At 72.9% G+C, this 50,798-nt stretch carries 46 protein-coding genes and 1 pseudogene; 30 read left to right on the top strand and 17 right to left on the bottom strand.

What is annotated here, in order from left to right; translation table 11 throughout:
* Positions 1 to 94: 94 nt before the first annotated feature.
* Together ACWDR0_RS12150 and ACWDR0_RS12145 are read right to left on the bottom strand one after the other, a co-directional pair.
* On the bottom strand, positions 95 to 823 hold the full coding sequence (locus tag ACWDR0_RS12150; protein WP_456351561.1) for a peptidase inhibitor family I36 protein: 729 nt from the start codon (positions 821 to 823) through the stop codon (positions 95 to 97).
* Positions 824 to 1,138: 315 nt separating this feature from the next.
* Entirely contained in the window at positions 1,139 to 2,698 is a 1,560-nt protein-coding gene (locus ACWDR0_RS12145) for an APC family permease (protein WP_456351560.1), read from the bottom strand.
* Positions 2,699 to 3,153: 455 nt separating this feature from the next.
* On the opposite strand from ACWDR0_RS12145, the gene ACWDR0_RS12140 reads away from it, so the two are divergent.
* Together ACWDR0_RS12140 and ACWDR0_RS12135 are read left to right on the top strand one after the other, a co-directional pair.
* A complete protein-coding gene (locus ACWDR0_RS12140; protein ID WP_456351559.1) occupies positions 3,154 to 4,083 on the top strand; it encodes a hypothetical protein in 930 nt (309 codons plus the stop codon).
* A gap of 344 nt (positions 4,084 to 4,427) precedes the next feature.
* Positions 4,428 to 4,598, top strand: a complete 171-nt coding sequence (locus tag ACWDR0_RS12135; RefSeq protein WP_456351558.1) for a hypothetical protein — start codon at positions 4,428 to 4,430, stop codon at positions 4,596 to 4,598.
* A gap of 59 nt (positions 4,599 to 4,657) precedes the next feature.
* On the opposite strand, the gene ACWDR0_RS12130 is transcribed toward ACWDR0_RS12135, so the two are convergent.
* The 6 genes from ACWDR0_RS12130 to ACWDR0_RS12105 form a co-directional block, all read right to left on the bottom strand.
* Positions 4,658 to 6,136: an aldehyde dehydrogenase family protein gene (locus ACWDR0_RS12130; RefSeq protein ID WP_456351557.1), complete on the bottom strand. Its 1,479-nt coding sequence runs from the start codon at positions 6,134 to 6,136 to the stop codon at positions 4,658 to 4,660.
* Positions 6,133 to 7,872 carry an N-acyl-D-amino-acid deacylase family protein gene (locus ACWDR0_RS12125; RefSeq protein WP_456351556.1) on the bottom strand — a complete coding sequence of 580 codons (1,740 nt, stop codon included), beginning with the start codon at positions 7,870 to 7,872 and terminating at the stop codon, positions 6,133 to 6,135. The genes ACWDR0_RS12130 and ACWDR0_RS12125 overlap by 4 nt, the downstream gene beginning before the upstream one ends.
* Positions 7,873 to 7,900: 28 nt before the next feature.
* On the bottom strand, positions 7,901 to 9,049 hold the full coding sequence (locus ACWDR0_RS12120) for an LLM class flavin-dependent oxidoreductase (RefSeq protein ID WP_456351555.1): 1,149 nt from the start codon (positions 9,047 to 9,049) through the stop codon (positions 7,901 to 7,903).
* Positions 9,050 to 9,324: 275 nt separating this feature from the next.
* Positions 9,325 to 10,137 (bottom strand): SDR family NAD(P)-dependent oxidoreductase, encoded by an 813-nt coding sequence (locus tag ACWDR0_RS12115; protein ID WP_456351554.1) that lies wholly within the window; start codon positions 10,135 to 10,137, stop codon positions 9,325 to 9,327.
* 237 nt (positions 10,138 to 10,374) lie between these two features.
* Positions 10,375 to 11,325: an LLM class F420-dependent oxidoreductase gene (locus ACWDR0_RS12110; RefSeq protein ID WP_456351553.1), complete on the bottom strand. Its 951-nt coding sequence runs from the start codon at positions 11,323 to 11,325 to the stop codon at positions 10,375 to 10,377.
* 127 nt (positions 11,326 to 11,452) lie between these two features.
* Positions 11,453 to 12,187, bottom strand: coding sequence for an SMI1/KNR4 family protein (locus ACWDR0_RS12105; RefSeq protein WP_456351552.1), 735 nt, complete (start codon positions 12,185 to 12,187; stop codon positions 11,453 to 11,455).
* A gap of 108 nt (positions 12,188 to 12,295) precedes the next feature.
* Between ACWDR0_RS12105 and ACWDR0_RS12100 the strand changes: the two genes are divergently transcribed.
* The 7 genes from ACWDR0_RS12100 to ACWDR0_RS12070 all read left to right on the top strand — a co-directional run bounded on the left by ACWDR0_RS12100 (position 12,296) and on the right by ACWDR0_RS12070 (position 18,194).
* Complete coding sequence (locus tag ACWDR0_RS12100) at positions 12,296 to 12,751, top strand: GNAT family N-acetyltransferase (RefSeq protein ID WP_456351551.1); 456 nt, start codon at positions 12,296 to 12,298, stop codon at positions 12,749 to 12,751.
* Between the two features lie 379 nt (positions 12,752 to 13,130).
* Positions 13,131 to 13,472 (top strand): polyprenyl synthetase, encoded by a 342-nt coding sequence (locus tag ACWDR0_RS12095; protein WP_456351550.1) that lies wholly within the window; start codon positions 13,131 to 13,133, stop codon positions 13,470 to 13,472.
* A complete protein-coding gene (locus ACWDR0_RS12090) occupies positions 13,462 to 14,538 on the top strand; it encodes a polyprenyl synthetase family protein (protein WP_456351549.1) in 1,077 nt (358 codons plus the stop codon). The genes ACWDR0_RS12095 and ACWDR0_RS12090 overlap by 11 nt, the downstream gene beginning before the upstream one ends.
* A gap of 139 nt (positions 14,539 to 14,677) precedes the next feature.
* Positions 14,678 to 15,844: an oxygenase MpaB family protein gene (locus ACWDR0_RS12085; RefSeq protein ID WP_456351548.1), complete on the top strand. Its 1,167-nt coding sequence runs from the start codon at positions 14,678 to 14,680 to the stop codon at positions 15,842 to 15,844.
* 162 nt (positions 15,845 to 16,006) lie between these two features.
* Positions 16,007 to 16,414, top strand: coding sequence for a nuclear transport factor 2 family protein (locus ACWDR0_RS12080; RefSeq protein WP_456351547.1), 408 nt, complete (start codon positions 16,007 to 16,009; stop codon positions 16,412 to 16,414).
* Between the two features lie 322 nt (positions 16,415 to 16,736).
* Positions 16,737 to 17,762, top strand: coding sequence for a hypothetical protein (locus tag ACWDR0_RS12075; protein ID WP_456351546.1), 1,026 nt, complete (start codon positions 16,737 to 16,739; stop codon positions 17,760 to 17,762).
* A 57-nt stretch (positions 17,763 to 17,819) separates the two neighbouring features.
* Entirely contained in the window at positions 17,820 to 18,194 is a 375-nt protein-coding gene (locus tag ACWDR0_RS12070) for a GntR family transcriptional regulator (RefSeq protein ID WP_456351545.1), read from the top strand.
* A gap of 92 nt (positions 18,195 to 18,286) precedes the next feature.
* Here the strand turns inward: ACWDR0_RS12070 and ACWDR0_RS12065 are convergent, their stop codons facing one another.
* Complete coding sequence (locus tag ACWDR0_RS12065; RefSeq protein WP_456351544.1) at positions 18,287 to 18,907, bottom strand: GyrI-like domain-containing protein; 621 nt, start codon at positions 18,905 to 18,907, stop codon at positions 18,287 to 18,289.
* 160 nt (positions 18,908 to 19,067) lie between these two features.
* Between ACWDR0_RS12065 and ACWDR0_RS12060 the strand changes: the two genes are divergently transcribed.
* The 5 genes from ACWDR0_RS12060 to ACWDR0_RS12040 all read left to right on the top strand — a co-directional run bounded on the left by ACWDR0_RS12060 (position 19,068) and on the right by ACWDR0_RS12040 (position 22,494).
* Positions 19,068 to 19,271: a hypothetical protein gene (locus tag ACWDR0_RS12060; RefSeq protein ID WP_456351543.1), complete on the top strand. Its 204-nt coding sequence runs from the start codon at positions 19,068 to 19,070 to the stop codon at positions 19,269 to 19,271.
* A 322-nt stretch (positions 19,272 to 19,593) separates the two neighbouring features.
* Positions 19,594 to 20,031, top strand: coding sequence for a hypothetical protein (locus ACWDR0_RS12055; RefSeq protein WP_456351542.1), 438 nt, complete (start codon positions 19,594 to 19,596; stop codon positions 20,029 to 20,031).
* A gap of 81 nt (positions 20,032 to 20,112) precedes the next feature.
* Positions 20,113 to 20,421: a hypothetical protein gene (locus ACWDR0_RS12050; protein WP_456351541.1), complete on the top strand. Its 309-nt coding sequence runs from the start codon at positions 20,113 to 20,115 to the stop codon at positions 20,419 to 20,421.
* A complete protein-coding gene (locus ACWDR0_RS12045) occupies positions 20,418 to 20,972 on the top strand; it encodes a hypothetical protein (protein WP_456351540.1) in 555 nt (184 codons plus the stop codon). The genes ACWDR0_RS12050 and ACWDR0_RS12045 overlap by 4 nt, the downstream gene beginning before the upstream one ends.
* 112 nt (positions 20,973 to 21,084) lie before the next feature.
* Positions 21,085 to 22,494 carry a ricin-type beta-trefoil lectin domain protein gene (locus tag ACWDR0_RS12040; protein WP_456351539.1) on the top strand — a complete coding sequence of 470 codons (1,410 nt, stop codon included), beginning with the start codon at positions 21,085 to 21,087 and terminating at the stop codon, positions 22,492 to 22,494.
* Between the two features lie 55 nt (positions 22,495 to 22,549).
* On the opposite strand, the gene ACWDR0_RS12035 is transcribed toward ACWDR0_RS12040, so the two are convergent.
* Entirely contained in the window at positions 22,550 to 22,792 is a 243-nt protein-coding gene (locus ACWDR0_RS12035) for a DUF397 domain-containing protein (protein ID WP_456351567.1), read from the bottom strand.
* A 34-nt stretch (positions 22,793 to 22,826) separates the two neighbouring features.
* Complete coding sequence (locus tag ACWDR0_RS12030; RefSeq protein WP_456351538.1) at positions 22,827 to 23,612, bottom strand: DUF5753 domain-containing protein; 786 nt, start codon at positions 23,610 to 23,612, stop codon at positions 22,827 to 22,829.
* Between the two features lie 385 nt (positions 23,613 to 23,997).
* Between ACWDR0_RS12030 and ACWDR0_RS12025 the strand changes: the two genes are divergently transcribed.
* Both ACWDR0_RS12025 and ACWDR0_RS12020 read left to right on the top strand, forming a co-directional pair.
* A complete protein-coding gene (locus tag ACWDR0_RS12025) occupies positions 23,998 to 24,438 on the top strand; it encodes an ATP-binding protein (protein ID WP_456351537.1) in 441 nt (146 codons plus the stop codon).
* A gap of 251 nt (positions 24,439 to 24,689) precedes the next feature.
* Positions 24,690 to 25,139: a nitroreductase family deazaflavin-dependent oxidoreductase gene (locus ACWDR0_RS12020; protein ID WP_456351536.1), complete on the top strand. Its 450-nt coding sequence runs from the start codon at positions 24,690 to 24,692 to the stop codon at positions 25,137 to 25,139.
* A gap of 18 nt (positions 25,140 to 25,157) precedes the next feature.
* Here the strand turns inward: ACWDR0_RS12020 and ACWDR0_RS12015 are convergent, their stop codons facing one another.
* The gene (locus ACWDR0_RS12015) at positions 25,158 to 26,375 is read right to left on the bottom strand and encodes an amidohydrolase family protein (protein WP_456351535.1); all 1,218 of its coding nucleotides are present in this window, start codon (positions 26,373 to 26,375) and stop codon (positions 25,158 to 25,160) included.
* Positions 26,376 to 26,785: 410 nt separating this feature from the next.
* On the opposite strand from ACWDR0_RS12015, the gene ACWDR0_RS12010 reads away from it, so the two are divergent.
* The 10 genes and pseudogenes from ACWDR0_RS12010 (at position 26,786) to ACWDR0_RS11965 (ending at position 38,714) form a co-directional block, all read left to right on the top strand.
* Positions 26,786 to 27,544 carry a polysaccharide deacetylase family protein gene (locus ACWDR0_RS12010; RefSeq protein WP_456351534.1) on the top strand — a complete coding sequence of 253 codons (759 nt, stop codon included), beginning with the start codon at positions 26,786 to 26,788 and terminating at the stop codon, positions 27,542 to 27,544.
* 189 nt (positions 27,545 to 27,733) lie between these two features.
* On the top strand, positions 27,734 to 30,694 hold the full coding sequence (locus ACWDR0_RS12005) for an AfsR/SARP family transcriptional regulator (protein WP_456351533.1): 2,961 nt from the start codon (positions 27,734 to 27,736) through the stop codon (positions 30,692 to 30,694).
* A 649-nt stretch (positions 30,695 to 31,343) separates the two neighbouring features.
* Positions 31,344 to 31,823, top strand: coding sequence for a hypothetical protein (locus ACWDR0_RS12000; RefSeq protein ID WP_456351532.1), 480 nt, complete (start codon positions 31,344 to 31,346; stop codon positions 31,821 to 31,823).
* 429 nt (positions 31,824 to 32,252) lie between these two features.
* Positions 32,253 to 34,304 carry an ATP-binding protein gene (locus tag ACWDR0_RS11995; RefSeq protein WP_456351531.1) on the top strand — a complete coding sequence of 684 codons (2,052 nt, stop codon included), beginning with the start codon at positions 32,253 to 32,255 and terminating at the stop codon, positions 34,302 to 34,304.
* Positions 34,301 to 34,735: a roadblock/LC7 domain-containing protein gene (locus ACWDR0_RS11990; RefSeq protein ID WP_456351530.1), complete on the top strand. Its 435-nt coding sequence runs from the start codon at positions 34,301 to 34,303 to the stop codon at positions 34,733 to 34,735. The genes ACWDR0_RS11995 and ACWDR0_RS11990 overlap by 4 nt, the downstream gene beginning before the upstream one ends.
* Positions 34,732 to 34,839 (top strand): annotated as a pseudogene (locus ACWDR0_RS11985) (DUF742 domain-containing protein); the annotation flags it as partial. The gene ACWDR0_RS11990 and the pseudogene ACWDR0_RS11985, both read left to right, overlap by 4 nt.
* 135 nt (positions 34,840 to 34,974) lie before the next feature.
* A complete protein-coding gene (locus ACWDR0_RS11980) occupies positions 34,975 to 35,250 on the top strand; it encodes a DUF742 domain-containing protein (RefSeq protein WP_456351566.1) in 276 nt (91 codons plus the stop codon).
* Positions 35,225 to 35,830: a GTP-binding protein gene (locus ACWDR0_RS11975; RefSeq protein WP_456351529.1), complete on the top strand. Its 606-nt coding sequence runs from the start codon at positions 35,225 to 35,227 to the stop codon at positions 35,828 to 35,830. The genes ACWDR0_RS11980 and ACWDR0_RS11975 overlap by 26 nt, the downstream gene beginning before the upstream one ends.
* 134 nt (positions 35,831 to 35,964) lie before the next feature.
* Positions 35,965 to 37,452: a cytochrome P450 gene (locus ACWDR0_RS11970; RefSeq protein ID WP_456351528.1), complete on the top strand. Its 1,488-nt coding sequence runs from the start codon at positions 35,965 to 35,967 to the stop codon at positions 37,450 to 37,452.
* 2 nt (positions 37,453 to 37,454) lie between these two features.
* A complete protein-coding gene (locus ACWDR0_RS11965; RefSeq protein WP_456351527.1) occupies positions 37,455 to 38,714 on the top strand; it encodes a cytochrome P450 family protein in 1,260 nt (419 codons plus the stop codon).
* Positions 38,715 to 38,886: 172 nt separating this feature from the next.
* On the opposite strand, the gene ACWDR0_RS11960 is transcribed toward ACWDR0_RS11965, so the two are convergent.
* Positions 38,887 to 40,584, bottom strand: a complete 1,698-nt coding sequence (locus ACWDR0_RS11960) for a FadD3 family acyl-CoA ligase (RefSeq protein WP_456351526.1) — start codon at positions 40,582 to 40,584, stop codon at positions 38,887 to 38,889.
* Between the two features lie 280 nt (positions 40,585 to 40,864).
* Here ACWDR0_RS11960 and ACWDR0_RS11955 point away from each other — a divergent pair, with 280 nt between their 5' ends.
* From ACWDR0_RS11955 to ACWDR0_RS11945, 3 genes are read left to right on the top strand one after another with little or no spacing between them, the layout of a single operon-like run.
* Positions 40,865 to 42,013 carry a lipid-transfer protein gene (locus tag ACWDR0_RS11955; protein WP_456351525.1) on the top strand — a complete coding sequence of 383 codons (1,149 nt, stop codon included), beginning with the start codon at positions 40,865 to 40,867 and terminating at the stop codon, positions 42,011 to 42,013.
* An 8-nt stretch (positions 42,014 to 42,021) separates the two neighbouring features.
* Positions 42,022 to 42,459: a Zn-ribbon domain-containing OB-fold protein gene (locus ACWDR0_RS11950; protein WP_456351524.1), complete on the top strand. Its 438-nt coding sequence runs from the start codon at positions 42,022 to 42,024 to the stop codon at positions 42,457 to 42,459.
* 47 nt (positions 42,460 to 42,506) lie between these two features.
* Positions 42,507 to 43,310 carry an enoyl-CoA hydratase/isomerase family protein gene (locus ACWDR0_RS11945; RefSeq protein ID WP_456351565.1) on the top strand — a complete coding sequence of 268 codons (804 nt, stop codon included), beginning with the start codon at positions 42,507 to 42,509 and terminating at the stop codon, positions 43,308 to 43,310.
* Between the two features lie 147 nt (positions 43,311 to 43,457).
* Here the strand turns inward: ACWDR0_RS11945 and ACWDR0_RS11940 are convergent, their stop codons facing one another.
* Both ACWDR0_RS11940 and ACWDR0_RS11935 read right to left on the bottom strand, forming a co-directional pair.
* Complete coding sequence (locus ACWDR0_RS11940) at positions 43,458 to 44,645, bottom strand: serine hydrolase domain-containing protein (protein ID WP_456351523.1); 1,188 nt, start codon at positions 44,643 to 44,645, stop codon at positions 43,458 to 43,460.
* Positions 44,646 to 45,182: 537 nt separating this feature from the next.
* Positions 45,183 to 47,654 (bottom strand): outer membrane protein assembly factor BamB family protein, encoded by a 2,472-nt coding sequence (locus ACWDR0_RS11935; protein WP_456351522.1) that lies wholly within the window; start codon positions 47,652 to 47,654, stop codon positions 45,183 to 45,185.
* 632 nt (positions 47,655 to 48,286) lie between these two features.
* Between ACWDR0_RS11935 and ACWDR0_RS11930 the strand changes: the two genes are divergently transcribed.
* Positions 48,287 to 48,934 (top strand): TetR family transcriptional regulator, encoded by a 648-nt coding sequence (locus tag ACWDR0_RS11930; RefSeq protein WP_456351521.1) that lies wholly within the window; start codon positions 48,287 to 48,289, stop codon positions 48,932 to 48,934.
* Between the two features lie 297 nt (positions 48,935 to 49,231).
* Here the strand turns inward: ACWDR0_RS11930 and ACWDR0_RS11925 are convergent, their stop codons facing one another.
* Both ACWDR0_RS11925 and ACWDR0_RS11920 read right to left on the bottom strand, forming a co-directional pair.
* Entirely contained in the window at positions 49,232 to 49,969 is a 738-nt protein-coding gene (locus tag ACWDR0_RS11925) for a L,D-transpeptidase family protein (protein WP_456351520.1), read from the bottom strand.
* Between the two features lie 160 nt (positions 49,970 to 50,129).
* Positions 50,130 to 50,774 carry a hypothetical protein gene (locus tag ACWDR0_RS11920; RefSeq protein WP_456351519.1) on the bottom strand — a complete coding sequence of 215 codons (645 nt, stop codon included), beginning with the start codon at positions 50,772 to 50,774 and terminating at the stop codon, positions 50,130 to 50,132.
* Between the last annotated feature and the right edge of the window lie 24 nt (positions 50,775 to 50,798).

Genomic DNA, 50,798 nt, shown 5'->3' with positions numbered 1-50,798 from the left:
CCAGGGCGACGGCACCTATGTCACCGGTCTCGAGGCCCCTCCGGCCGTATGCCGTATGCCGTGTCCCGTATGCGATGCGCCCCGTGCGCCGTGCTCAGCCGCCGCGGCAGGACCGGAAGAGGTCGGCCTTGTCGTTGTTGGCCGCGCCGACATGCGCGTCCTTGCCCCCGGGGGTCCCGGTCCACAGGAAGTCGTCCGGCGCGGGGTCGGTGTCCCAGACATGGACGTTCAGCCGGAGGGGATGGCCGGGGATCGTGGTGTTCACCCATCCCGACGCCCGGTTGCGGAAGTCGTACTGGCCGAAGTTCACGCCGTTGCAGTGCTCCTGGTTCCACTGGAGCCGACGGCCCCCGAAGTCCGGGTGCTGGTAGAAGCAGTACCAGCGGTTGTCCCACTCTCCCGCCGGGCAGCCCTCCACCGCGTTCGTTCCGATCACCGCCGGGTCGACACCCTCGGTGGTCAGCGCGGCCCCGCTGGACGCCGGGGCCGTCGCCGCGCCGGGCAGCGGGAAGACCATGATGGGCTCGCCACCGTTGTAGGAGATCTCGTTGGCGCTGATCTGGACGCCGCCGGTGGTGGCCGCGAGCTGCTGGTCGATCTCCGCCTGGAGCTGGGACCGCTGCCCGGCGTCGAGGGCCGTTACCGCGGCCCGGGTGTCCCCGGCGGACGGCGCGGGCAGCACCACGGCCGGAGCGGCCGGAGCGGCCGGGCCGGATGCCTGGGCGGGTACGGTGACCGCCACCGATGCGGCGGCGAGCGCGAGGGCGCTCAGAAGCATTGCGGGCCGCCGGATCCGCCGCCGTGGTGCGCTCTTCACTGTCATGCCGTCTCCTCCGGCGAAGGCCGCCGGGACGGACCCCGGCGGCACCGCGCCCGACGCTAGGTGGACGGCGAACCCCCTGGTAAGGACATGATCGCTATCACGCCGCAATCTCCGGACGGGGTGGCCGGAGCACATATGCCGGTACGTGTCCCATGCACCGGCCCCGGTTCGGCGGGGCACCCGCCCGTCCCGCACGGACCCGGCGGCGGCCCCGGGACATGCGGGGGTACGCGAACGGGCCGGGGCGCCCGGCCCCGGCCCGTATCCGGTACGTCGTGGCGGCACCGCGTACCGCGTACCGCCACGCCGCCCGTGTCAGTCGTTGATCACCAGCGACGGCGTGTCCCGCTTCAGGACCTCGCCCCGGAAGAACGCCGGGCTGGTCCGGCGCATCACCAGCATGATGACCAGGCCGAGCAGCAGCAGGCCCACACCGATCACGAAGACCGTGCCGACACCGCCGACGGAGGAGCCGCTGTAGGCGGGGTCCCACATGTCGTAGAGGGTCTTGCCGAAGACGGCCGCCAGCATCACTCCGCCGAGGACCGGGAAGAGGCCCTTGTAGACGAAGTCGCGGCCGGTGCGGAAGATCTCCTTGCGGAAGTACCAGGCGCAGGCGAAGGCCGTCAGCGAGTAGTAGAAGCAGATCATCAGGCCGAGGGCGTAGATGGTGTCCGTGAGGACGTTCTCGCTGAGCAGCGTCATGACGGTGTAGAAGGCGCCGGTGCCGACACCGGCGACGACGGTCGCCAGGCCGGGGGTCTTGAAGCGCGGGTTGACCTTCGAGAAGGAGGCCGGGAGCGCCTCGTACGCCGACATCGCGAGCACCGTGCGGGCGACCGGGATGAACGTGGTCTGGAGGCTGGCGGCGGCGGAGGCCAGCACGGCGACGAAGAGCAGCACACCGAGGCCGGTGCCCATGATCGGACCGGCCAGTACGGCGAAGACGTTGTCCGAGGTCTCGGGGTTGGCCAGGCCGAGTCCGGTCTCGCCGGAGCCGACGGCCATCTGGGCCACCACACCGGTGACGAGGTACGAGCCGACCAGCACGACCATGGCGATCAGCGCGGCCCGGCCGGGGGTCTTGCCGCTGCCGGTGGTCTCCTCGTTGGCGCTGAGGCAGGCGTCCCAGCCCCAGTACATGAAGATCGAGAGGGAGAGTCCGGCGGTGAAGGCGGCGAAGGACTCGACGGCGAAGGGGTTCAGCCACTCGGCGGAGAAGGAGAGGGACGTCTCGAAGTCCCCGGCCTTGCCGAGCGCCATCGCCACGAAGATCGCGAGGACCAGGAGCTGGAGGCCCACCAGGGCGTACTGGACGCTCTTGGTGGCCGTCATGCCCCGGTAGCTGATCGCGGTGGCGACCGCGATCAGGACCAGGACGGTGAGGATGTGGACGGCCTTGTTGTCGTTGAGCGCGGCCACCGAATCGCTGCCGGTGATCTCGCCCGCGAGCAGCCAGAAGAAGGAGGTCGCGACTCCGGCGAGATTCGAGAGCACGATGATCGTGGCGACCACCAGACCCCAGCCGCACATCCAGCCGATCTTCGGCCCGAAGGCCTTGACCGTCCAGGTGAACGAGGTGCCGCAGTCGGGCATGACCCGGTTGAGTTCACGGTAGGCGAAGGCGACCAGCAGCATCGGCAGAAAGCCGGCCAGGAAGATGGCGGGCATCTGGAGCCCGACCTCGCCCGCGGTGGAACCGAGGGTGGAGGTGAGGCAGTAGACGGGCGCGACGGTGGAGATGCCGATGACGGCACTGCCCATCAGCCCGACGGAGTTGCCGCCGAGCCCTTTGCCGCGTACGCCACCGCCCCCGCCGGGGGCGGCTCCCCCTACCGTGCTCCCGGCCTGCGGCCGGGCATCCAACTGAGTCATGGACAGGACGGTAAACCCTGCGGTTTCCACATCCGGAAGCCATTCGTCCGGATATCGAACCCTTGATTTCAGTGGCCCTACAGGATTATTACCTGCACATGAAAGCTTGATGACGATCGTCAAGCGCACCATGCAAGGCCCAGTGGCGTTTTCACGACATACGATAACCGCAGCACTGTCCGTTTTGTCGGGTTTGAAATTTTCCCCTGAGCCCTCAGCGAACACCGCGCGGAGCGCCCCGCGGGTCACCGGTCCGCCCCGGTGGCCGCCGTGCCCCCACCGGTCGAGCGCACAACCGGCGTCCGCTCCACCGGTGGGGTCGTCGGAGGACCCGGACGGACCCTTCCGCCACGGCACGGGCGGCCGGGCGGCCGGAGACTCGGCCCAGGAGACCGCGGGCGGTCCGCCCGTACGGCCCGGTACACCCCCCTGCACCCTGCACCGGAGGTCGCAGCATGCTCCGTGTCACCGTTCAGATCTTCTCCGGCCGCCCCAACCCGACCTGGGTGGTCACCGACGAGGGCGCCGTCCGCAATCTGCTGGAAACCGTCGCCCAGGAGGCGCGGGACGCGATCGGACTGCCCGGCGCCGGATACGACGGTCTCGGCTACCGGGAGGTGACCGTCGCCTCCGCCACCGACGACAACGTCGCCTGGCCCGACCGTCTGCCGGCCGCCTTCTCGCTCGGCACACTCGCCGCGGCCGATCCGGCCGCCTCCGCCGAACTGGCCCGCAGGCTCGTGGCCGATATGCCCGTGGAGAGCGAGGCCGGACCGGACCAGCACGGCCCGGCCCCGGCCGACGCCCGGACCCGGGACTTCGTACTGGAACAGCTCCACACCTTCTTCGAGAGACCACCCACCTGGCACCCCGCGATGAAAACCCCGCCACGGCCCCCCGACCAGGTCTCCACCCAGGAGACGGCGGAGGCGGCGACCTGCTACTACGAGGTCAGCACGTTCAACCCGGACTTCTGGAACCGCCCGGAGGTCCAGCCGTACAACAACTGCTACAACTACGCCCGCAACTCCCGCACCGACACGTTCGCCCAGCCCGGCCGCGCGCACGGCGCCCAGACCGGCACCATGGCCTGCTACAACGTCAGCCAGGCGGCGCTCGCCGACGGGCTGGTATACCGCTACGACTGTCTGCCGGACTCGGAGTACCCGCGTCGGCTCATGGCCCTGGTGGTCTGGCCGGGCTGGGACTACCACTGGTACCGGGAGCAGAAGGGTGACTTCTGGGGCCACAAGCCCGGCGGCACCGCAGCCCGCAACTACGACGAGAGCGGGGTGCTGATCACCAACCCCGAGACCTGCAACCGCGGTGGCTACACCGACTTCTGCCGCTATTTCTACGCGGGGAAGTCCGTGGTCATCAACTGATCCGCCGCCGGGCGGCAACCCCCTGTGGAGGGCGACCGGTGATCGTCGAACTGGACCTGTTCAGCGGCCGCCCCAATCCCGTCTGGCGGCCGGAGGGCGCAACGGGGGCGGCCCTCCGGGAGCTGGTCGCCGCCCTCCGCCCGGCGGCCGGTCCGCCGGACGAGGCGGGTGCGCCGGGTGCCCCGGGTCCCTCAGGTCCCTCAGGCCCGTCAGGTCCCTCAGGTCCGTCAGGTCCCTCAGGTCCGTCAGGTCCCTCAGGTCCCTCAGGTCCGTCAGGTCCCTCAGGTCCGTCAGGTCCCTCGGGTCCGCCGGGTCCGCCGCCCGGTCTGGGCTACCGCGGTTTCGTGATCACCGATGGTGACCGCACCTACCGGGTGTTCCGGGGGCTGGTCGCCGCCGGTGACCGCATGCTCGCCGATCCCGGGCGCGCGCTGGAGCACCGGCTGCTGGCCGCGCTCCCGGAGCAGTACGCGGAGCTGCGGCCGGTGGTGGCCCGGGCGCTGGCGGAGGGCTGACGCCCGGCCTGCCCCCGCCCCGCCACGGCCCCGGCGCGCCCCGCCCGCCCCGCGGGGCATCAGCCGCCCGGCCAGACCAGGGACTGGGTCTCGCTGTAGGCGTGGAGGGCGTACGAGCCCGTGTCGCGGCCGACGCCGCTCATCCGGAAGCCGCCGAACGGCGCCTCCATATTGCGGCCGACCGTGTTCACGCCCACCCCGCCCGAGCGCAGCAGCCCCGCCACCCGGAACGCCCGTGCCGGGTCGCCGGACCAGACGTAGTCGATCAGGCCGTAGTCGCTGTCGGCGGCGAGGGCGATGCCCTCCTCCTCCGTATCGAAGGGGAGGACCACGACCACCGGGCCGAAGATCTCCTCCCGGACCACCCGCATCCCGCCGGTGCAGTCGGCGAACAGGGTGGGAGCGACGTAGTACCCCCGGTCCAGCCCCTCGCCGGTCGGCCGGTCGCCGCCCGTGACCAGGCGGGCGCCCTCCTTGCGGCCCAGCTCGATGTACGACTCCACCCGGTCCCGGTGGGCCGCCGAGATCAGCGGGCCGACGACCGTCGCCGGGTCGGAGGGGCGGCCGACCGGGAGCCTTGCCGCGTACGCCGCGAGCAGGCCGGTGATCCGCTCGTACACCCCGCGCTGGGCGATCACCCGGGTCGGGGCCGTACAGATCTGGCCGCTGTAGAAGGAGAACGTCGTCCCGATGCCCGCGACCGCGGCGTTCAGGTCGGCGTCGTCGAAGACCAGGGCCGCGCCCTTGCCGCCCAGCTCCATGAGCTGGCGTTTCATCCCGCGCCCGCAGACCTCCGCGATCCGCCGGCCGACGGCGGTGGAGCCGGTGAAGCTGACCATGTCGACATCCGGGTCGCCGACCGCGGCCTCCCCCACCCCGGGGGACGAGCCGGTGACCACGTTGACCACGCCCGGCGGCACCCCGGCCGCCGCCAGTGCCGCCGCCATCCGGAACACCGACAGCGGGTCCTGCGGGGCGGGCTTCACCACGACCGTGTTCCCCATGGCCAGCGCCGGGGCCACCTTGCCCGCCGGATTGGCCCACGGGTTGTTGTAGGAGGTGACACAGGTGACCACCCCGACCGGGCGGCGGACCGCGAGCGCGCCCAGCACCCCGCCGCCGCCCATCGGCCCGGCGGCGGTGACCTGCGGCGGCAGCGGCTGTTCGACCGGCTCCAGGGCGCCCCGGGCATAGCGGCGGAAGCGGGCCGCGGCCACCCCCACCTGCATGGCCCGCGCGGTCGCGGTGGTCGCGCCGCTCTCCCGCCGGGCCAGCTCCGCCGATCCGGCGGCGTCCCGCTGGATGATCGCGGCGGCCGCGTCCAGGATCCGGGCCCGCTCCTCGGGCCGGGTGCGCGACCAGGGCCCGAAGGCGGCCCGGGCGGCCGCGACCGCGTCCGCCACCTGGGCGCGGCTCGCCTCCGGCGCGGGCCCGACGGTGCTGCCGTCGGCCGGGTCGGTGATCGCGTAGTGGCCGCCGCCGGGGTCCACCCACTCCCCGCCGATGAACAGCCGGCCCGCGACCGCGGCGCCGCTCACCGGGTCGACACCGTCCTGGTGTCCCGGCCGGACCGCAGGACGGTCCCCGGTACGGCCCCGGTCACCCGGTCGTCGCGGATGGTCTCCACCCCGTTGACCCGGACCGACACCAGCCCGGCCGCCCGGGCGTCCAGCCGGGGGCTGCCGCCGGGCAGATCGTGGACCAGGGTCGCGGGCCCGGCGTCGATCCGGCCGGGGTCGAAGAGCACCACGTCGGCATGGTGGCCCTCGGCGATCCGGCCGCGGTCGCGCAGCCCGAAGAGCCGGGCGGGATCGCCGGTGAGCATCCTGACCGCCGTCTCCAGCGGGACCAGCTTCCGGCCGCGCAGACAGTCCCCGAGGAAGCGGGTGGTGTACGGCGCCCCGCACATCCGGTCCAGATGGGCGCCCGCGTCCGAGCCGCCGAGCAGCACGTCCTGGTGCTCCCAGGTGCGCCGCCGCAGCTCCCAGGAGGCCGGGTCGTTGTCGCGGGGCATCGGCCAGAGCACGGTCCGCAGCCCGTCGCGGGCGCAGATCTCCACCAGGCAGTGGAAGGGGTCCTGGCCGCGTTCGGCGGCGATGTCCCCGACGGCCCGGCCGGTGAGCCCCTCGTTGCCGGTGCTGTACGTGTCCCCGACGACGTACCGGGCGAAGTCGGCGAGCCGCCGGAAGACCCCGGCCTCCGGGGAGTCGGCGCGGCGCAGCAGCTCCGCCCGGACCGCGGGGTCGCGGAGCTTCGCGATCCGCTCGGGCACGGGCAGGGCCAGTACCTCGCCCCAGCCCGGGATCAGGTTGAGCGCGCAGAAGGTGCCGAGGGACATGTTCATCGGGGCGAGGATCGGCATGGTCAGGGCGACGATCCGGCCGCCCGCGGCCCGGGCCCGTTCGCTCGCCAGCAACTGCCGGGGCACCCGTTCGGGCACCGCCGCGTCGATGGTGAGCACGTTCCAGTTGAGCGGGCGGCCCGCCGCCGCGGTCATCGCGACGAAGAGGTCGATCTCCTCGTCGCTGAAGCGGTCGAGGCATCCCGCGACGATGGCCTCCAGCTGGGTGCCCTCGTGCTCGCCGACGGCGCGGGAGAGCGCGAGGAGTTCGCCGGGGCCGGCGTGACGGGAGGCCACCGGCCTGCCGTCGCCGTCCGCGTGGGTGCCGGACTGGGTGGTCGACAGGCCCCAGGCGCCCGAGCGCAGGGCGTCGTGGAGCAGTTCCACCATCGCCGCGAGCTGCCCGTCGGTGGGGCGGCCGCCGATCGCTTCCTCGCCCATGACGTGCCGCCGGAGGGCGCAGTGGCCGACCATGAAGCCCGCGTTGACGGCGATCCGGCCCTCCAGGGCGTCCAGGTACTCGCCGAAGGTGTGCCAGTTCCAGGGCGCCCCCTCCTCCAGGGCGGTCAGGGACATGCCCTCGACCCTGGCCATCATCCGCCGGGTGTAGTCGGCGTCGGCGGGACGGGCGGGGTGGAGGGGGGCGAGGGTGAATCCGCAGTTGCCGCCGACGACGGTGGTGACGCCGTGGTTGAGGGACGGGGTGGCGTACGGGTCCCAGAACAACTGGGCGTCGTAGTGGGTGTGCGGGTCGACGAAGCCGGGGGCGAGCACCAGCCCGTCGGCGTCCTCCTCGGTCCCGGCCCGCCCGGTGACGGAGCCCGGCGGGCCGATGACGGCGATCCGGCCGTCCCGCAGCCCGACATCGGCGGGGCGGGCGGGCGCTCCGGTGCCGTCCACGAGGGTCGCGGACCGGATGAGGTGGTCGAGCATCGTCTCTCCTCTTCTCTCCTCCCTCGGTTCAGGGGGTTCCGGAGGCTCCGGACGTCCCGGCCGCGGACTCCCGGAAGCGGGTGGTCCGGTGCACCGGGTCGGTGTCGATATGCGGGATCACGTGCTCGCCGATCAGCCGGATGGTGGTCATGGTGTCCTCGTACGAGATGCCGATCGGCAGCCCGAACGACAACTGGTCGGCGCCCGCCTGCTCCCAGCGCTTGCACTGCCTGCGGACCTCGTCCGGGTCGCCGCAGATCATCAGCTCCTCGGCGATCAGCATCTCGACGATCTCGGCGGTGTAGTCCGGCAGCAGCTCGGGCCACTCGGGTACGCCGTCGGGGCGGGGGAAGGTGTCGTGGTAGCGGAAGAGCAGCGACTGGAGGTAGTTGAGCCCCCCGGACACGGCGATCTCGACGGCCTTGTCGTGGGTCTCCGCGCAGATGGCGGTGGAGGTGACCATGACGTTGTCGTTGACGAAGGCGCCGACCGGTTCCGCCTGCGCGACGGCCGTCTTGTACGTCTCCAGGACCCACTCCATATCGGCGACCTTCTGGACGCTGAAGCCGAGGACCCCGAGGCCCTTCCGCCCGGCCATGGCGTACGAGGGGGGCGAGCCGGCCGCGTACCACATGGGCGGATGGGCCGTCCCGTACGGCTTGGGGAGCACCTTGCGCGGCGGCAGCGACCAGTGGCGGCCCTCGAAGCCCTGGTACTCCTCCTGGAGCCACATCCGGGGGAACTCGGCGATCGTCTCCTCCCAGATCTCCTTGGTGTGGTTCATATCGGTGATGCCGGGGAGGAACCCGAGGATCTCGTGGCTGCCCGCGCCGCGCCCGGTGCCGAATTCGAACCGGCCGCCGGAGAGGTGGTCGAGCATGGCGGCCTTCTCGGCGACCTTGACGGGGTGGTTGACCGGGGCGAGGGGGTTGAAGATCCCGGAGCCGAGGTGGATGCGGTCGGTGGCGTGCGCGAGATAGCCGAGGAAGACGTCGTTGGCGGAGAGGTGGGAGTACTCCTCCAGGAAGTGGTGCTCGGAGGCCCAGGCGTACTTGAAGCCGGCGCGGTCGGCGGCGACGACGTACTCCGTCTCCTCCATGAGCGCCTTGTGCTCGGCGAGCGGGTCGGTCTCGGCGCGCCTGCCGACGTATCCCTGTACGAAGATCCCGAATTCCACGGGTGGTTCACCGTCCTCGGTTCTCGGTTCTCGGTTCTCGGTTTCCGGTTCTCGGTTTCCGGTTCTCGGCTCTGGGTCCCGGCCGCCTGGTTGTCACCGGCCCCGGCATACCTGACGGAGCGTCAGATCACTGCCGTCGACTGTTCCACCGCCCCCGGGAGACGTCAATAGCTGACGACCCGTCAGGTGGACTCGGGGGTACGGTCGCCGTACGCACCCGGCGGGGCGCGGGCCGGGCACCGGCCCGTACCGGCCGCGCCTCGGCGCCCCCGGCCTCACACCGCGGTGACCCCGGCCAGCCAGCCCCCGTCGATGACGATCGGCTGCCCGGTGATGTACGAGGAGTCCTCGCAGCTCAGGAAGAGCACCAGCCGGGCGATCTCCTCCGGCCGCCCGGCCCGGCCCAGCGGCACCACCTTCCGGTAGAGCGCCGCCGCCGACGCCCGCGCGGCCGCCGGATCGGCGCGGGGGTCGAGGGCGGCCGGGTCGGTCATCGGGGTGTCGACCGCGCCGGGGCAGACGGCGTTCACCCGGATCCCCTTCGCCGCCAGCTCCAGCGCGGCGACCCGGGTCAGCCCGATCACGGCATGCTTGGAGGCGCTGTAGGCACCCACGTACGCCATGCCCGTCATCCCCGCGTACGAGGCGGTGTTGACGATCGTGCCGCCGCCGGCCGCGGCGATCCCGGGGGCCACGGCCTTGATGCCGAGGAAGACCCCGACCTGGTTGACCTGGGTGATCTGCTGGAACTCCGCGGCGGGGGTGCGGACCAGTTCGTTGAAGCGGAGTACGCCCGCGTTGTTGACCAGCCCGTCGATCCGCCCGAACCGCTCCCCGGCGGTGGCGACGGCGGCCGCCCAGTCCTCCTCGCGGGTCACGTCGAGCCGGACGTAGACCGCGGTCTCCTTGCCCAGCTCGTCCGCGACGGCCGCGCCCTGCTCGTCGAGGACGTCACCGAGGACGACGCGGGCGCCCTCGGCGGCGAACAGCCGGGCCTCCGCCTCGCCCTGCCCCCGCGCGGCCCCGGTGATCAGCACCACGCGCCCGTCCAGCTTCCCCGTCCCGCTGTCGCTTCCGCTCATCGTCATCGCTCCCAACGTCTCCTCGTTATCGGCGGCGCAGCCACGTTGTCGACAGCCGCTCCGGCAGCCACGTTGTGGGCAGTCGTTCCGCAGGGCGGAACGGGTGGGCACAACCCCGGAGCGCCCGCACCGCCCCCCGCCCGCCCCGACCACAGGCGCCCGGCCGCCCCAAGCGCCCGCCTCGGACGCGTGGCGCCCGCCCGCAGGCGCCCGACGCGAGGACCCCGGGGCCCGGGCCCGGGCTCAGGGATTGAGGTGCGGCGCGACCTCCGCGCCGAACGCCGCCATCTGGTCGGTGAGTTCCCGGCAGCTCCGGCTCCGCAGCCGGATCTGTATCTGCCGCACCCCCATCGCGGCATAGGCGCGCAGCGATTCCGCAAGCGCCTCCGGCTTCCCGGTGAGAGTCCGCCGCCCCACCGGCCAGCCCGGCTCGCCCACGTACAGCGGTTCGGCGATGGCCCCGATCTCGGCGGGCGCTTCGATTCCGGCGGCCTCCCGGATCCGCCGGAGCCGGGCGATCTGCGCGGGCAGCCGGTCCCGGGGGTCGCCCTGGGGCAGCCAGCCGTCGCCCTTGAGCGCGGCCCGGCGTACGGCGGCGGGCGAGGAGCCGCCGACCCAGAGCGGGATCCGCTCCTGGGCGGGCCGGGGCCGCTGGCCCAGCCCGGAGAAGGCGAACAGCTCGCCCCGGTGCTCCGGGTACTCCCCGGGTCCGAGGGCCGCGCGCAGGGCGTCGATCGTCTCGTCCAGGACCGCTCCGCGCCGGTCGAAGTCGGCCCCGAGGGCCTCGAACTCCTCCCGGACGTGCCCGGCCCCGACCCCGAGGACCAGCCGTCCGCCGGAGAGGTGGTCGAGGGTGGCGTACTGCTTGGCGGTGATCAGGGGATGCCGCAGTCCGACCACGGCGACATGGCTCAGCAGCCTGACCCTGCGGGTGGCGGCGGCGAGATAGGAGAGGGTGGCGACGGGGTCGTACCAGACGGTCGACATGGCGTCGGCGAGCCGCCGGGGGACGGCGACATGGTCGCAGACGGCGATATAGGCGAAGCCGGTGCGATCGGCGGTACGGGCGACCTCGACGAGGTCCTCGACCCCGGCACGGGTCTCCCACGGTTCGGCGTAGAGGGTGCTCTGGGACTGGACGGGCAACTGCATCCCGTACGAGAGCAGCCCTTCGGGCAGGGTCCGCGCAGCCATCCGGCGGCCTCCTCGGCAGGACAGGCGACGATGAAATCTGACGACTCGTCATATCTCGGCTGGAGCCCATCGTGATACCTGGCGCCGCGGGAGACAAGGCCGCCGCCGCATCCCCGGGGACCGCGGGCTACTCCTCCGGCCCGAGGAGCAGGTCCAGCGCGCGGTCCAGGGCCTCCTCGGTCCGGGCCCGGACATAGCCCACCCCCTCGGCGCGGACCAGCACCTCCGGGCCCGCGTACCAGCGGGTGCCCGGGACGGCGCCGGCCGGATAGTCCGGGAACGGCAGCCGGACGAAGCCCTCCCCCGTCCCGGACTCCGCCGCCGCCCCGGCCGCGCCCGCCACCTCGACCTCCGCCGCCTCCAGCTCGTCGAGGAAGGCCGACAGCTCCTCCGGGACATGGACCGCCTCCGCGAGCACGATCTCCACAAAGCAGTGCGACACCCGCCCGAGCCACGGCTCCCACTCCTCCGCGGACTTGTCCGCCAGGTCGGGCCGGACCACGACCGGCGGATCGTCGTGCCCCAGGTCGGCCAGGAGGATCCCCCAGCGGCAGCAGCCCTGGTTCTCGTCCCGGAAGACCAGTGCCTCCCCGGTCTCGTCCACCGCCAGCCCCGCGAGAGGGCGCAGCACATCGTGGTTGTCGGTGAGATCGGGACGCCGTCCCAGCAGGGCGTACGCCTCCTTCAGCGCGGCCGGGAGCCGCAGCCCGAGCCGCTCCTCGGCCGCCGCCAGCTCTTCGGGTCCGTATCCGTCGCCCGCGCCGAGCGGAGCCGCGGTCCACTCGGCGGTGAAGGCCCGGATGAAGTCCCACGCCCCGGCGCGGCCGTCGACCGCGCTCCGTATCCCCGTCACCATGTCCATACGTGTGACGGTAGCGACCGGCACCGACAGCGCCCGGCGCCGCAGGGCCGCTCGGTCATCGCGGGACCGTGTCACCTCCCGGAAACACGCCGGGGCGACAATCCCGGCATGAACTTCACGATCAAGGACGTGACCTGGTCCGATACGGCCGCCGCCACGCTCCGGGATGCCCAGCGGGCCGAGATAGCCGCGATGTACGGCACCGGCGACAGCGAGCCCGGCACCCCTCCGTCGGCGGCCGACATCGCCGCCTTCGTCGTCGCGTACGCCCCCGACGGCACCCCCGTCGCCTGCGGCGGCCTGCGTGCGCTCGACGCCGCCACCGGCGAGGTGAAGCGGATGTACGTGGCCCCCGGCGCCCGCGGTTCCGGGGCCGCGGCGGCGGTGCTGGACGCACTGGAGTCACGGGCCCGGGGACGCTCCTGGACCCGGCTGCGGCTGGAGACCGGCGACCGGCAGCAGGCCGCCGTCCGCTTCTACACCCGCTCCGGTTACACCCCGATCCCCGCGTTCGGCCCCTACCGGGACGCCCCCGACTCCCTCTGCTTCGAACGCACCCTCTGACCCGGTTGCGGGCGACCGTTCCCGCAGAGCTCCGTTGCAGGCAGTCGTTCCGCAGGGCGGAACGGGTGGGCACAACCCCGGAGCGCCCGCACCGCCCCCCGCCCGCCCCGCCCGAGGCCCCGGGCCCCACCACAAGGCCCTGCCCCCGCAAGCCCCCGCCCGCGCCCGGCGCCGCCCCAGCGCGGCAAGGCCCCGCGCCAACCGTCCCGCCCCGGGGGCCGCCCCCGTACGCAATCCGCATGCGCTTGCGTACGGGTCACCCGTTGGGACGGACCTCGCCCCCTGCTCTCGCTCCGGGGCCCGGCCGCCCGGGACCCTGGCCCCGGGGGACGGGGGTACGACCGGATAACCGGACTACCGCACAGGGGGCGACGACGCCATGACGGAACGGGAATCGGGACCGCACACCCAGCGGGGGCGCGGAGGGGGACGGGGCCACGGGCCCGCCGGAGACACGCCCCTGGACGAAACCGCGGTCCTGGTGGCCGCCGGGCTCGCCGACCTGGTGCTCAGCACCGTCGGCACGGCGGTCGGTACGGCCGTCGACACCGCACGGAGCCTGCTGCGCCGCTCCGACACCGCCGACCTCGCGGCCGACGCGGGTCATGACCTCAAGGCCCGGGGCCGGCTCGCCCTGGACCGGTACGCCACCCGGCCACCCGCCCATCTGGAGCTGCTCGCCCGGCAGTCCCGGTACGCGACCGGCCTCCATGGCGACTGACCGCCACGACCGCCGCGACCGCCACGACCCCGCCGCGTTCAAGAGCCGGGTCGACGGCGTACTGCGCCGCTTCGTGGCGGACGAGGCGGACAAGCTGGTCGACATCGATCCGGAGCTGGCGCCCGTCGCCGAGCAGGTCGAGGCCGCCGTCGCGGACGGCAAACGGCTGCGTGCCGCGTTCTGCTACTGGGGCTGGCGGGCCGCCGGACAGCCCGACAGCGACGCCCTGCTGCTGGCGGCCGCCTCGATGGAGCTGGTGCACGCGGCCGCCGTGGTCCACGACGATCTGATCGACGACAGCCCGCTCCGGCACGGGCGGCCCACCGCGCATATCGCGCTCCGCTCCGGGCTGCGGCACCGGCCGCGGACGGTGAGCGCGGCCCGGGCGCTGGCGATGCTGGTCGGGGATCTGCTGATATCGCTGGCGGGGCAGTTGTTCACCGGCAGCGGGCTGCCCGCCGCCTATCTCGCCCGGGCCCGCCCCCTCTGGTCGGCGCTGGCGCGGGAGCTGATCGCGGGCGAGTGCCTGGAAATCCTGCGTACGGGTACGCCGCCCGACACCGAGTCGTCGCTGAAGGTGATCCGCTACAAGACCGCCAAGTACACGGTGGAGCAGCCGCTGCTGATCGGCGGTGCGCTGGCGGGCGCGGGCGAGGACCTGCGCGCCGGATACTCGGCGTACGGGCTGCCGCTCGGCGAGGCGTTCCAGCTCCGGGACGATCTGCTGGGCCTGTTCGGCGATCCGGCCAGGACCGGCAAGGCGCCGCCGGACGATCTGCGGTCCGCCCGCCCCACCGCGCTGCTCGCGGAGACCTGGCGGGCCGCGGACGACGGCGAACGGGCCGAGCTGCGGGCGCTGCTGAGCCGGGGGCGGTCCCTGGACGCGGCGGGGGTGGAGTCCGTACGGACCCTGATGACCCGGCTCGACGCGCCGGGCCGGATCGAGCGGATGATCACCGTCCGGGTCGAGGAGGCCACCCGGGCCCTGGAGGAGGTCGCCGTGCCCCGCCCGGCGGCGGCCGCGCTGGCGGACCTGGCGCAGTCGGCGACGGTCCGCCGGTTCTGACACCCCGGGCGGGCCCCCGGCCTCCGAACCCCGGGCCCCTGGCCCCGGACCCGCCCCGCGCCCGCGCCCGCCGCGACACCCGCCGCGTACACCCACCGCGCACGCCCCCGCCCACGGACACGAGAGGCAGGACGCCCCGATGCCGTACCCCTATACCGAGGAATCCCTCCGGCAACTGCGCAACACCGGTGACGAACTGGCCGATGCCACCGTCGCTGCCCTGTTCGAGAACGGTGACGTCGGTACGTTCAACACCCTGATGCGGTACGTCTCCACCGCGGGCTCCCCGCTGCCGGAAGGGCTGCCGGACGTGGCCCGCGAGTATCTGGAGGCCACCGCCGCGCCGCCCGCGTGGGTCGACTGGGGCGAGATGGAGAAGGCACGGCTCTTCTTCATCGACAACAACGTGCACATCTCCACGGCACTGTCGTTCGCGTCGATGCCCGCGTGCTACGTCGTACCGCGTGTGGCGCGGCTGCTGTCGGCGACGCACTCCCTGGCCTATCCGTCGAAGCGGATGGCGGAGACCGGGCAGTTCGTGGTCTATCTGATGCGGCCGGACGCCTTCGAGGCGGGCAGCCGCTTCGTACCGGCGGCGCAGAAGGTGCGGCTGCTGCATGCGTCGATCCGCCGGCATCTGCTGCACGAGGACCGCTGGGACACGGCTGCCGACGGGGTGCCGATCTGTCTGGAGGACATGATCGGCGGGCAGATGTTCTTCTCGCTGCTGGTCCTGGACAGTCTGCACCGGCTCGGTATCCATATGAGCGACGAGGGTGCGGACGCGTACTACTACGCGTGGCGGGTGGTCGGCGCGATGCTCGGCGTCGACCAGGAGGCGGTGCCGAAGACCCTGGCGGAGGCGCGCCAGTTCTCCGACCTCTATATGACCCTCCATATGGGGCCTTCGGAGGAAGGGGTGCAGCTGACCCGGCAGTTGGTCGAGCTGTACGAGGAGGTGGTCCCGGGGACCCTTTTCGATCCGCTGGTCGGGGCCCTGGTCCGGCATCTCGTCGGAGACACCTGCGGGGACTGGCTGGGTGTCCCGCGCACCCCCTGGGACACCGCGGTGAAGGCGGTTCCGCATCTGCTGGGGGTGCTGGAGACCATCGAGGACCGGTCGCCGTACGGGGCGTGGGCGCTGGACAAGCTGGGCGGGCTGGTGTCGGTCTTCGAACTGTCCGCGCTGACCCGGGGGCGCGTGATGCACTACGCGATCCCCGAGCAGCTGAAGAAGGAGTTCGGAGTGTCCGGGACGGTGCCGCCGAAACGGCGCTGGAGCCCGCCGCCGGTGACCGTCGGCTGATCGCCGCGGGCGGTACGGGGCAGGGCCGCGGGCCATTACCCCGGAGGTCATCGACGGCCCGGGGGCCGGACCGGCAGGCTTCTCTCATCGCCGCCGGCCGGTTCCGGCGGGCGAAGCCCCTGCCGAACCCGGCACTCCCGACGCCCGAAGGACGGCCCCGCCATGCCCGAGATCACCGCTCCCGAGACCACCGCTCCAGAGACCACCGTGTACGAAGCCGCTGTCGAGCGTTACTTCGCCGCCTGGAACGCCCCGGACGCCGAGGTCCGGGCGAAGGCCGTCGCCGCCGCCTGGACCGAGGACGGCTCCTATCTCGACCCGCTGATGGAGGTCGCCGGACACGAGGCGATCGCCGGTGGGATCGCGGCGGCCGCGGCACAGTTCCCGGGGTGCGCGTTCCGGCTGAAGGGGGCCGTCGACGGCCATCACGGCATCGCCCGCTTCAGCTGGGACCTGGTGGTCCTCGCCGACGGTTCGTCGCCCGCGGGCGGTTCGGACGTGATCACCCTGGCGGAGGACGGCCGGATCACGTCGGTGCTGGGATTCCTGGACCGGGTGCCGGGCGCCTGACCCACCGGGTCGCCGTACGGCCCCGGACACCGTCCCCGCCCGGGTTGCCGTCCGGCCCGCACCTCCCCCGCCCGGCCGGCCGCCCGCCCGCGGCACCGCTCCGTCCGGACGGGATCAGTCCGCGCCCTCCCGTCCGGACGGGCGGCTCACCCACCCGAACACCGCCTGCGCACCGCAACCGCAACCGCCGCCGCCACCGCCGCCACAACCACCACCGCCACAACCACAGGGCCGCTTTCCGGAAAACCCCCTTCCCTCCGGGCCCGCCCACCCTCTATTGTTCTAGTAGACATAGAACTAACCGAACCGGTCGGAGGGTGAAGTGAGACGTCCAGCAACCCAGGCCCCCACACCGGACCCGTCCGCCGGGACCCGGGCCGCCCGGCTGCGGCGGCGGTGCGTCCTGGCCCTGCCGCCGGTCGCGGCCGCCGCTGTCTTCCTGGCGGTCTTCGCGTCCGTACGGAACGGACTGCCGGACCAGCTCGCCACCCATGCCGGCGGGGACGGCGGCGCCGACGGCTTCACCGGCCGGGGCGCCTTCGTCCTGACGGCCCTCGCCTCCTTCTTCGGGCTCGGTTCCCTCTTCGCCGTCACGGCCCGTTTCACCTCGGACCTGCGGCAGGCGACCGCGGCACCGCGGCTGCTGCTGGCGACCGGAGCGGGCACGATCGCCGTCATCGCCTACATCACGGTGATGCTGCTCCTGGCGAACTCCGGCGTCACCGACCCGGCGGCGGTCCGCTTCGAGGCATGGCAGCTCGCCGCCGCCGGGGCCACGGGGCTCGCGGCCGGCGCCCTCGCCTGGTTCGCCGCCGGGCCGGACCCGGCCGGGGCGGACCGGGAGATACCGGCGGACGGAAGCGTCCGGCTCCCGCTGCGCCCCGGGGAGCAGATCGCCTGGACCCGTACCGCCACCGGCCCCGGGCTGCTGACCGCGGGCGGGATCACGGTCGCCGGCCTGACCGCGCTCGGCGCCTTCGCGGGCTGGTGGCTGCTGGCCGTCGCCCTCCCCCTCGGGCTGCTCTTCGCCGCGACCGGCCGGGTCCGGGTGACGGCGGATGCCCGCGGGCTGACGGTCACCCCGGCGGGATTGCGCGCGCCTCTCGTCCATGTCCCCCTGGCGGAGATATCCGCCGCCGCGGTGAGCCCGGTCAGCGCCGTACGGGACTTCGGCGGCTGGGGCTACCGGGCCCGGGCCGGGGCGCGGGGGGTGATCCTGCGGTCGGGCGACGCGCTGGCCGTCAGCAAGGCGTCGGGGGGTACGTTCCTGGTGACCGTGGACGACGCCCGGACGGCGGCGGCCACCCTGAACACCCTGGCGGACCGGGCCCGCCGCACCGGCCCCTGACCACCGGCTCCCGGCCGCCGCCGTCCCCCGTCCCCGATCCCACCCCGAGAGCGAGAGATGCTCTTCCGAATCGACCCCCAGTCGCCGCTCTCCCTCAGTGACCAGGTCGCGGCCTCCGTCCGGCGTGCCCTCGCCGACGGTACGGCCGCGCCGGGCGAGCGGCTCCCCGCGGCCCGGGAGCTGGCGACTTCCCTGGAGATAAACCTCCACACCGTGCTGCGGGGCTACCAGAAGCTGCGCGACGAGGGCCTGGTCGAACTCCGCCGCGGCCGGGGCGCGGTGATCAGCGATACGGCCGGCCCCGGGCAGGGGCGGCTCATCGAGCAGATCCACGAGCTGGCCGCCGAGGCCCGGTCGATCGGTCTCTCCGACGACGAACTCCTCACCCTGATCCGCCACGCCCTCACCGCCGGACCCGGCACCGCCCACTGAGCGCGGCGCCGCACCGCGCCCGGGCAGACCCGCCGCATCCAGCGGGCGGTCGCCAACGACGGCGGCCGCCGCGCCCGCGCGGACCCGCCCAGCTACCCCAGGGGCTCCACCGGCTGGCGCAGTACGGTCCGCAGCTTCTCGGGAGCCGCCCTGCGCGGGTCGCCGAGATAGATCTCATGGTGCATCCCCCGGGGCCGCAGCCCGTTGGCGGCGAGGTAGTGGTCGTGCAGCTCCGCCAGTGCGGGGGCCTCGTCGTCGTACGAACCGATGTGTAGCAACTGGGCGCTCGGTCCCTCGTGCAGGACCAGCCGCCGTACGCCGGAGACCGCGGGGAGCTTCTTCTTCGCCAGCGCGGCCCGGCGTGCCTCGTCGATCAGCTCCCCGGTGATCCACGGGGGCATCCCGATCAGCATCGTCCACTGCCACTCGTCCTTGGCCCGCGCGGTGAACGCGTCGGGCCGGTCGGACCACCACAGCCCCTCCAGCGGGGCGACGACGAAGTCCCCGCCCGCCATGGCCTTCGCCGCGAACTTGAGCGTGTAGGCCACCGCGTAGAGCGCCTCGACCGCGGTCCGGTAGGCGGGCGCCGTATTCGGGTCCCCGGCCCCGTCACAGGCGATGAACTGCTGCTCCGGCACATCCACGATGCGCCAGTCGGTGTTCCTGGGCGCGTAGAACTCCTTCTGCGCCTTCTTGACGTCGTACGGTGCCACGCTTCCGCCTCGCTCTCCCGAAGACCGCGCGCCGCCCGGCACCGCGCGGTAGCAACCGGCCGTGCCTACCGGACAGCCGGACGGCCGACCGTCTCATACCGGCGGCCGAGCCTCCGGGAAAACATCCGCAGACACACAACTCGGCTACCACAATGGTCATATGGAACCCCGTATCGGCATCGCGCTCTCGGCCCTGGAGGCCCTTCTGGCGGTGGCCTTCCTCGCCCTCGCCGTCCGGGCCGGCGCCGCAGGAGAGAACGCCATCCCCTGGTACACGGTCGGCGGCCTCCTGCTCGCCACGTCGCTGTACACCCTGACCCGCGGCATCCGCACCCTCCGCCGGACAGCACCACAGCACCGGTGACGCGCGCCGAGGACATCGCAAAAGCCCCCCGGTTCGACACCACCTCAGCCCCACAGCATTCACCCGCCGCCGCCGTTGCCCGCCGGGAATCCCGGAATCCTGGAATCCCCTACGGCGTGACGACAATCCCACTCGGCGTTGACAAAGATGTTCGGATTGCACACTTCTGCTCAGCAATCGCGCCATAGGGACCGGCTATGACCGCGCGATACCCGTAAGAACTCGCCAAATACCCTGGAACATTCGCGTCCGGACTCCCCGTGCAGCAAAGTCCGGAGGGACACGCTCACAACATTCGAAGATCTCTAACGGGGTGATCCACGTGAGCAGAATCAAGGTAGCCAAGATCCTGGCCGCCGCCACGGCCACCGGCATGATCGCCGCTCTGGGAGTCGTCGTCAGCGCGACGCCCGCCGCGGCCCACAAGATCACATGTTCCTGGAAGAAGGGCGTGGGTACGCCCTGGTCGACAAGCGGTAAGAACGCCAAAGGCTTTGTACAGGTCAAGTGCTCCGACAACCTCGACAAGGCCAACACCAGCGCCCAGATCCAGCTGTACCGGGACGGAAAATGGCGGAACCAGGGCAAGAAGGTGATCAGCTACTCCACCGCCAAGACCATCCACGTCAATGACACCGCGGCCAAACGGATCGGCGGGTACTACTACCGCACCAAGGGGACCCACTTCGGACAGCACGGAAACATATTCGCGCTGCCGACGTACTACTCTCCCGTCCGCCATCTCGTCCGCAACGGCTGACCGGGCCGGTCCGGACCGATCTTGAGGGCGCGCGGTACTCCGGCCGGAGTGCCGCGCGCCCCGCACCGATGAGGAGGAAGAATGCGGGAACTGGAACCGCAGGCAGTCCAGTTGGTCAACCTTGCGCAGGAGGTCTGCCGGGTCCGTCACGGCCGGGTGGTCACCCCGCAGGACTTCGTCTTCGCCTATGTCGTACGGCAGCTGACGCCCCAGGGCGAGTCCCCCGGATACAAGGCCCAGGACAGCGCCTCCCCGGAACACGTCCTGCTCGGCCCCGAGATCCATGCCGTACTGACGCTGGAGACGGACCAGCCGGTCGTCCTGGGCGAACTGGTGGATCTGGCGGCCGCGCACTGCAAGGAGCTGATCGGATATCTGGGGATCGAGTGAACGGACGGCGGTCCACCGGGTACGGAACACTCGCCCTGCTCCTGACGGTGGCGGGATGCACCTCCACTGAGCCGGACGGTCTCGAAGGCGCGGGCTGGACAAGGGAGTCCGTCCTCAGCGGCGCGGAAGCCGTCATCGGCCAGGTCTCACCGGACGGATGCCGGCCTCTCGTGGCACTGCTCGACCGCCGTACGCCCCAGGACGAGGTCACCGGATTCCGCCATGAAAAGCGCGGCTCCTACCTTCTGATCCGCGAGTTCTTGGGGGCCGGTGGCTTTCCCCGGCGGGTTCTGGAGGCGGCCCGGGCCTGCCCGGCGATGACGATGGGATACGACTCCACCAGCCTCGACTACACCGTCACCGTCGTCGGCCGTGGCGAACGGGAGACCCGGCTGATGCTGGCCGCCCAGGAGTCCGGCGGCCCCCTGACCGAGATGCTGGTGTCCGCGGTGGAGCGGAACGGCAGGCAGTCACTGATCCGGGTCATGCGCCCCGAGGGCATCGGAGACACCGAGCGGGCGGGCGCCGATCTGGCGGTTTCCACCGGCTGACGCTTCCCACGGCTGACGCTTACCGGAGACTCGTCGGCGTGTCGGTTGGTCCCGCTCCGGACTCCGGAAGATGCTCGGCGTCAGAAGAGTGCCGGCGGTGGAAGGGGTCCCGGTGGGGCGAAGCTCCCGGGTGGCAAGGGTCGCGGCCGCGCTGGCCGTCTGCGCCCTGTCGGCATCGGCCTGCTATCCCCCGCCGGAGATCGCGGCGGGATCGACCCGCCCGGCCGCCCCGGCCCAGGACCCGCAGACCTGCCGTCGCACCCTGGTCGGTGTGGCCCACCCCGATGACGACGTCTTCTTCCTGACCCCGGAGATCAGACACACCATCCGCGCCGGATGCCCCGTCGACACCGTCTATCTGACCGCGGGCGACGACGGCAAGAAGGACCGGCAGGCGGCGCTGAAGTACGTCGACCGCAGGGAGTACGGGGTACGGGCGGCCTACGCCGAGATGGCCGAGGCGGCCAACGACTGGAAGCGGGCCGATGTGCAGGCGGACGGCGTCCGGGTCCGGTCCTATCTCCTCGCCGACAAGGACCGGGACACCGATGTACGGCTGACCTTCCTCGACCTCCACGACGGACTCCCCCGGGGCGGGAGCCCGAACAGCCTGCTCAAGCTCTTCGTGGGGAGCCGGAGCAGCATCGAGCCGTTCCAGGGCGGCAGCGGGAGCTATACGGAGAGCGAGCTGCTCGCGACGGTCTCCGCACTGGTCCGGCTGAGCGGGGCCGAACGCATTCTGACCATGGACCACGACAACGCCTCGTTCGCCTTCGGCCTCGGCGGCGGCGTCGACCACAGCGACCACGGCATCACCGCCCGGTACCTCAGGAAGGTCGGCTACGCCCTCGGCATCCCGGTCTCCTCCTACCTCGGCTACACCATGTCCCCGTTGAAGCCGAACCTCAACGCCGCCGAGTCGGCCGAGAAGGACGAGGTGGCGCGCTGGTACATCGCCAACCGGGAGTGCCGCGCCACCGGGACCTGTGCGAACGTAGCCCCCTTCAAGGGCCCGCTCAAGAAGGACTGGAGTCTGTGGATCCACCGCCAGTACCAGCAGAGTCCACGGGCCCCGCGCACCGGTGAGCTGCTGGGGGACATCGGCCGGACCACGTACTTCACGGGCCGGAGTCCGGAGCAGTGTCTGCACGCCGACGCCGACAAGGTTGATATCCGCGCCTGCGACGGTTCGGCCGAACAGAAATGGGACTTGGGCCATGACAAGACGATCCGGCCCCGGAGCGACCGGGGCTCCTGCCTGACCGCGTCGGAGGAGTCCGCCCGGCTCACGTCGTGCCGGCCCGGCGACCCGGACCAGCGGTGGACCCGGGTGCCGTGGCAGAGCACCACGTGGAAGCGGACCGCCTGGCAGATTTCCGGAAGCGGAAATCGCTGTCTGTACCAGGACGACCGCGAACTCCCCGCCCGCTGGGACGCCCGCGACCGGCAGAACCCGCAGTTGAAGCTCTCCGCCTGCGGGCAGCAGCCGATGCCGGAGCTGTACTGGCGGTGGGGTGGGTGATGGCTGTGTCGGGGTGCTCCCCTTTGCTGGAAAAGAGGAGCACCCCGACACGGCCCTAGAGGCGCGGTGCCCCGGCCGCGAAGCTCACAAAGGAGGACCAGGCGGCGGCGGGGATATGGAGAGCCGGACCGTCCTTGACCTTGGAGTCCCGGATCCCGATGTGGGTGGCGAGGTCAGCGACCTCGACACAGTTGTTGCCGGTTCCGTCACTGTACGAGGACTTGAACCAGGCGGCCTCGACGCACTCGTTCCCCGTACCGTCGCTGTAGGACGACTTGAACCACGGACCGGCAGGGATCAGCTCTATCGCGGAGTGAGTATTGATGGCTCTACTACCTTCTCGCTAGTTCCGTCACAAAGGCGATGGTTTCCTCGACCCCGAGGGCCACACCCACCATCGAATTGAACCGGCGCATGAACCGGCTCACCTCTTGCGGTTTGTCCGAGGTGGAGATCGCACCCCATGCGTTGTCGGTCTGCACCCGGGACGGCAGATCCCCGAGATCGAGGATTCGGAAGTCGTGGACGGCACGGTACCCACGACGGAATGGGAGGACCTGTATCGAGACGTGGTCCAGGCTCGCCAGCCGGACGATCTCCTCGTACTGGCCGCGCATTACGTCATCGTCACCCACCGGGATCCGCAGCGCCGCTTCACCCAGGATGATCCGAAGCCGTACAGGTTTCTCTCGTACAAGCACCCTGCGCTTACGCTCCATGCGGAGTTCAACGTTGCGGTTGACGAACTCTGTAGTGGTGTCTTCTACCGGGCGGCTCATCTCGTAGATGGCCTTTGCGTACTCTGCCGTCTGGAGCATCCCGAACACCACCGTCGGGTGGTACGCCGTGATGGCGACCGCCTCTGCTTCAAGCCCAACGTAATGCGGCATGCCAGGTGGCATGAAACTGCGGTACTGCGTCAACCACTCCTCGTTCGGCGCCTCCCGGTTCAGCGCGACCAGTTCCTCGACGAGTTGCTCGTCCGTCACGCTGTACCGCTTCAGCAGCGTCCGCAGTACCCCGACGTTGCGGCGGAAGTTGAGTTCGCCGAGTTCGATCCTCGTGAGCGTCGCCTCGGAGAAGTCCTTCAGCCCCCGAACCGCCTCCTTGCGGCTCATGCCTCTGCCACCGGCCCGCTCAACGGGTGGACAGTTCTCCCGTAACTGCCGAAGTTGAATGCCTAGTTCCAGGCGACGGCCCGTCGCCCCGCGTTTGGCTCCCACCTGCGCACCCCTCCAGGGCCCGTGTGCATGTCCAGTATGCCGCTGTGCAGGTCCATCGCGCCTCTGTGCAGGCACCGACGGCCGTTGAGCACGCCCCCGCATAGTCCACTTTGGCCACTCGCAGGGTATTCAGCGGTGTTCGTATTGCGACTCGTTCAGTCCCGCCGTCACGGTAGTTGAGGCAGCACACGCAGGCACGACCTTGCCGGAGAACCACTCTGCAAGGTGGCGATCCGCACGCCTGCACGACAATCCAATGGGCTTGCGAGAGGGACTCGTCATGAGCACCATCACGACCGAACCGGCTCCGGTACCTGCGGCCGGATTCGAAGTGCGGTTGAACCGGTCCGGGAAGGCCGGTGATCCGCTCACCGACGAGGACCGGCTGTGGCCCGGACTCATGCGGTACGCCGCTCGGGCCCACACCCGGCTGTGGCGGCTGGACCATCTCACCGACGCCGTGGATCTGATCGTCTCCGAGCTGGTTACCAATGCCCTGGTGCACGGCGAGGGTGCCGTGGACATCCGGATGTGGCGGACGGACAAGCGGCTGTTCGTGGAGGTGGGGTCGGCCAGTCCCCGGGTGCCCCGGATGCGGCAGTCCGGGCCGCTGGACGAGAACGGGCGGGGGCTGCATCTGGTGGCCGTACTCGCCGACGGGTGGGGGGTGACGGCCGGCGGGGCCTGGTGTGCGCTGCGGGTCGACCGGGACATGGCATGAGCGAGCGGCGCCCCGCGGAGGCCGGTACGCGCCTCCCCCCGCGGCCGCTGAATCTGCTGGAAGCGTGGCCGGACGTCGTCATACTCCCGAGCGGCCTCGCCCGGGGGCTGGCCGTCCTGGAGCCGCCGTACTGGGAGCCGCTCACCAGCCATCACGCGGCGGGTCCGCCGGGAAGGGCGCCGAGGGGTGCGAGGATCCCCTTTCGTGGCGGCAACCACGCCGTCGCGTCACCGCCGGCGAAAGGGCCGATCGTGTCCGAGCAGCAGCCGATGTCACCGTCGGAGTTCAACCAGAAGATCATCGAGGAGTTCCGGGGGAACGCGGGCCGGGTCGGCGGGATGTTCGAGAACCTTCCGCTGGTGCTCCTCACCACCACCGGCGCCCGCAGCGGAAAGCTGACGACGACCCCGCTGGCGTACGCGCGGGACGGCGGGCGGATCGTCGTGTTCGCCTCCAACGGCGGTGCCGACCGGCACCCCGCCTGGTACTGGAACGTCTCGGCGCATCCCCGGGTGACCGTGGAGGTCGGGACCGACGGCGGCGAGGTGGAGGAGTACGAGGCCACCGCCACCGCGCTCCAGGGCGAGGAGCGGGACCGGATCTATGCGGCGCAGGCCGAGCGCGTCCCGGCCTTCGCCGAGTACCAGGCCGGGACCAGCAGGGTGATCCCCGTGATCGCGCTGGAGCGCACCGCGCCGTAACGCACCGGAGAGCCGGGCTCAGCCCGCCCAGAGGCCGTCCGCCGTCAGGCCGAGGAGTTCGATCGCATTGCCCCGGACGATCCGCTCCACCACGTCCGGGGCGAGGTGGCCCATCTGGGCCTCGCCGACCTCGCGGGACTTCGGCCAGGTGGAGTCGGAGTGCGGGTAGTCCGTCTCGTAGAGCACGTTCCCGGCGCCTATCGCGTCGAGATTGCGCAGGCCGAAGGGGTCGTCGAAGAAGCAGCCGTAGATATGTCCGGCGAACAGCTCGGACGGCGGGCGCAGCACCTTCTCCGCCACTCCGCCCCAGGCCCGGTTCTCCTCCCACACCGTGTCGGCGCGCTCCAGGATGTAGGGAATCCAGCCGATCTGCCCCTCGGCGTACATGATCTTCAGGTTGGGGAAGCGTTCGAACTTGCCGCTCATCAGCCAGTCGACCATCGAGAAGCAGCAGTTCGCGAAGGTGATCGTGGAGCCGACGGCGGGCGGGGCGTCGGCGGAGGTGGACGGCATCCTGGAGGACGAGCCGATATGCATGGCGATGACCGTGCCGGTCTCGTCGCAGGCCCGGAGGAAGGGGTCCCAGCCGTCGCCGTGGACGGAGGGCAGCCCCAGGAACGGCGGGATCTCGGAGAAGGCGACGGCCCGGACCCCGCGGGCAGCGTTGCGGCGGACCTCGGCGGCGGCCAGCTCCGCGTCCCAGAGGGGGACGAGGGTGAGCGGGATCAGCCGCCCCCGGGCCTCGGGGCCGCACCACTCCTCGACCATCCAGTCGTTGTAGGCGCGGACCCCGAGGAGGGCCAGCTCGCGGTCCCTGGCCTCGGTGAAGGTCTGGCCGCAGAAGCGCGGGAAGGTGGGGAAGCAGAGCGCGGACTGGACATGGTTGACGTCCATGTCGGCGAGACGGTCCGGGACGCTGTGGGAGCCGGGCCGCATCTGCTCGTAGGTGATCACTTCGAGCCTGATCTCGTCGCGGTCGTAGCCGACGGCGGTGTCGAGGCGGGTGAGGGGGCGGCGCAGGTCCTCGTAGATCCACCAGTCGCCGATCGGGCCCTCGTCCCCTTTCTCCCCCATGACGGGCGCGAATTTCCCGCCCAGGAAGGTCATCTCCTTCAGGGGGGCGCGGACGACGCGCGGTGCGGCGTCCGCGTACTTCGACGGGAGGCGGTCCCGCCAGACATGAGGGGGCTCCACCGTGTGGTCGTCCACCGAGATGATCTTCGGGAAGTTCTCCATGGATTCACGGTAGCGGCGATCTGACGGTTCGTCAGCTAGTGGTGGGTGACGGAACCGGCCGGAGGGTGCGGCGGCGGTACGAGACCGGGGTGCGGCAGCCGTACGGGGCCGGGGCACGGGTGCGCCGCAGGGACCGGGCGGGGCGCGGCGGGCCCGGCGGGAGGTCCGCACAGGGCCGGGGCACCCCCCGGACAGGCCCCGCGGACAGGCCCGCGGGACGTTCCGGCCCGCCCCCGCCCGGCGCCTCCACACTCCCGGCACCAGCCGTCCCCGACACCTCACCGGACACCTGGGGAACCTCCGCCCCCTGCGTCGCGTCTTCCCCTACGCCCCCGCCAGGCACCTCTCGCAGTCGTGTGTAGTGTGCAAGCGGAAGTGACCACTCCGAAACGCCCAGGGGGATCCCCACCATGCCCGCCACCAGGAGAAACGTTCGGCCGGCAGTCGCCGCCGCGCTGCTCGCACTCGCCGTGCCCGCCCTCGCGGCCTGCGGGATGGAGACCACCGCGCCCGCGACCGCGCGGGGCGACGCGAAGGGCGAGCCGGCCCCGGGGACCGTCGACTGCGAGAAGGTGAAGTGCATCGCGCTGACCTTCGACTCCAGCCCGGGCAAGAAGACCCCGCAGCTGCTCGACTACCTCAAGCAGGAGAGGGTCCCGGCCACCTTCTTCGTCATGGGCCGGAATCACCTCACCAAGTGGCCCGAGGTGGTGAAACGATTCGCTGACGAGGGTCACGAGGTCGCCAACCACACCTGGACCCATCCGCGGCTCGACAAGCTCAAGAAGAGCGAGATCCGGGAGGAGCTGTCCCGGACCAATATCGAGCTGGAGAAGATCACCGGCCGCAAGCCCACCCTGATGCGGCCGCCGCAGGGGCGCATCAACGACGACGTGACGGCCGTCTCCAAGGAGCTGGGGCTCGCCCAGATCCTCTGGAACGCCACCGCCAAGGACTACTCCACCAACGACTCCGCACTCATAGAGAGCCGCATACTCAAGCAGGCCAAGAAGGACGGAATCATTCTTTTGCATGACATCTACGACGGAACGGTTCCCGCCGTTCCCGGGATTGTCACCGAGCTGAAGAAGCGCGGCTACACCTTTGTCACGGTCTCCCAGTTGCTCGCCCCCGCCAAGGCCAACCCTGGTGAAATCTACCGGCCTTGACACTCCGCTCCCGTTCGCCGGGGGAAAGCGGAGGGCCGATTGCCGGATGTGGCGGGAGATCGCCAAGGGGCGTTAGGGAGCCGACAGGCCAGGGCAATGAGCCGAATGAGGCGCTCCGCCTGCTGACGGAGCCGACGTACACAAGGCAGACTGTCGGATGCGAACCGGCAGTTGGGGGCAGGGGGCAGCATGGACCGTGACAGCGGGCCTCGCGTACCGGAGCAGCGGACTCCGGCGCCCAACGAGGCCAGTGGAGCCAACGGCGCCGTCGAACTCCGCTTCAGTGTGCTCGGTCCCGTCCGCGCCTGGCGCGCCGGGCAGCCGCTGCCGCCGGGCTCCCCGCAGCAGCGGGCGCTGCTCGCGGCGCTGCTGCTGCGCGACGGCCGGACCGCGACCTCGCACGAGCTGATCGACGCCATGTGGGGCGACGAGCCGCCGTCCCAGGCCCTGGCCACCATCCGGACCTATGCGCACCGGCTGCGCAAGGTGCTCTCGTCGACCACCCTGGTCTCCGAGGCCGGCGGCTACGCCCTGCGGATAGAGCGGGACGCCCTGGACCTCTCGGTCGCCCAGGAGCTGGCGGCCGCCGCCGAGAAGGTCCGGGCCGCCGGGGACCCGGGCCAGGCCCGGAAGCTGGTCACCAAGTCGCTCGGGCTGTGGGACGGCGAGCCCCTCGCCAATGTCCCCGGCCCGTACGCGGAGAACCAGCGGACCCGCCTGGAGGAGTGGCGGCTCCAGCTGATGGAGACCCGCCTCGATCTCGATCTGGAGGTCGGGGCCCATGCCGAGGCGGTCTCGGAGCTGACGGCCCTGACCGCGGCCTATCCGCTGCGGGAGCGGATGCGCGAGCTGCTGATGCTCGCGCTCTACCGCAGCGGCCGCCAGGCGGAGGCCCTCGCGGTCTACGCGGACACCCGGCGACTGCTCCTGGAGGAGCTGGGCGTCGACCCCAATCCCGAGCTGTCGCAGTTGCAGGAGCGCATCCTGCGGGCGGACACGGCACTCGCCGCGCCCCCCGAACAGCACACGGCCCCGGCGCCCCCGGCCCAGCCCGCCCAGCTGCCGGCGACCGTCCCGGACTTCACCGGCCGGACCTCTTTCGTCCGGGAGCTGAGCGACCGGCTGGCGACGGCCGAGGGGTCGGTGATGGCGGTGTCCGCGCTGGCGGGCATCGGCGGTGTCGGGAAGACGACCCTCGCGGTCCATGTCGCCCACGAGGCCCGCCCCCGCTTCCCCGACGGCCAGCTCTATATCGACCTCCAGGGCACCAGCGCCCGCGCCGCCGAGCCCGAGGCCGTGCTGGGTGCCTTCCTGCGCGCCCTCGGGCTGCCCGAGGCAGCCGTCCCCGAGACCCTCGACGAGCGGTCCGCGCTCTACCGCTCCACACTCGCCGGGCGCCGGGTGCTGGTCCTGCTGGACAATGCCCGCGACGCCGCCCAGATCCGTCCGCTGCTGCCCGGGACCGCGGGCTGCGCCGCCCTGGTGACCAGCCGGGTGCGGATGGTCGATCTGGCCGGGGCGCATCTGGTGGACCTGGATGTGATGTCCCCGGAGGAGTCGCTCCAGCTCTTCTCCCGGATCGTCGGCTTCGAGCGGGTCTCCGCCGAACGGCAGTCGTCGCTGGACGTGGTCGCCGCCTGCGGTTTCCTGCCGCTGGCGATCCGGATCGCCGCCTCCCGGCTGGCCGCCCGGCGCACCTGGACGGTGTCGGTGCTCGCCGAGAAGCTCGCCGACGAGCGCCGCCGCCTGGACGAGTTGCAGGCCGGCGACCTCGCCGTGAAGGCCACCTTCGAGCTGGGCTACGGCCAGTTGGAGCCGGGCCAGGCCCATGCCTTCCGGATGCTGGGACTGGCGGACGGTCCTGACATGTCCCTGGCTGCCGCGGCTGCCGTGCTGGGCCTTCCGGCCCAGCAGACGGAGGATCTGCTGGAGGCCCTGGTGGACACCTCCCTGCTGGAGTCCGCCGCCCCCGGCCGCTACCGCTACCACGACCTCGTCCGGCTCTATGCCCGCGCCTGCGCCGAGCGCGACGAAAGCTCCGAGGAGGGCGAGGAGGCCCTCGCCCGGCTGCTGGACTTCTATCTCGCCACCGCCGCCCGGGTGTACGGGATCGAGCGCCCCGGCGACCGGCTGGTCGACCATGTCGGCCCGGTGGGGCTCGAAGGGCTGGTCTTCGCCGACCGCCGCCGCGCCCAGGACTGGCTCTACTCCGAGGCCAACTGCATGCTCGCGAGCGCCCGGCAGGCGGCGGGCGGGCGGCGGCTGCGGATCGCCGCCGATCTGCTGTGGGCCGCGCAGGGGCTGGCCGAGTCCGGGGCCAACTCCAAGCTGTACGAACTGGCCGCGTTCGCCGTACGGGACGCCGCCCACGGCGCCGGGGAGGTCCGCACGGAGGCCAGGGCCCGGGTGTCCACCACCAATGTGCACCTCATCGCCGGACGTTACGAGGACGCGGACGACGAGGCCCGGATCGCCGCCGAGCTGGCCGGCGCCGTCGGGGACGCCGCCCCGCAGTACTGGTCGGACAACGACCGCGGCATCATCGCCTTCAACCAGGGGCGTTACGAGGCGGCGGAGGAGTTCCTGCGCCGCGCGTCCGAGGGCGCCCGGCTCGACGGCAGCTTCTCCAGCGAGGCCAGCGCCCTCTGCAACCTCTCCCGCACCCAGCTCTCCCTGGACCGGGTGCCGGAGGCCATCGACCTGGCCCAGCAGGGCGTCGCGATATACGAGCGGATCAACCACACCCTGCGGCTGGCCAACGCCCGCTATGCGCTGGGCGTCGCGCTCACCCAGGCGGGGCGGCACCCGGACGCGCTGGAGCAGCTGACGGAGTCGCTGGAGCTGTTCGAGGCGAACCGGCAGCGGCTCTGGGAAGGGACGGCCCACTTCCGGATCGCCCAGGTCCATCTCTCGGCCCGGCGCGCGGCCCGCGCCGCCCAGCACTGCGAACAGGCCCTCGCCATCGGCTGCATCGGCGGTGACCGGATCCGCGGCATCGTCCTGATCACCCTGGGCCGGGCCCTGTCGGCCCTGGGCCAGGCGGATCGCGCCCGGGCCTGCTGGCTGGAGGCGAAGTCCCTTCTGGAAGCGGCGGGTGCACCGGAAGCGGAGGAGGCCAGAGGGCTGCTCGCGCCGCTGAGTACGCTCTGAGTTCACCGCCAGGGTCACCGCCGCGGTGCGGCCGCGTTCCGGCCGGGGCGGCTCCCGGCCCACCCCGGCCCGCCCCGCTTCCGGATCCGCTTCCGGCCCCGCCCCGGAACGCGCCTCCGGCTCCGGCGGACGGCGGTCGGACGCCGGTCCCCCGGACCGTCCGGCCGCGGTGAACCGAAACCGGGTGCGAATCCGTGTCCCCGTCGGGCGCCGTGCGCCGTCCGGTCCGGACGGCCACCGCCCGCGGCGGCAAACGGAAGGGCCGACCGACGGCGAAACGGAAGCAACAGCGGGAACCGGCGCCCGGATACGCCGGCCAGGACGGGGGCGCGAAGGCGCCCGGTGACTGCACCGGGGGGCGCACTCTCGAACAGACGGGACGCACGGCGCCCTTGAGCCGCCGCGTTTCCGCAGTTGAACGGGGTTGTGACCGGTTTCTGTCTCCACGTTCATCGAATGTTTATGCCGATCCGACATGCTCTTCAGCAGTCGATCCGGCGCAACGGGGGGCAGTCGGATCGCACGGGACCTCTCCTCTCCGGGGGGTGAGGAGCAGGTCCCTGGCCTTCCGTCCGGGAACCCTCGGGGGAGTTCCCGGCCGGAAGGCCGCTCTCGTTCCACAGGCACCGACACAAGGGGGACAGGAAAGATGACACAGAACAGTTCGAACGACTTCATCGCACGCGGAGCCGCCCAGGCTCCGGCCGCCGAGGGCATTCTGCCCCGGGAGCGCCACACTCCGGCGCCGCCGGCCCCGGGCCCCGTCGCCCCGCCCACCGTTCCGGCCGACCAGGGCACCGCCCCGGGCGGCCCGCAGACGCCCGTCCCGCCGGTCACCGGCGACCCGGCGACCGCCCCGCAGGCCGGGACGAAGACCCCGGTACCGCCGGCCGAGGGCATTCTGCCCCGGGAGCGCCACACTCCGGCGCCGCCGGCGCCCGGTCCGGCCGTCCCGCCCGCCGAGACTCCGGCCACGCCGCCCGCGGCCCCGCCGGTCGGCTCCGGTGAGGGCACGCCCACGACGGACGGCACCGCCACGCCGCCCGCTCCCTCGTCCGAGCCCTCCGCGGACGAGGAGATCGTCACCATGGAGCGCCACACTCCGGCGCCGCCCCGGCCCCGGGACTGAGCCCCCCGGAGTCGGAGACGACCGGTGAATGAGGTACGGCCGCGGCTTCCTGGGGGAGCGCCGCGGCCGTACCGCTCTGTCCGGGCCCGTTCCGTCCGGGCCCGCTGGGTCCGAGCCTGTTCCGTCCGCCGCCGGGGTACGCGCCCAGCTCCGGGGCGCCCGTCCGGGGAGTCCGCCGTCCGGCACCACCGGCTACCGGGGCACCTGCGGCCACCCCGTTCACCAGGGAAAACAGTCACCACACCCTGCTCAGCAGCCACTTGAGGCATCTCACGCCCCATAGAGAGCAATCCATGACATAAGTGGCCGATCATTAAAACAAGTTCACAATTTCTTCCCGGGGCCCCTCCCGCAACCGATCACTAACGGTGTGTACTTGAGCGGTCGTCGACGACGGCACCAGAACCACCACCCTCCCCAGAGGTTTCGATGATCGAGATACCGGAGCTGGCCGCCGCGGGCCTGGCCGCCGGGACCCTGTCGGCCTTTGTTCTGGGTGGGGGCCTGCTGCGGGCCCGGCGGACCCGGCACCGGCAGGCCGCCGAGATCGAGACGCTGCGGACCCATCTCGTCGTCGCCCGGGAGGAAGCCGACCGTACGGCCGCTCGGACCGCCGGGGCCTGCGCCGCCGAGGTCGCGCACCTCGCGGAGCACCGGCTCCCGGCCACCGCCGCGCGTACCGTCCATCCCCATGTGCGGGTTCCCGGGGCCCTCCGCCCCGAGACCGCAACCGGTGAACTCGGCACCGCCCTGGACGGCGTCCTCACCGGAGTGTGCGCCGCCCTCGACCGGGAGCGCGAGCGCGTCGACGCCGCCGCCCGGGCCGTGATGCGCGGCGCCACCCGCGAGGTCCAGGCCGGTCTCTACCGTCTCCAGGACGATCTGCGCGCCCTCCAGCAGCGGTACGACGACCCCGAACTCTCCCAGATCCTCTACGCCCTGGACCACGAGAACGAGCAGTCGCTGCGCCGGGCGCAGGTCGCGGCCGTCGTCTGCGGCGCCTGGGTGGGGCTGGCCCGCGAGGAGTCGCATCTGGTCGACGCGGTCACCGGCGGGCAGTCCAGGATCGTCGGCTACCACCGTGTCGAGATCGGCAACCATCTGGAGGACGGCACCGCGCTGGTCTCGCACGCCGTCGAGCCCGTCGCGATCATCGTCGCCGAGCTGCTGGACAACGCCCTGCGGCACTCCTCCCCCGACACCAGGGTCACGGTCCATCTGGAGCGGGCGCATCACGGCGTCACCGTCACCGTGGACGACGCGGGCGTCGGCATGGCCGCCGACGAACGGGCCTACGCCCAGCGGATGGCGGCCGGCAGCGAACCGATTCTCCTCTCCGAACTGGGCGATCCGCCGCGGATGGGGCTGGCCGCCGTCGGCCAGCTGACCCGGCAGTTCGACCTGTCGGTCGACCTGTCCTCGCCGTCGCCGTACGGGGGCGTCCGCGCCGTACTGCTGATCAAATCCCATCTGCTGAGCCGTATCGACCCCGTGGCACACCCCCCGGCGGCCAGCGCGCCGCGCTCCACCCGGAGCGCGGGCGCCGCGGAGGCGGCGGCGCAGGAGCACTCCGGCCGCCACCCCCTGCCGGAGCCGGGACGGCTCCCGGTCCGCCAGAGCCGCCGGTCCGCTGCCGCGGCGGCCGCGGACAACCCGGGGGACCCGGCGACTCCCGCGGACCGCGCCGCGGCCGGCGTGCCGGACGCCGCCGGGACGCCCGGCACCGGCCTGGCGGACCAGGGGCCCGGGACGGCAGCCGTGCCGGACAGCACCGGAAACCCCGCCGCCGAACCGGCGCACCCCGCCGCGGCCGGCACCGGCCCGGCGGCCCGGGGGACCTACCCGCCTGCCGCACCCGGCGGCACCGGTCCCGCTGACCAGAGGCCCGGCGTACCCGCCGCGCACGACGGCACCGGAAACCCGGAGACCGCCGCCCCGGCGCCCCGTACGGGCCGCGCCTATCTGACGGACCGGGCCGGTACCGGCGCCGCGCCGGACGGCACCGGAAACCCGGAGACCACCGCCTGGTCCGGTGACCCCGCCGCGCCGGACGGCGCCGGAGACCCGGGCGCCATCGGTCCAGCCGCTGCCGGTACCTCCCCCGGCGCCGCCCCGGCCACCACCGCCCGGTCCGGTGTCCCGGCCGCGCCGGACGGCACCGGTACCCGGGAGGCCAACGCCCCGGCCGGGACACCGCCTCCCGGGCCCGGGACCACCGCCGGGCACCCCCCGGACGACTCACCCCAGCCCCACCGGCCGGAAGGCGAGGCGCTCCCCCGGCGCCGCCGCCGTGTCCGGACGGACGGAACCACCGGGACGGAGACGGCCCCCGCCCGTCCCCGCTCCGCCGTGCGGACCCCGGAGGAGGCCGCCGCCGCCCTCGGCGCGCTCCAGGCCGGCACCGCGGCCGCACGCAAAGCCGCCGAACCCGGCGCCCTCGACCCCGGCGCCGGCCACACCGAAGGGAACCACCCCCGATGACCACCCGTACCTCCCGCGATTCCGGCGACACCGCCTGGGTGCTCGATCCGATCCTGGAGATCCCGCATGTACGGGCCGCCGTCCTGCTGACCCTCGACGGCCTGGTCTCCGGCTACTCCGACCGGCTGTCACGGCCGTCGGCCGAGCGCACCGCCGCCATCATCAGCACCGTGCAGGGCGCCTGCCGCAGCGCCGCCGCGACCTTCGCCGACCGGGAGACCGCCGAGGTCCGGCAGGTCGTCATCGAGTCGGACCACGGCTACATCCTGGTGGCGCCCACCCGCCACGGCACCTGTGTGGCCGCCTACGGCGACCCGGAGGTACGGCTCGACCTGCTGGCCCACCGGGTCCACTCGCAGGTGGCGAAGCTGGGTGAGAAAGCCATGTCCGCGGCGCCCCGTGGGACCGATGGCGACGTCGCTGCCGGATGACGGCCCGCCGGGGCGGCCGTCCCCTGGTCCCGGCATATCTGTCGACGGGCGGCCGGGCCAGGCCGAGTACGGACTCTCTGGAGCGGCTGTCGGTCCTCACGGGCCTGGCCGTACCGGGCGCCGGGACACCACCGGAAGCGCCGGAGCCGACGCCGGGGCCCGGCCCGCGACCGCGGCAGCAGGCACCGGAGCCGGAACCGGAACCGGTCCCCGCGGGCCGGTCCACCCCGGAGTACGGAGTGCCGTTACCGCCACCCGCGGTCTCCGGCCCCGGGGTGCCGCCCGGGCTGCCCGCCGCCCAGGAGGCGCTGCTCCGGGTACTTGACGGAGGCTCCCTCACCGTCGTCGAAGTGGCCGCCCTCCTCGGGCTGCCCGTCTCAGCCGTACGCGTACTCGCCGCCCATCTCATCGACCGGGGGCTGGTCCGCGCCCGGCCGCCCATCCCCTGCGCAGCCCTGCCCGCGCCCGATCTGTTGAAGCGAGTGGTCGATGGCCTCCGCGCCCTCAAGCTCTAGGAAAGACTCCGGCGGCCTGCATCTGCCGGACTCCACCCGCGAGCTGGTGAAGATCCTGGTCGTCGGGCCCTTCGGGGTCGGCAAGACCACCCTGATCGACTCGGTGTCCGAGATCCGCCCGCTGCACACCGAGGAGCAGCTCACCGAGGCCTCGGTGGCGGTGGACGATCTCGCCGGGGTCCGGGACAAGACGACCACGACCGTCGCCATCGACTTCGGCCGGATCTCCCTCGACGGCGGCATCGTCCTCTATCTCTTCGGCACCCCCGGGCAGGAACGATTCCGTAGCCTCTGGGCGGATATCGCCCTGGGCGCTCTGGGCGCCCTCGTCCTGGTGGACACCCGGCGCATCGACGCCTCCTTCGAGGTGCTCGGGATGGTCGAGGAGAGCGGGCTGCCGTACGCGGTGGCGCTGAACACCTTCCCGGACGCCCTGGCCCACACCGACGACGAGCTGAGGCGCGCGCTGGACCTGGAGGCGGCGACCCCGATGGTGCGGTGCGACGCCCGGGACCGCAACTCCTCCGTCGACGCCCTGCTCGCGCTCGTCGAGCATCTGCTGACGCTCACGCCCCCGTAGAACGCCCGCGTCGCAGAACGCCCGCACAGCCCGCCCGCGCGGAGCCGCCCCGTGGAACACCCGCGTGGAACACCCCGCACACGGACCGTCAGAGCACACCCTCGCCCTCAGCCCGCGGACGGAGATCCGGCCCCTTGAACCAACCCCCCACTTCCTCCTGCCCCTACGAGCCGCACCCCTCCGGCACCTCCGCCACCGGGCACACTCCCGAAGCCACCGAAGCCACCGGCACCGGTGATACCCCGGAGCCCGTCCGCCTCTGGGAGGACGGTTTCGCCGCCGATCCGCACGCCTACTACGAAGCGCTGCGCGCCCAGGGCCCGGTCGGTGTCGCCGAACTCGCCCCCGGTGTACCCGCGTACGTCGTCACCGACCGGCGGGCCGCCCTCGACCTCCTCCACGACGACGCGACCTGGTCCCGCGATCCGCGCCCCTGGGAGGCCACGGTCCCGGAGGACCACCACCTCCTCGGCATGATGCGCTGGCGTCCCAACGCCCTCTTCGCCGACGGCGCCGTGCATGTCCGCTACCGGCGGGCCCTGGTCGACTCCTTCGGCCTGGTGGAACCCCACGATCTGCGCGAACGGGTGCACAGGGCCGTCGACATACTCGTGTCACAGATCGGCCCCGCGGGCCGCGCCGATCTGGTGTCCGAGTTCTCCCGCCCGCTGATGTCGCTGATCTTCAACAGCCTCTTCGGGCTCCCGGACAGCTCCAGCGACCGCCTCCACACCTCCCTCGCCAAACTCATGGAGGGCGGGGAACGTTCGGCCGAGGGGGAGGCCGAGTACGGCGCGTACGTCTTCGAACTGATCGCGGCCAAGACCGCCCGGCGCGGTGACGACCTCACCAGCTGGCTGCTCGACCACCCCCTGGGGCTGAGCCGGGAGGAGGTCACCTGGCAGGTCTTCCTCTCCCTGGGCGCGGGCCATGAGCCCACCTCCAACCTGGTCTCCAACGCGCTCTCCCGGATCCTCGGCAACCCGGCCTACTACTCGACCCTGACCAGCGGTTCACGGCCGGTGATGGACGCGGTGCTGGAGGTGCTGCGCTACGAGACGCCGCTCGCGAACTACGGCATCTACTACGCCAGGGAGTCAGTCGCCTTCCACGGGGTATGGGTACGTGCGGCGGTGCCCGTCGTCGTCTCGTACGGCGCGCTCGGCCACTTCGCGGAACGGGAGCACGGGGGTGCCCACCACCCGCACGACGCCTCGCATCTGTCGTGGTCGGCGGGCGAGCACGCCTGTCCCGTGAAGCAGCACACGCTGCTCATCGCCACCGAGGCGATCGAACGGCTGACCCAATGGCTCCCGGACCTCGAACCCCTGCTGCCCCGTCCCCGGCTCACCTGGCGTCCCGGCCCCTTCCACCGCTCGCTCACCGCCCTGCCGGTGCGATTCTCGCCGCGGGCGCCCGACACCGAACAGGAACGCACCCTGCGGATCCCCCGGACCCCGGGGCCCGCGGAGACCGCTCCCCCCTCCCCCCGGCGGGGTGCCGCCCGCACCGGCGCTCCGTACACCGGCGTCCGCCACCATCCGGACCCCGGTCCTTCCGGTGCCATCAGCACCGTCCCCGGCCCCACTCACACCGACGCACATCACGAGTCAGGAGTCTGAGGATGACCGCGACCGAGACCGGGACGGAGTCCCCGGCCGAACAGCTCCCCGTCGCCATCGACCCCTTCGGCGCCGACATTCCGGCCGAGAGCGCCAGGCTGCGCGCGCTGGGCCCCGTCGTCCCCGTCGAACTGCCCGGCGGCATCCCGGCCTGGGCGCCGACGTCGTACCACCTGCTCCGGACCCTGATCCTGGATCCCCGGGTCAGCAAGGACCCCCGGAAACACTGGTCCAGGTTCGGCGAGGTCACGGCCCATCCGTCCTGGCACTGGATCCTGGGCTGGGTGGGGGTGGTCAATATGCTGTCGACGTACGGCCCCGACCACACCCGGCTGCGGAAACTGGTCGCGCCCAGCTTCACCGCCCGCCGCACCGAGGCGATGCGCCCGCGCGTCGAGTCGGTCACGGAGGACCTGCTCACGGCGCTCGGCGAGGCAGCGGACGGCGGCGGTCCGGTCGATCTGCGGGCCGCCTACGCCCAGCCGCTGCCGATGCGGATCATCTGCGAGCTGTTCGGTGTGCCGGAGCATCTGGTGGGCGACGTCGGCCGGATGATCACCGCGATCATCGACACCACCGACCCCAGCCCGGAGCACGCGGCCTCGGTGCAGCGGCAGATCGGTACGGTGCTGCCCGCGCTGATCGCCTACAAGGCCGGGAATCCCGGCGACGACATGACCACCGAGCTGATCCGGGTCCGCGACGAGGAGGGCGGCCGGCTCAGCGACGAGGAACTGCTCTACACCCTGCTGCTGGTGATCGGCGCGGGCTACGAGACGACCGTCAATCTGATCGGGAACGCGGTGGTGCTGCTGCTGAGCCACCCCGAGCAGCTCGCGGCCGTCCGGTCGGGCGAGATCGGCTGGGAGTCGGTGGTGGACGAGGTGCTGCGGGTGGCTCCGTCGATCGCCAGTCTGCCGCTGCGGTTCGCGGTCACCGATCTCGATATCGCGGGCGTCACCATCCCGGCGGGCGACGCGATCCTGACGACGTACGCCGCCGCGGGGTACGACCCGGAGCACTACGGCGACGACGCGACGGCCTTCGACGCCCGGCGCGGCGCCGACGACTCCCTCGCCTTCGGGATCGGGGTGCACCGCTGCATCGGGGCGCCGCTGGCCCGGGTGGAGGCGCTGACCGCGCTGCCGCGGCTCTTCGAGCGCTTCCCCCGGATGCGGCTCGCGGTGCCGCCGGAGGAGTTGAAGCAGGTGCCGTCGTTCATCGCGTACGGCTGGCGGGAGATCCCGCTCGTCCTGCGGTAGCGGTACGGCTCCGCTCCGGGCCGGCCGGTACGGGCCCGGGGGCGTACGGTCCAAACCCGAGTCGGCCGGGCGACCCAGGGCGTACGGTCCGGGCCGTCGGCTGGTCCGGGCCCGGGGCACGGTTCCCCGGGCGAGGCCCCCGGGCGCGCCGCCCGGCCGCGGTGCCCCGGCGTCAGCCGGGGCCCGCGGCCGCCCGGCGGCGCAGGTCGCCCTTGAGGACCTTTCCCGAGGCGTTCCTCGGGAGTTCGGGTACGAACGCGACGGACCGCGGCACCTTGTAGTTCGCCATCTCCCGCCGGGCCCAGGCGATCAGGTCGTCGGCGGTGAGGGCGGCGCCCGGCCGACGTACGGCGTAGGCCCTGCCGACCTCGCCGAGCCGGGCGTCCGGGACGCCGATCACCGCCACGTCGGCGATATCGGGGTGGGCCCCGATGAGCTGTTCGATCTCGGCCGGATAGGCGTTGAAGCCGCCGACGATGAACATGTCCTTGATGCGGTCGGTGATCCGGAGGTTGCCGCCGTCGTCGAGGATCCCGATATCGCCGGTGCGGAGCCAGCCGTCGGCGTCGACGGCGGCCGCGGTGGCCTCCGGGTCCTCGAAGTAGCCGCTCATCACCTGGAATCCGCGCACCAGCACCTCCCCCGGCTCGCCGGGCGCGGCCCGCACCCGGACCTCGGTGCCGGGCAGGGCCCGGCCGGAGGTCCGGGCCACGGTGCCGGGGTCGTCACCGCGGCGGCACATGGTGACGAAGCCGCTGGCCTCGGAGAGCCCGTAGGCGGTCAGTACGGTGCCGACGCGCAGTTCGTCGCGGAGCCGCTCGACGAGCTGGAGCGGTACGACGGCGGCGCCGGTGACGACGAGCCGCAGCGACGACAGGTTGTAGGCGGCGCGCGCCGGATGGTCCAGCAGGGTCCGGTGGAGGGTCGGGGGTCCGGGCAGGACCGTGATCCGTTCTGCGGCGATATTGGCGAGGACGGTCTCGGTGCCGGAGACGGCCTGCGGGACCATCGTGGCACCGCGGGTGAGGCAGGCGATGATGCCCGCCTTGTAGCCGAAGGTGTGGAAGAACGGGTTGACGATGAGATAGCGGTCGTCGGCGCGGAGTCCGGCGAGTTCGCTCCAGAGGTCGTAGCAGCGGATCGTCTGGCCGTGGGTGATGACCGCGCCCTTGGGGCGGCCGGTGGTGCCGGAAGTGAAGATGATGTCGGAGGGGTCGTCCGGCGCGATGGTGTCGGCCCGCTCCCGTACCTCGTCGGCGCCTACTCCGGCCCCGGCGGCGAGGAAGTCGTCCCAGCCGAGGCAGGAGCCGGAGTCGGGCGCTCCGGCGGCGAGGACGACCGTCCGCCGCAGATGGGGGAGTTCGATGTCCGCGCGGCGCAGGGACGCGAGGTACGAGGTGCCGAGGAAGGTACCCGTGACAAAGAGCAGCCGGGCGCGGCAGCGGTTGAGCACATAGGCCGCCTCGGCGCCCTTGAAGCGGGTGTTGAGGGGGACGAGGACGGCGCCCGCGGTGACCGCGCCGAGCGCCGAGACGATCCATTCGAGGGTGTTGGGGGCCCAGACGGCGACCCGATCGCCCTTGCGGACGCCCGCGGCGATACAGGCCGCGGCGGCGCGTTCGACGCGTTCGCCGAGTGCGGCGTAGCTGACCCGGGCCCGGGTACGGCCGCCCTCGGCGACGACGGCCTCCCGCGCCCCGTACGCGGCGGCGGCCCGCCGGACCAGCCGGGGAATGGTGTCGGCCAGGGTTGCCCGCTCCGGACCGGGCCCGGACTCGGGGCGCTCCCGGCCGGGCCCGGGAGCCTCCATGCCCTCCCGGCCGGGGCCGGGGGCCTCCGGGCCCGTGCCGGTCGGACGTGCTCGCACCATCCCGTGCCTCCCGTCGTCACCGGCCGTCCGGCCCGGCCGGGCCGTCGCCCGCCCACCGTCCACCGTCCACCTGCCACCTGCCGCCTGCCGCCTGCCGCCTGCCGCCTGCCCGGCATCGTGGGCCGGGCCCCGCACCGTAGCTGACTATCCGTCAGATTAGCGGTAGCCTGACGCGCTGTCAGCAGAGGGCGGTATCCGGCAGCCCGCGCCGCCCGTCCGGCGGCCGGGCCCGCGGGCTTCCGGGCCCGGCCCCAGGGGATCGAACGGCGGAGGTGTGCCCGTGGCCGGTCTCAAGGACGCGGCGGCGATAGCCGGCATAGGCCGCACGGCCTATGCGAAACAACTGCCCGAACCGGAGCGGACGCTCGCCTGCCGGGCAATCGTCGCCGCTCTCGACGACGCCGGGATCGCCGCCTCCGAGGTGGACGCCTTCGCCTCGTACACGATGGAGGAGACCGACGAGGTCGAGATCGCCAAGGCGATCGGCGCCGGGGACGTCACCTTCTTCTCCCGGGTCGGCTACGGCGGCGGCGGCTCCTGTGCCACCCTCGCCCATCTCGCGGCCGCCGTCGCCACCGGCCAGGCGAGCGTCGGCGTCGCCTGGCGGTCCCGCAAACGCGGCAGCGGCCCCCGCCCCTGGCGGAACACCGCGGCCCAGCTCCCCACCCCCGGCCAGTGGACCCGGCCCTTCGGGCTGCTGCGGCCCGCCGACGAGATCGGCATGCTCGCCCGCCGCTATATGCACGAGTACGGCGCCACCCGCGACCATCTCTTCAATGTCGCCCTCGCCTGCCGCAACCGGGCCAACCAGAACCCGGCGGCGATGATGTACGACCGCCCGCTGACCCGGGACATGTATATGACGTCCCGCTGGATCAGCGAACCGCTCTGCCTCTTCGACAACTGTCTGGAGACCGACGGCGCCCTCGCCTGTGTCGTGGTCTCCGCCGAACGCGCCCGCGACTGCCGGCAGAAGCCCGTCTATGTCCACTCCGTCGCCCAGGGCCTGCCCGCCCAGCACCACGGCATGGTCAACTACTGGAACGACGACCCCCTCACCGGCCCCGCCTGGACCGCAGCCCGTCAACTCTGGAAGCACGCCGACTTCGGCCCCGAAGACATCGACGTCGCCCAGATATACGACGCCTTCACCCCGCTGATCCCCCTCTCCCTGGAGGGCTACGGCTTCTGCGGCCGCGGCGAGGGCGGCGCCTTCACCGAGGGCGGGGCGCTGGAGATCGGCGGCAGGCTGCCCATCAACACCGGGGGCGGCGGCCTGTCCGAGGCGTACGTCCACGGCTTCAACCTGATCACCGAGGGCGTGCTGCAACTCCGCGGCACCTCCACCGCCCAGGTGCCGTCCGCCGCGACCTGCCTGGTCACCGCGGGCGAGGGCGTGCCCACATCGGCCGTACTGCTGAGGAGCTGAGCCGACCCATGAGCCTGCTGAGTCCGGTCACCGACGAGGACGGCGCACCCTTCTGGGAGTACGCGGCCCGCGGCGAACTCCGCGTCCAGACCTGCGCCGACTGCGCCGAACCGCGCTTCCCGCCGCGGCCCTGCTGCCCGCACTGCCAGTCCTTCGACGCCGACTGGCGGCCGGTGAGCGGCCGGGGCCGGATCTGGTCGTACGTCGTCCCCCATCCGCCGCTGCTGCCCGGCTATGCCGAACTGGCCCCGTACAACGCCGTCCTCGTCGAACTCGCCGACCTGCCCCGGATCCGGCTCGTGGGCAATGTGGTGACCGCGCCCGACGCGCCCCTGGACTCGGTCGACCCGGCGAGGCTGCGGATCGGGGCGGGCGTACGGGTGGCGTTCGCGCCCCCGGACGAGCAGGGGCTGCGGCTGCCGCGCTGGCTGCTGGAGCGGCCGTGACCGGCGCCGCCGCTCCGGCCGGGGAGGACGCGGCGGGGTCCGGGGTCCTGGTCGACCGGGAGGCCGTCGCGGAGACCGGTGTCGCGGTCGTCGTCCTGGACCGGCCCGGCCGGCTCAACGCGATCGACCTGCCCGCGGCCGCCGCGCTCGCCGCGGCCTGGCGCTCCTTCCGCCACGACGACACCGTCCGGGCGGTCGTCCTCACCGGCTCCGGCACCCGGGCATTCTGCACCGGCATCGACCGCTCGGTACGGGTGCCGCAGCCCGCCTCCCCGTACAGCATCGACGATCCGCTGCTCACCGTCGGCCCCAAGGCCAACGACCTGTGGAAACCGGTGGTGGCCGCGGTCGAGGGCATGGCCTGCGGCGGGGCGTTCTATCTGCTCGGTGAGTGCGAGTTCCTGATCGCCTCCCGGACCGCGGAGTTCTTCGACCCGCATACGGCCTACGGCATGGTCAGCGCCTACGAGTCGGTGCTGCTGGCCCAGCGGATGCCGTACGGGGAAGCGGCCCGGCTGGCCCTGACCGGCACGGCGGAACGGCTCTCGGCGGCCCGTGCCCATGAGACGGGGCTGGTCTCCGAGCTGACGGAGCCCGGCGGGGCGCGGACGGCCGCGCTCCGGGCGGCCGCGGTGATCGCGGCCCAGCCGCCGCACGCGGTCCAGGGGACCGTACGGGCGCTGTGGGCCGCCCGGGAGACCGCCCGCTCCCATGCACTGGCGCTGGCCCCGCATCTGATCGCCCTGGGCAGTCTGCGGCCGGAGGAGCAGGCCCGGCTCTTCGAGGCCCGGCAGGCGGCGCGGAACGAGCAGGGTGGGGACGGCGGGCCGCCGGGCTACCGGCTGCGCTAGGCGGGCTGCGCCCGGCACAGGACGGTGACGGGCCCTGCGGCGCGTCCCAGCGGTCGCGGCGGGCGCGGCGACCGTGCGGCCGCCGGGCCCGTCACCGCGTCACCGCGTCACCCCGTCACCCCGTCACCCCGTCACCCCGTCACCCCGTCACCGGCGGGCCGCGTACCGCCAGAAGTCGCGCATCAGCTGCGGCGCGCTCGGGCCGGACAGTCCGATATTGGTGAGCAGCACCGCGACGGTGCCGGTCGACGGGGTGAAGTGGGCCGCGGTGCCGGTGCCGCCGATCCACCCGTAGCGCCCGGGTACGTTCCACGGCTCGGACGGTTCGACGTCGACGGAGCCGCCGAAGCCCCAGCCCTGGCCGTCCAGGAAGACCGCCCCGGCCCGGCGCTGGTCCGCGGTCAGATGGTCGGTGGTCATCAGCCGTACGGAGTCCGGGCGGAGGATCCGGCGGCCGTCCGGGCCCTCGCCGCGCTCCAGGAGCATCGTCAAAAAGGCCCGCAGGTCCCCGGCGGTGCCCGTCAGACCTCCGGAGCCGGAGGCGAACGCGGGCTCCCGGCTCCACATGCCGTCGGGGGTGTCCCAGAGGTCCGGCTCCCCCGGCCCGGTGCCATCCGTACCGGGGGCACCCGGCCGGTAGAGGGTGGTGAAGCGGTCCAGTTTCGCCGCCGGGACGCTGAACGCGGTGTCCGTCATGCCCAGTGGCCCGAAGAGCCGCTCGGCGAGGAACTCCGCCAGGGGCTGCCCGGTGACCCGGGTGATCAGTACGCCCTGGATGTCGGAGGTGGTGTTGTAGAGGAACTGCTCGCCGGGCTGGTGGATCAGCGGGATCCGGGCGAGGGCCGCCAGCCAGGCGTCGGGGGCGGGGATGCCCTCGGGTTCGGGCGGGTTCTGCGGGAGGCCGTCGGCGAGTGCCCGGACGGCGGGCAGGGAGAAGTCCGCGGGGTATCCCCAGCCCGCGCGGGCGGTGAGCAGATCGGCGACGGTGACGGGCCGGACCGCCGGGACGGTGTCGTCGGCGGGCGCGTCCGGGGTCCGTACCACCACCGGCGCGGCCAGCTCGGGCAGCCAGCGCGCCACCGGGTCCCGCAGGGCGAGCCGCCCCTCGTCGACCAGGAGCATCACGGCCGCGGCGGTGATCGGCTTGGTGAGGGACGCGATCCGGAAGATCGTGTCGGGGGCGATGTCCGCGGGCCCGCCGAGGGTACGGCCGCCCGCGACGGCGGTCTCGGCGGCTCCGTCGCGGACGACGAGCCCGACGGCCCCGACCGCCTCCCCGCGCCGCACCCCGTCCGCCAGCAGGGCCCTCAGCCCGGTCTCCGGTGCCTCCGCCATCACGGTCTTCCTTTCGCCGTCGCCGTCGCCTGCGTATGCCGTAGCCGTACGAGAGGGGGACTGTCGCGGTCCCGGATCCTCATCGGTCTTGGGCGGGCCCGGTCCGGGCAGCCGTGCCGCCGGAACCGGCGGGCCTCGCGGATCCGCCCGTCACCGTACCTCCGGGCGGCCTGTCGCCCCGGGGACTGCGCCGGGCGTGGCGACCGAACCGGCCACCGGGCCGCGACCGCCGTCGCGGCGGCCGACCGGTCCGGGAAGATCCGCGGCCCCGCCGGAATGTGTGCGCACCCGCCCCAGAGCTGGTCGCCGTCGAGGGCATCTCCGGCCTCGGCCCGCGCCCCGGCACCCGGTTTGCCGTCCGGACGGCCGAGTTCGTCGTGACCGGACCCATCGGGCAGCCGGACCGGCCCGGCCATCGGCGGCCGCCGGGCGGGGCGTGCGGTCCGCCGCGCCCCGGCCGGACACCCGGGGCACGACGGGCTCCGGCCGGGAAGCGGGACCCCCACCACTGCTCACTCCCGGCGCCGCGCAAGCGGATCAGCGGCGGCCGGTCGCCGTGCCCTTCACCGCGTCCAGCGCGTAGACGCAGCGGTCCTTGCTGCATGCGTACACGACACCGTCCCGGACCACCGGGGAGCCGGTGATCTCGCCGCCCGTCGCCAGTTTCCACCGGAGCTGGCCGCCCGTCGCGTCCAGCGTGTACAGCACATGGTCGGCGGAGCCGAAGTGGACCCGGCCGTCCGCGGCGACGGGGGCGCCGACGACCTCGGCGCCCGCCGCGAACCGCCAGAGCGGGGTGCCGGTGACGGCGTTCAGGGTGTAGAGCGCGGAGCCGCTGCCGACATGGACGTTGCCGCCGGTGACCAGCACCGGTTCGGTGGAGGTGCGGGCCTCGGTGGCGATCCGCCAGCGGTCCTTGCCGGTGGTCGCGTCCAGGGCGTACACCGTGCCCAGATAGTCCGCGAGATAGACACCGCCGCCCGCGACCGCGGGTCCGGTGGCGAAGGCGGGCGGGGAGAGGAAGACCGCGGGTGCCTCGAAGTGCCAGCGGACCCGGCCGGTGGCGATGTCCAGGGCGATGACCCGGGTACCGGCCGAGACATAGACGAAGCCGTCGGTCGCGGGATGGACCCGGACGGGGACATTGCCGCAGGACGCGGCGTCGCCCACGGGGTACGACCAGCGTTCCGTGCCGGTACGGGCCTCCAGGGCCCGCAGCCGGGCCTCCTTCCAGACGTACACCGTGCCCCCGGCGATGACCGGGCCGCCCTCGACGGTCTCGAACTCGGACTGCGCGCCCGTCAGCTCCCAGAGCTGTTCGCCGTCGGACGCCTCCCAGGCCTGGACGCCGCCGCCGCGGGTGCCGGTGAGGACCGTGCCGCGGTCGGTCTGGAGGGAGTAGACCCAGGATTCGGTGGACAGCCGCCACCGCTCCCGGCCGTCGGCGGCGTCGAGGGCGTAGAGCGTGGGGCCGTCGGAGGCGTGGATCCGGCCGGCTTCGAGCGCCATGGACCAGGCCACGTCACGGGTCTTGAACTGACGGCGGCCGGTGCCGGTGTCGAGGGCGTGGACCTCGAAGGAGGTCACGTAGAGCAGGCCGCCGTCGACGATCGGGGTGCCCCAGACATCGTTGGACATCCGGAACCGCCAGGGCCGCCAGCGGCCGGTGCCGTCCGGCAGCAGCGACGGCGAGGAGGCGCCGGCCGGGCGGGCCGCGGCTGCCGGGGGCAGGGCCGGGGGCGGGGGCGGTGCGGTGGCGGTACCGCCGGGGTGTCCGGCGGGCGGGCGGATCCAGCCCGTGCCGGGCGGCGAGCCGGGGAGCGGCCCCAGGGCGTCCGCGACCTTGAGGCCGGGGCCGATCGGGGCGGCCACCCCGGGCAGCCGTACGGCGGCGGCGGAGGCAGCCGGGGCGGCCGGGGCGGCGGCGCCGGTCCGGGGGTCCTCCTGGCGGGCCCAGTTCGGGTTGCGGCGCGGCGGCTCCGCGGGCGGCGGGGGCACCACCTGCGGGCCGGCCTGGCGCCCGGCCTGGGCGGCGGCGGGGGCTCCGTTGTGCTGTCCGCCCTGCGGTCCGGGACCGGGCGGCAGGGCAGGTCCGGCCGCGGGGACCTGGGTGGTGCGTCCGCCGCGCCGGGCTTCGATCATCGCCGTGGCCCGCCCCGGCAGCCAGGCGGACGCCGTACCGCTGTCGTCGCCGCCGGAGGCGAAGAGATGGGGCGCCAGCTGGGCCTGGAGGTCCTCGGGCGAGGGGCGGCCGGCCGCGTCCATGCCCATGCAGGATTCGATCAGGGGCCGCAGCTCGGGCGGCAGCCCCTCCAGGTCGGGGCCCTCGCGCAGCAGCATGAACACGGTCTCCACGGGGTTGGCGCCGTGGAAGGGGGCATGGCCGGTGGCCGCGAAGACCAGCGTGGAGCCCAGCGAGAAGACATCGCTGGCGCCGGTGACGCTGCGGGAGTCCCTGGCCTGCTCGGGGGACATGTAGGCGGGGGTGCCGACGGCGACGTTCGTCATGGTCAGCCGGGTGTTGGAGACCCCGGAGGCGATACCGAAGTCGATCACCCGGGGGCCGTCCTCGACGACAAGGACGTTGGACGGCTTGAGGTCGCGGTGGACCAGTCCGGCGCCGTGGATGGACTGGAGGGCCTCGGCGATGCCCGCGGCCAGCCAGCGCACGGCCTGGGCGGGCAGCGGCCCGCACTCGTTCACTATCTCTTCCAGCGACGGCGCGGGGACATAGGCGGTGGCCAGCCAGGGCACCGCGGCCCGCGGGTCGGCGTCGACGACGGCCGCCGTGTAGAAACCGCTGACGGCCCGCGCGGCCTCGACCTCGCGGGTGAAGCGGACCCGGAAGAGCTGGTCCTCGGCGAGTTCGGTACGGACGGTTTTGATGGCCACCCGGCGGCCCGAGGCCGACCGGGCGAGATAGACCAGCCCCATGCCCCCGGCACCGAGCCGGGCCAGCACCTCGAACGGACCGATCCGTCTCGGGTCGTGCTGCGTCAGCTGTTCCATCCCTGCCACCTCCCCGTACGGGCCCCGGCTCCAGCGGGCCCGTCCTTCCCGGCCCTGCACGGCGTCACCGCCGAGCCCCGCAGCGGTCGCGCACCCCGATTCTTCCTGTCGGAGGCGGCGGTGGCGAACCCGGGGGCGGATCGGGGTGTCTCGCCCGGATCAGGGCACGCCGGGCATGCCGGAACCGCTCCGTCCCGCATCTCCGTACCCCTCCCGGTCCGGCCCGTACCGCGTCCTCCGTACGATTTCCCGCACATTCCGCGCCCCGCCGCACCCCGATTGTCGGTGAGTACGACGATTCGTCCGGTATCCGGATCACCTCGTCCCGGACGGGTCCCGGCCGGATCGCGGCGGCTTCCCCGCAGGCGGCGCGGCCGGTCCGGACGGCCCGGACGGCCGGGCGGGGCGATCACCCCCCACTGATCCTTGACGCAGAAATTGGGAAAACGGATGAGGGGGACGGAGGGAGATCCGGAGCACACCACGGACCGTGACCGCACCCCCTCCGTCCGCGCTCGAACGCGCGTTCTCAGGCTGTCCGTCCAGCCCGGCCGGGCGGGGTCCTCCGGCCCGTACACCCCATTTGCAGTCGGCCGAATCGCGCGCCGATCACCCCTCGGTAAGCTGACGGCATGACAGGACAAGTACGCACTGTCGACGGCCGAGTGGCCGGACGACGCGGCCAGGCGACGCGGCAGAAGCTGCTCGACTGCCTCGGCGAGATGCTCAGCTCATCGCCGTACCGGGACGTCAAGGTGATCGACGTGGCCCGGAAGGCGGGGACCTCCCCCGCCACCTTCTACCAGTACTTCCCCGATGTCGAAGGCGCCGTCCTCGAAATCGCCGAGGACATGGCCAAGGAAGGTGCCTCCCTGACCGGACTGGTCGCGGGGCGCTCCTGGGTCGGCAAGGCCGCCTGGCAGACGGCCGAGGAACTGGTCGACGGCTTCCTCGACTTCTGGCGGCGCAACGACGCGATCCTGCGGGTCGTCGACCTGGGGGCCGCGGAGGGCGACAAACGGTTCTACAAGATCCGGATGAAGATCCTCAACTCGGTCACCAACTCCCTGACGGACGCGGTGAAGGAGCTCCAGGCCAAGGGCCGGGTCGACAAGGACGTCAACCCCGCCGCGGTCTCCGGATCGCTGGTGGCCATGCTGGCCGCGGTGGCCTCGCACCAGAAGGGGTTCACCACCTGGGGTGTGAAGCAGGCCGAACTCCGGCCGAACCTCGCGCTCCTGGTGCATCTGGGCATCACCGGCAAGAAGCCGCTGAAGTAATCCGGAAACGTCAACTGCGGAAGAAGCCCTTCCGTCCGTTCCCGCAGTTCCACCGGCTCCACCGCCACCCCCCACCCTTCTCCACCCCCCACCTTCTTCTTCCTCCCCCCACCATCCCGCGGCGGCCCCGATTCCCATCCGGGGCCCGGTCCGCTTTCCGGGCGCGGTCCGCCTTCCGGGGCGCACGGCCTCGTGCCGCCTCTCCCGCACGGCGGAGCCCCCCGGCCGCTCCCCTCGGCCCTTGTCCGCGCTGTCCGCGCTGTCCGCGCCCTTCCGGACCCCGCGGGTCCGTGCCCGTCAGCCCTCCGTGCCGGGCTTCACGCCCCATATGTAGAGGGCGTCGCCGATCTCCAGCAGGTCCCACAGCGACGCCGCGTCGGAGAGCTTCAGATTGACGCACCCGGCCGAGCCGCCGCCGTCGTAGAGGTCGTCGAGCCGTCCGTGCAGTGCCTGTCCCTCGTCGAAGAACTGGGCGTACGGCATCGGCGCGTCGTCGTAGATGGTGGAGACGTGGTCGCGGCTGCGCCAGTAGATCTCGTGCCAGCCGAGCCGGGTCTCCTCGCTGTCCCGGCCGGTGCGGATCGGCACCGGGTTGAAGACGACGGTCCGGCCGCGCTGCACCCACAGCAGCTGACGGTCGAGGTCGACGCAGGTCACGCGGTGGTCCCGGACCGGGCAGTGGCCCGCCGCGTTCGGATTGGCCCGGGCCTGCACGGCGACCGATGTGCGGTACGTCATCAGGTTCGCGTAGCCGTCGGCGGGCTGGATGTCGTTGGCTGCCTGGAAGTTGCGGATCGCCACGCAGTCGGCGGGCGACTGGACCCCGTCCACGGGCCGCTTCAGATACTCCTCCAGGGCCCGCTGGTAGGGCCCGGTCCCCGCCGTGCAGTCGGTGACCCCCAGCGGGGCCGCGCCGGCCTCGGGGGTGCCGCCGGGCCCGGCCACGGCGACCGCCCCGGTGAGCAGCGCCACCGCGGCGGCCCCGGCTATGCCCGTGCGCTTGCTGCCGCGCTCCCCTGTCTTCGTCCGTCGCATGCGGCACTCCGTCCTGGTACGCCCCCGGATGCCCCCAGTCCACTGTTATCAGCGGGGGCCCGAACGCGCCCCGGGCGAGGGGCCGAAGAGGTGAGAAGCACAGGGGCGGCCGGGGCGGGAATCCGGTACGGGATCCCGGCACGGATACGGAGGAGACGGCCTACCGGCCGCCGTCCCGGACCAGCAGCAGATCCCGCCGCTCGGCACGGGCCGCGGCCACCCAGCCGGGCAGCCGCTCGCAGAGCAGGTACTCGGCCTCCTCGGCATCGTCCTCCCACTCGCCGTCGCCGTCGTCCCCATGGGGCAGCAGCTCCGGCCGGGAGTGGATCCGCCCCGGGTCGAGAGCGGCGAGTTCCGTCCCGATCAGGTCCAGTTCCGCGGCGGTCGCGAGGGCCGGGAAGGGCCAGGGGTCCGGATCGGGGGCACGGTCCCCGAAGGGGAACCCCCAGGGGCGGCACCAGAGGCCGGCCAGGACGGGCAGCTCCCAGGCGAGCAGGGCGCGCCCGAGGAGATGCCAGCGGCGGCCGGGGAGGGTGTGGGCGCCGACCGGGACACCGGCGGTGGGGCCGAGCAGCTCCAGCAGCCAGGTGTAGCCGCCGGGGCGGGTGGGGTCGGGGCGTCCGGCGGCGATGTCCCGGAGCGCGGCGGCCGCCTCCCCGGGGTCATGGGCCCGTAGCAGGGTGCCGGCCGCGGGGCCGTCGATCGCGGCGACCGCGGCCCGTACGAAGGAGTCGTCGTCCGAGCCGACGAGCGCGGCGAAGGCGGCGGAGTCGACGGCGAAGGCGGAGAGGTACTGTTCGGCCATCCGGCCATGGTGGACCGGCGGGGC

The organism is Streptomyces sp. NPDC003691, from assembly GCF_053981115.1.
The sequence above is the reverse complement of the archived record's forward strand: the minus strand, read 5'-3'. Positions and strand labels throughout refer to the sequence as shown.

Bases quoted from the DNA above. Each gene is read 5' to 3' on its own strand.
- ACWDR0_RS11965 (WP_456351527.1), top strand. From the start codon at position 37,455: ATGACCGCGACCGAGACCGGGACGGAGTCCCCGGCCGAACAGCTCCCC.
- ACWDR0_RS12000 (WP_456351532.1), top strand. From the start codon at position 31,344: ATGACACAGAACAGTTCGAACGACTTCATCGCACGCGGAGCCGCCCAG.
- ACWDR0_RS11995 (WP_456351531.1), top strand. From the start codon at position 32,253: ATGATCGAGATACCGGAGCTGGCCGCCGCGGGCCTGGCCGCCGGGACC.
- ACWDR0_RS12115 (WP_456351554.1), bottom strand. From the start codon at position 10,137: ATGACGATGAGCGGAAGCGACAGCGGGACGGGGAAGCTGGACGGGCGC.
- ACWDR0_RS12100 (WP_456351551.1), top strand. From the start codon at position 12,296: ATGAACTTCACGATCAAGGACGTGACCTGGTCCGATACGGCCGCCGCC.
- ACWDR0_RS11940 (WP_456351523.1), bottom strand. From the start codon at position 44,645: ATGGCGGAGGCACCGGAGACCGGGCTGAGGGCCCTGCTGGCGGACGGG.
- ACWDR0_RS12145 (WP_456351560.1), bottom strand. From the start codon at position 2,698: ATGACTCAGTTGGATGCCCGGCCGCAGGCCGGGAGCACGGTAGGGGGA.
- ACWDR0_RS12150 (WP_456351561.1), bottom strand. From the start codon at position 823: ATGACAGTGAAGAGCGCACCACGGCGGCGGATCCGGCGGCCCGCAATG.
- ACWDR0_RS12005 (WP_456351533.1), top strand. From the start codon at position 27,734: ATGGACCGTGACAGCGGGCCTCGCGTACCGGAGCAGCGGACTCCGGCG.
- ACWDR0_RS12080 (WP_456351547.1), top strand. From the start codon at position 16,007: ATGCCCGAGATCACCGCTCCCGAGACCACCGCTCCAGAGACCACCGTG.
- ACWDR0_RS12050 (WP_456351541.1), top strand. From the start codon at position 20,113: ATGCGGGAACTGGAACCGCAGGCAGTCCAGTTGGTCAACCTTGCGCAG.
- ACWDR0_RS12060 (WP_456351543.1), top strand. From the start codon at position 19,068: ATGGAACCCCGTATCGGCATCGCGCTCTCGGCCCTGGAGGCCCTTCTG.
- ACWDR0_RS12030 (WP_456351538.1), bottom strand. From the start codon at position 23,612: ATGAGCCGCAAGGAGGCGGTTCGGGGGCTGAAGGACTTCTCCGAGGCG.
- ACWDR0_RS11990 (WP_456351530.1), top strand. From the start codon at position 34,301: ATGACCACCCGTACCTCCCGCGATTCCGGCGACACCGCCTGGGTGCTC.
- ACWDR0_RS12015 (WP_456351535.1), bottom strand. From the start codon at position 26,375: ATGGAGAACTTCCCGAAGATCATCTCGGTGGACGACCACACGGTGGAG.
- ACWDR0_RS11920 (WP_456351519.1), bottom strand. From the start codon at position 50,774: ATGGCCGAACAGTACCTCTCCGCCTTCGCCGTCGACTCCGCCGCCTTC.
- ACWDR0_RS12095 (WP_456351550.1), top strand. From the start codon at position 13,131: ATGACGGAACGGGAATCGGGACCGCACACCCAGCGGGGGCGCGGAGGG.
- ACWDR0_RS12105 (WP_456351552.1), bottom strand. From the start codon at position 12,187: ATGGACATGGTGACGGGGATACGGAGCGCGGTCGACGGCCGCGCCGGG.
- ACWDR0_RS11975 (WP_456351529.1), top strand. From the start codon at position 35,225: ATGGCCTCCGCGCCCTCAAGCTCTAGGAAAGACTCCGGCGGCCTGCAT.
- ACWDR0_RS12085 (WP_456351548.1), top strand. From the start codon at position 14,678: ATGCCGTACCCCTATACCGAGGAATCCCTCCGGCAACTGCGCAACACC.
- ACWDR0_RS12140 (WP_456351559.1), top strand. From the start codon at position 3,154: ATGCTCCGTGTCACCGTTCAGATCTTCTCCGGCCGCCCCAACCCGACC.
- ACWDR0_RS11935 (WP_456351522.1), bottom strand. From the start codon at position 47,654: ATGGAACAGCTGACGCAGCACGACCCGAGACGGATCGGTCCGTTCGAG.
- ACWDR0_RS11960 (WP_456351526.1), bottom strand. From the start codon at position 40,584: ATGGTGCGAGCACGTCCGACCGGCACGGGCCCGGAGGCCCCCGGCCCC.
- ACWDR0_RS12010 (WP_456351534.1), top strand. From the start codon at position 26,786: ATGCCCGCCACCAGGAGAAACGTTCGGCCGGCAGTCGCCGCCGCGCTG.
- ACWDR0_RS12025 (WP_456351537.1), top strand. From the start codon at position 23,998: ATGAGCACCATCACGACCGAACCGGCTCCGGTACCTGCGGCCGGATTC.
- ACWDR0_RS12070 (WP_456351545.1), top strand. From the start codon at position 17,820: ATGCTCTTCCGAATCGACCCCCAGTCGCCGCTCTCCCTCAGTGACCAG.
- ACWDR0_RS11930 (WP_456351521.1), top strand. From the start codon at position 48,287: ATGACAGGACAAGTACGCACTGTCGACGGCCGAGTGGCCGGACGACGC.
- ACWDR0_RS12125 (WP_456351556.1), bottom strand. From the start codon at position 7,872: ATGCTCGACCACCTCATCCGGTCCGCGACCCTCGTGGACGGCACCGGA.
- ACWDR0_RS11925 (WP_456351520.1), bottom strand. From the start codon at position 49,969: ATGCGACGGACGAAGACAGGGGAGCGCGGCAGCAAGCGCACGGGCATA.
- ACWDR0_RS11950 (WP_456351524.1), top strand. From the start codon at position 42,022: ATGAGCCTGCTGAGTCCGGTCACCGACGAGGACGGCGCACCCTTCTGG.
- ACWDR0_RS12090 (WP_456351549.1), top strand. From the start codon at position 13,462: ATGGCGACTGACCGCCACGACCGCCGCGACCGCCACGACCCCGCCGCG.
- ACWDR0_RS12110 (WP_456351553.1), bottom strand. From the start codon at position 11,325: ATGGCTGCGCGGACCCTGCCCGAAGGGCTGCTCTCGTACGGGATGCAG.